This window comes from Agrobacterium sp. CGMCC 11546, from assembly GCF_013365515.1.
Taxonomy (GTDB): domain Bacteria; phylum Pseudomonadota; class Alphaproteobacteria; order Rhizobiales; family Rhizobiaceae; genus Agrobacterium; species Agrobacterium fabrum.
This window is the reverse complement of the sequence record NZ_CP047387.1, coordinates 1,856,495-1,913,741: the sequence shown is the minus strand read 5'-3', so window position 1 is coordinate 1,913,741 and position 57,247 is coordinate 1,856,495. Positions and strand designations below refer to the sequence as shown.

The window sequence follows — 57,247 nt, the reverse complement described above, 5'->3', positions numbered from 1 at the left end:
GCGCTGCGCGTTTTCGTCAATGATGAGCTTGGCGAGTTGGCGCAGGCGCTGTTCGCTGCAGAACGGTCCTTGAAGCCCGGCGGCCGGCTGGTCGTCGTCACCTTCCATTCGCTGGAAGACCGTATCGTCAAGAAGTTCTTCTCCGACCGTTCGGGCAAGGCCGCCGGTTCCCGGCATCTGCCAATGGTGGAGGACAAGCCCGCCATTTTCGAGAATATCGGCAAGCCGATGATCGCCGCCAGCGACGAGGAGGCGGAGCTTAATCCGCGGGCCCGTTCCGCCAAGTTGCGCGCCGGCCTGCGCACCACCGCACCGGCGCGGGCCGCGGATTTCTCGATCTTCGAGCTTCCCGATCTCGCCAGCCTTGAAAAGATGGGAGGCTGATATGCTGCGCACTTTCGATGTCATCTTGATGGGTGTGATGGTCGCTGCGGCCGTCGTGACCTATTCGATCAAGCACAAGGCCGATCTGAAGCTTGAGGAGGTCCGCAAGCTCGAGGCCGAGATCAAGCTTGAAAAGGATACGATCGATCTTTTGAGAGCCGACTGGGCGCTTCTGACGCAGCCGAACCGTCTGCACCGTGTCGTGAACGCCTATCAGACCGAGCTTGGCCTTTCGCCGACGCTGCCGACGCAACTGGCGCAGCCGCGCGAGCTTCCCATGCTGCGCTCGCAATTGCCGCAGCCACCCGAACCTGAAGGCATGAGCGTCGAGGACGTGATTGCCGCCGCCGTCAACGGTTCCAAGCCGGGCGCCACGCTCGGTGGCGCCTCGAAGCCGAAATCGCCGCCCGCCGGCCAGATCGCCGTGAACGGCGTTCCGGTTCCGACGCCCCGCGCACGCGTTTCACGTCCGGCGCCGGCGCCGACACCTGTACCGGTTGCCTCCGCCACCACCGGCGATGAAACCGGCGAGATGGATGAAACCATAACAGGATCGGTGAACCGCTGATGTCTTTCCTTTCCCGTGTCATGGTCCTGAAGAGCAAGGCTCACTTTTCCGCCAGCACCACCGGTGTCTATACCGACCACGCTGCTTTTGAGGGCGCCCGCAAGAAGCGCGCCGCCCAGGCGAAAAGCCGCGTCGGCCTTCTCATTTTCGGTTTCATTGCCTTTTATGCCGTCGTCGGTGGCCGTCTGGTGCAATATGGCATGGCGGAACAGGAAACGGTGTCGAGCATCGCGCCCGCAGACCGGCTGATGGCGTCGCGCCCCGATCTCCTCGACCGCAACGGCGAGGTGCTGGCCACCGATATCCGCACCGTCTCGCTGTTTGCCGAGCCGCATCGCATTGTCGATATCGACGAGGCCATCGAAAAGCTGCGCACCGTCCTGCCTGACCTCGACCAGCGCGGTACCTATCAGAAGCTCACCTCCAATTCGCGTTTCCAGTGGCTGCGCCGTCAGCTGACGCCGAAGCAGCAGAGCCAGATCCTGGCGCTCGGCATTCCCGGCGTCGGGTTCCGTCCGGAAAAGCGCCGCTTTTATCCCGGTGGGCCGACCGCCGCCCATGTCGTCGGCCACGTCAACATCGACAATCGCGGCGTTGCCGGCATGGAACGTTACGTCGACAGCCAGGGTCTGGCCGATCTGACGGCGCTCGGCATGACCAGCGACCAGCCGCTGGAACCGGTGAAGCTTTCGATCGATCTGCGCGTGCAGTCCATCGTGCGTGAAGTCGTGACGGCGGCGATCGCCAAGTTCCAGGCGATCGGTGCGGGTGCCGTGGTTCTGGACGTGCATACCGGAGAAGTCCTCGCCATGGCCTCGGTGCCGGATTACGATCCGAACAACCCGGCCGAAGGCGCCAAGGAAGGCTGGCTCAACCGCATGTCGAACGGCACGTTCGAAATGGGGTCCACTTTCAAGTCCTTCACGATTGCCATGGGTCTCGATTCGGGCCGCGTCCGTCTCGGTGATATGTTCGATGCGCGTTATCCGATCCGCATCGGCGGCTTCACCATCAAGGACTTCCACGGCAAGGGCCGGATGCTTTCGGTGCCGGAAATCTTCCAGTTTTCTTCGAATATCGGTACGGCCAAGATCGCCGACACCGTTGGTACCGAAGGCCACAAGGAATTCCTGACGCGGCTTGGCCTCCTGACCCGCATGCAGACCGAACTGCCGGAAGTGGCGTTGCCGTCGCAGCCGCGCGAATGGAAGAAGATCAACTCCATTACCATTTCCTTCGGTCACGGTGTTTCCACGACACCGCTGCAGACGGCGGTTGCCGGTGCGGCGCTCGTCAATGGTGGCAAGCTGATCGAGCCGACATTCCTGCCGCGCACCCGCGAACAGGCGGATCAGGTGGCGAAACAGGTTCTGAAGCCCGGCGCCAGCAAGGATATGCGTTTCCTGTTCGAATGGAACGGCGTCAACGGTTCCGGCCGCAATGCGCGCGTCGACGGTTTCAACGTGGGCGGCAAGACCGGCACGGCCGACAAGGTCGTCAACGGGCGTTACGTGCACGACAAGAACTTCAACGCCTTCCTGTCGGCCTTCCCGATGGACGACCCGCAATATGTGGTGCTGTCCTTCATCGATGAGCCGAAGACGGACAAGGGCAACGGCGCGGCGCTTGCCGGCACGTCCGCAGCACCGATGGTGCACGACATCATCACCCGCACGGCGGCGGTGCTGGGCGTGAAGCCGAAGTTCGGCAAGGATGGCTCGGCCTTGCTCGTGTCTTATTGATTGTTAGCTTATGATGTTCCGGCGATTCGCGCCGGGGGGACAAGACGGACACAGTCGATGAATTTGCGAGATATATCCGGAAATGCGTTTCCGGAATTGAAGGAATTGCTCCTGTCTGAAACAGGGGCGATCGAAATCGGGGGGGTCACCGCAGACAGCCGCAAGGCTGCGCCCGGCAGCCTGTTCGTCGCGGTTGCGGGCACCAAGGCTGATGGTACGGCCTATGTGAAGGACGCGGTTGCCAAAGGTGCGGTCGCCGTTGTTTCCGGACATGCGGTCGAAGCCGACGTGCCGGTGCTGGTGGTCACGGACCCACGCCTTTATCTCTCGCTTGCCGCTTCCCGTTTTTACGGAAAACAACCTGATACCATGGTTGCCGTCACCGGCACGGCGGGCAAAACATCCGTCGCCTCCTTCGTGCGGCAGATCTGGGCTTTTGCTGGCCATGCCGCCGCTCAGATCGGCACCACGGGCGTCATCGCTCCTGGTCGCGAAGATTATGGCGCGCTGACGACGCCCGATCCGGTGACGCTGCACGCGCTTCTGGCCGAACTTGCGAGCGAAGGCGTGACCCATGCGGCAATGGAGGCCTCCAGCCATGGTCTGGACCAGCGCCGTCTTGATGGCGTGCACCTTTCCGCCGCCGGCTTCACCAATCTCGGCCGCGATCACATGGATTACCATCCGACCATCGAGGACTATATGGCTGCCAAGATGCGGCTCTTCGATACGCTGATGGAAAAAGGCGCTCCCGCCGTGATCTTTGCCGACGATCCTTGGTCGGACAAGGCGATCCGCGCGGCGCGCGAAGCAGGTCTCGAGGTGCGCACCGTCGGCCGCAACGGTCAATATCTGACGCTGAAGCGCGTCGAGCATTTCCGTCACAAGCAGATGATCGAAGTGCATCATGACGGCGTGATCTTTGAAGTCGACATTCCATTGGCCGGTGATTTCCAGGTGGCGAATGCGCTTGTCGCTGCCGGTCTTGCCATGTCCACCGGCGTTCCCGCCGCGACAGCGTTGAAGGCGCTTGAAAAGCTTGTTGGCGCTGCCGGTCGTCTCGAACTCGTCGGCCAGACGAAGAACGGCGCGCTCGCCTATGTGGACTACGCCCACAAGCCCGACGCGCTGGAAAACGTGCTGACCTCGGTCCGGCCCTTTACCTCCGGCCGCATCATCACCGTTTTCGGTTGTGGTGGCGACCGCGACAAGGGCAAGCGCCCGATCATGGGCGAGGTGGCGACGCGGCTTTCCGACATCGTCATCGTCACGGACGACAATCCGCGTTCGGAAGATGCTGCAACGATCCGTTCCGAGGTCATGGCCGCGGCGGCCGGCGCGTTGGAAATCGGCGATCGGGCAGAGGCGATCCGTCATGCGGTGTCGATGCTGTCGCATGGCGATACGCTGATCGTCGCGGGCAAGGGGCACGAAGAAGGGCAGATCGTCGGCTCCGTGACGCTGCCGTTTTCCGATCATGAACAGGTGCGCTCTGCACTGGCAGGGCTGGAAGGATCGAAGATTTGAGCTGGTTATGGACAGTCGCCGACATGATCGCCATCACGGCAGGCCGCCCCGTGGGCAACCTGCCGACCGGTATCACCGGCATTTCCATCGACAGCCGGACGGTCAAACAGGGTGAAGCCTTCTTCGCGATCAAGGGTGATCGGGTGGATGGCCATGACTATACCAGCTTTGCCGTTGCCAACGGCGCCAGCCTTCTGGTGGTTGCCGAAGCCAAGCTGCCGGCGCTTGGTCGCCTGACCGTGCCGATGATCGTGGTCGAGGACGTCCTTGCAGCCCTCGGCAAGCTTGCCCTTGCGGCGCGCGAACGAACCTCGGCGCGCATCATCGCGGTGACCGGTTCGGTGGGCAAGACCACGACCAAGGAAATGCTGCGGCAGGCTCTGGCCCCTTCGGGGCGGGTGCATGCGGCGGTGGCGTCCTTCAACAACCATTGGGGCGTACCGCTGACGCTCGCACGCATGCCAGCCGATACGGAATTCGGTGTCTTCGAAATCGGCATGAACCATTCCGGCGAAATCCGGCCGCTGGTAAAGATGGTCCGCCCGCATGTGGCGATCATCACCACCATCGCGGCAGCCCATCTCGGCAATTTCCAGAATATCGAAGAGATCGCTGCCGCGAAGGCCGAAATTTTCGAAGGCGTGGAAGAGGGCGGCTCCGTCATCCTCAACCGCGACAACGCCCAGTTCGAGCAGCTTGAAGAGGCGGCGCAGGAGGCGGGTATCGAACATATCCTCACTTTTGGCCAGCATGCCAAGGCCGATTTCCGCCTCGCGGATTTCGAGAGCACGACGACGGGTTCGACGATCTGGGCGATCCTCAACGGCGAAACCAGCGAGCTGCACATCAACATTCCCGGCCGGCACATCGCCGATAATGCGATGGCGGTCCTTGGTGCCGTTGCCGTCACCGGCGCCAATCTCGACCGTGCGTTTGAGGCGCTCGGAACGCTCGAGGCGGTAAAGGGACGTGGCCAGCGCCACCATCTGACGATCAATGGCGGATCCTTCCTGCTGATCGATGAAAGCTACAATGCCAATCCGGCCTCCATGCGTGCGGCGATTGCCGTACTGGCGGAAACGGAAACGCAGGGTCACGGCCGGCGCGTCGCCGTTCTCGGCGATATGCTGGAAATGGGCGAGTTTTCGGCGCAATTGCACGAAGAGCTGGCCGGGCCGCTGCTCGCTGCCGGTATCGAACATGTCTGGCTCGCGGGCGAGGCCATGGCCGCGCTTCGCGACGCGCTGCCTGACGGCGTCACCGTCATCTGGTTCCCGACGACGGCGGAACTCACCGATTTCGCCCTGCAATGGGTGCAACCGGGAGACGCGCTGATGGTAAAATCGTCACTTGGGCTTGGTTTCGGCAAGATTGTCGCCGCCCTGCTTGACAAGTATCCGGCATTCCCCGAGACGGAACGCCAAGTCTGAAATAGCCTTTTGAAAGGGCAATTATGCTGATCTGGCTCGTCGAACTGTCGGACAAAGTTCAACTGTTCAACCTCTTCCGGTACATCACCTTCCGGGCGGGTGCTGCAATGTTCACCTCTGCGTTGATCGTGTTCCTGTTCGGACCGGCGATCATCAACTCGTTGCGCGTGCGTCAGGGCAAGGGCCAGCCGATCCGCGCCGACGGGCCGCAGACCCATTTCAAGAAGGCCGGCACGCCGACCATGGGCGGGCTGATGATCCTTGCCGGCATCCTCGGCGGTTCGCTGCTCTGGGGTGACCTGTCGAACGTCTATGTCGTCGCCGTTCTGATGGTGACGCTCGGTTTCGGCGCCATCGGCTTTTACGACGATTATCTGAAGGTGACGAAGCAGAGCGACAAGGGTTTCTCCGGCAAGGCCCGTCTCGGCATCGAATTTCTGATTGCGGCGATTGCCGTGTTCTTCATGATGAAGATGGCGCTTGCCTCTGCACCACATGGCGGCACGCTCGGCAGCTCCATCGCCTTTCCCTTCTTCAAGGAATTCGTGATCAATCTCGGTTATTTCTTCGTGCTGTTCGGTGCTTTCGTCATCGTCGGCGCGGGCAATGCGGTGAACCTGACCGATGGTCTCGATGGTCTCGCCATCGTGCCGGTCATGATCGCTGCCGCCACCTTCGGCGTGATCGCCTATCTCGCCGGTAACGCGGTTTTTGCCAATTACCTGCAGATCAATTTCGTGCCCGGCACGGGTGAACTCGCCGTCATCGTCGGTGCGGTCATCGGCGCGGGCCTCGGTTTTCTGTGGTTCAATGCACCGCCCGCCGCCATTTTCATGGGCGATACGGGTTCGCTGGCGCTCGGCGGTCTGATCGGCTCCATCGCCGTCGCCACCAAGCATGAGATCGTCATGGTCATCGTCGGCGGTCTGTTCGTTATGGAAACGCTGTCGGTCATCATCCAGGTCTTCTGGTTCAAACGCACCGGCCGCCGTGTGTTCCTGATGGCGCCGATCCATCACCATTTCGAGAAAAAGGGCTGGACGGAAAGCCAGGTGGTTATCCGTTTCTGGATCATCTCCGTCGGCCTCGCGCTGCTCGGTCTTGCCACCCTGAAGCTGAGGTGAGCGATGATCCCGGTCACGTCGTTTAGGGGTAAGAAAGTCGCTCTCTTTGGGCTCGGCGGTTCCGGTCTCGTCACCGCCCGCGCGCTGGTTGCCGGTGGTGCTGATGTCGTTGCTTTTGACGACAATCCTGACAGCGTCGCGAAGGCGCAGGCCGAGGGTATTGCGAATGCGGATCTCCACACGATTGACTGGTCTTCGTTTTCGTCGTTTGTGCTGGCTCCGGGAGTCCCGTTGACGCATCCGAAGCCGCATTGGTCGGTGGACCTTGCGAAGGCGGCGGGCGTCGAAGTGATCGGCGATATCGAGCTTTTCATCCGTGAGCGGCGGGCGCATGCGCCGGATTGCCCTTTTATCGCGATTACCGGCACCAACGGCAAGTCGACGACGACAGCGTTGATCGCGCATATTCTGCAATCATCGGGCCGCGATACCCAGCTCGGCGGCAATATCGGCACGGCGGTGCTGAGCCTCGATCCGCCCAAGGCACAACGTTTCTACGTGGTGGAATGCTCGTCCTACCAGATCGATCTGGCACCGACGATCAATCCGACCGCCGGCATTCTGCTCAATCTGACGCCTGACCATCTCGACCGGCACGGCACGATGCAGCATTATGCCGACGTCAAGGAACGGCTGGTGGCCGGCAGCGGCACTGCGATTGTCGGCGTGGATGACAGTCATTCGACGCTGATTGCCGATCGCATCGAGCGCGCCGGCGTCAAGGTGGAGCGCATCTCCAAGCGCAATGTCGTTTCCGAAGGTCTCTATGCCGAAGGCAGCCAGATACTCAGGGCGCATGGCGGCACGTCTTCGCTGCTGGTCGATCTCGACGGTATCCAGACGCTTCGCGGCAGCCACAATGCACAGAATGCAGCGGCAGCGATTGCTGCCTGCCTTGTGGTCGGTGTTTCCGAAGAGGAAATTCGTGCCGGTCTCAAGTCCTTCCCCGGTCTCAAGCACCGCATGCAGCCCGTCGGCCGGCGTGGCAATGTCACCTTCGTTAATGATAGCAAGGCGACCAACGCCGATGCGGCAGCGCCCGCACTTTCGAGCTTTGACCGCATCTACTGGATCGCCGGCGGTCTGCCCAAGGCGGGTGGCATCACCAGCCTTTCGCCGCTCTTTCCGCGCATCGCCAAGGCCTATCTGATCGGCGAGGCGGCAGCAGAATTTGCAGCGACGCTTGGCGAGGCGGTGCCCTACGAAATATCGGGCACGCTGGACAAGGCGGTGCAGCATGCGGCAGCCGATGCGGAAAAAGATGCGACGGCCGGCAATGTCGTGATGTTATCCCCGGCTTGCGCAAGCTTCGATCAATATAAGAACTTTGAAATCAGAGGTGATTCGTTCGTCGCGCAGGTTGCGGCGCTCGATGGCATGACGATGCTCGTTCACTCTGGAAAAGGGGGCTGAGGCCATGGTAAGCCGAGTTGATCGCGGTCCGGTCGCGGAATGGTTCTGGACCATCGACCGTTTCTTTCTGGCGGCGTTCATCGCGCTGATGGGCATCGGCCTGATGCTGTCCTTTGCAGCGTCGCCTGCGGTTGCCGAGCGTATCGGTCTCAACAGCTTCTTCTTCGTCGAACGCCAGGCGATGTTCATGGTGCCGTCACTGGCAATCATGGTCGGCCTTTCTTTCCTGTCACCCCGTCAGGTCAGGCGTGTGGCGGTCATCATGCTGATCGCTGCGCTGTTGATGATGATCTTTGCGCTGTTCTTCGGCATCGAGGTCAAGGGCGCGCGGCGCTGGATTTCCATCGGTACTTTCTCGATCCAGCCTTCGGAATTCATGAAGCCGGCCTTCGTCATTGTCTGTGCATGGCTCTTTGCTGAGCGGGCGCGCCATCCTGAAATTCCGGGCAATCTCTTCGCCATCATCACCTTTGGCATCGTGGCGGCACTTCTGATCGCCCAGCCGGACTTTGGCCAGACGATCCTGACATCGGTGGTCTGGGGCGGCATGTTCTTCATGGCGGGCGTGCCGTGGTTCTGGATCATCATGCTCGGTGGTCTCGGTGTCGGCGGCATTGTGACCGCCTATCTCATGTTGCCGCACGTTGCGGGCCGTATCGACCGGTTCTGGACGGGGGAGGGCGATACGTTCCAGGTGGATACCGCGCGTGAGGCGATCATCCGCGGTGACTGGTTCGGTCGCGGACCGGGCGAAGGCATCGTCAAGCGCATCATTCCAGACAGCCATACCGACTTCATTTTCTCGGTGGCGGCGGAAGAATTCGGCATTATATTCTGCATGTTCCTCGTTGCGATCTTCGCCTTCATCGTGCTGCGCGGCCTCTCGCACGCCTTTAAGGAAAAGGACGATTTCTGCCGTTTTGCTGTGGCCGGTCTGGTCCTTCAAATCGGCATGCAGTCGATGATCAATATCGGCGTCAATCTGGAGCTGATGCCCGCCAAGGGCATGACGTTGCCGCTGATTTCCTATGGCGGTTCGTCGATGATGGCGATTTGCGTCACGGCTGGCTTCCTTCTGGCGCTGACACGCCACAGACCTGAAAAGCGGGCGCAGGAGCGCAGCTTCTTCCGGGTCGGTTCCGGCGTTCCTGCGGAGTAAACGATCATGAGCAAGGGTGTTGTTCTTCTCGCCGCCGGTGGAACCGGCGGCCATGTGTTTCCGGCAGAGGCCTTGGCGCATACGCTGAAGGCGCGCGGTTATCAGGTGCATCTCGTCACCGACAGCCGCGCCGAGCGTTATGCCGGCAAGTTTCCGGCCGATGAAATTCACGTCGTGCCTTCAGCCACCATCGGCTCTAAGAACCCGATTTCGGTCGTGCGTTCGCTCTGGAAGCTTTGGGTGGGCCTGCGCACCGCGCGCCGGCTGGTGACGAAACTGAAGCCGGTCGCGGTTGTCGGTTTCGGCGGTTATCCCACCGTGCCGCCGCTGCTGGCCTCGACCGGACTTGGCGTTCCTTCGATCATTCACGAGCAGAATGCGGTGATGGGCCGCGCCAACAAGGCGCTCGCTGCCCGCGTGAAGGCGATTGCCGGCGGCTTCCTGCCGCCCGCCAACGGCCAATATTCGGAGAAGACGGTTGCGACCGGCAATCCGGTGCGCCCGGCGGTGCTGGCTGCATCCGAAATTCCCTATACGCCTTCACAGACGGGCGAGACCTTCCAGCTCGTGGTTTTCGGCGGCAGCCAGGGCGCGCAGTTCTTTTCCAGCGCCGTTCCGGCGGCGATCTGCCTGATGAAGGACGAGCAGCGCAAGCGTATCGTCGTGACCCAGCAGGCGCGCCCCGAAGACAAGGACAGCGTCATCGCCTCCTACCAGAAGCTTGGTGTGAAGGCTGACGTTTCCCCCTTCTTCGGCGACATGGCCTCACGCATCGGTGAGGCCGATCTCGTCATCAGCCGCTCGGGCGCCTCGACCGTATCGGAGCTTTCGGTGATCGGCCGTCCGTCGATCCTCGTGCCCTATCCGCATGCGCTGGACCATGATCAGGCGGCGAATGCGGCAGCGCTTTCGGCAGCCGGCGGGGCAAGCGTCATCAAGCAGGCGGAACTGTCGCCGCAGAAGCTTTCCAGCCTGTTGTCATCGGCGCTTGCCGAGCCCGACCGGCTTTCTGCCACCGCGGCAGCGGCCAAGGCGACCGGAAAACCGCATGCGGCGGATGTGCTGGCCGATCTGGTCGAGGCGATTGCCGAAGGCCGGTCCGTACAGGAATTCAAGAAGAAGAATGAAGGAGTTGGGGCATGAAGATGCCGAAAGCCATAGGCCTTGTGCATTTCATCGGCATAGGCGGGATCGGCATGAGCGGCATTGCCGAAGTGCTTCACAATCTCGGCCATCGCGTTCAGGGGTCGGATCAGGCCGACAGCGCCAATGTGCAGCGCCTGCGCGACAAGGGCATCGAGGTTTTCGTTGGCCACACGGCGGATAATCTCGGTGATGCCGAGGTTGTTGTCGTTTCCACCGCAATCAAGAAGAACAACCCGGAACTGATCGCCGCGCGTGAAAAACACCTGCCGATCGTTCGCCGCGCCGAAATGCTCGCCGAGTTGATGCGTTTCCGCAATGCCATCGCCATTGGCGGCACCCACGGCAAGACAACGACGACCTCCATGGTCGCAACGCTGCTCGAAGCCGGCAATCTCGACCCTACCGTCATCAATGGCGGCATCATCAATGCCTATGGCACCAATGCGCGCATGGGCGAGGGCGAGTGGATGGTGGTGGAGGCCGACGAATCCGACGGCACCTTCCTGAAGCTGCCGGCCGATGTGGCCGTCATCACCAATATCGATCCGGAGCATCTGGATCACTATGGCAATTTCGACGCCGTGCGCGCTGCTTTCCGACAGTTCGTCGAGAACGTGCCGTTCTACGGTTTCGGCGTAATGTGCCTCGATCACCCTGAAGTGCAGGCGCTGGTCGGCCGGATCGAGGACCGCAAGGTCATCACATACGGTGAGAACCCGCAGGCCGACGTGCGGTTCTCGAATGTCCGCATCGATGGTACGCGGTCGATCTTCGACGTGGAAATCCGTCGTCGCCGCACCGGCAAGATATTCTCCTTCAAGGACCTCGTACTGCCGATGCCCGGACGCCACAATGTGTCCAATGCAACGGCGGCGATTGCAGTTGCCAACCGTCTCGGCATCTCGGAAGCCGACATCAAGAAGGGACTTGCCTCCTTTGCCGGTGTCAAGCGTCGCTTCACGCTGACGGGTGAGGCCAATGGCGTGCAGGTCTTCGACGATTACGGCCATCATCCGGTTGAGATCAAGGCCGTGCTGGCGGCAGCGCGGGAGGCCTGCAAGGGTCGCATCATCGCCGTGCACCAACCGCACCGCTACAGCCGTCTTTCCAGCCTGTTTGACGATTTCGCCCATTGTTTCAACGATGCCGATACGATTCTTCTTGCCCCGGTCTATGCTGCGGGCGAAGATCCGATTGAAGGTGCAAGCTCGGAAGCGCTGGTTTCAGCCATCAAGGCTGCCGGTCACCGTGACGCCCGTTTCCTCGAAAAACGGGAGGACCTTGCGTCGCAGGTCACAGCCATTGCGAATCCGGGTGATTTTGTGGTTCTCTTGGGGGCTGGAAATATCACACAATGGGCAGCCGCGCTGCCTTCGGAATTGAAGAGCATATCAGGAAAGTCTGAATGAGACAGGTCGATGGGGTTAAATTGCTGGGGAGGCTCGGCGACGGGGTAAATGAATTGCGGGGACGTCTGACACCGGATGCGCCCATGGACCGCGTGACGTGGTTCAGAGCCGGCGGTCTTGCGGAGGTGATGTTCCAGCCGCACGATACCGACGATCTGATCGCCTTCCTGAAAATTCTGCCGGAAGACGTGCCGTTGACCGTGGTCGGCGTCGGCTCGAACCTGCTGGTGCGTGATGGCGGCATTCCGGGCGTCGTCGTGCGCCTCTCCGCCAAGGGCTTCGGTTCGGTGGAGCTTGCGGGCGAAAACCGCATCAAGGCCGGCGCGATCTGCCCGGACAAACATATTGCGGCCATGGCCATGGATAATGGCATCGGCGGTTTCCACTTCTATTACGGCATTCCCGGCTCCATCGGTGGTGCGCTGCGCATGAATGCCGGCGCCAATGGCGGCGAGACGCATGAACGGGTGGTGGAGGTCTATGCGGTCGACCGTCAGGGCAACCAGCATGTGCTTTCCAATGCGGATATGGGCTACAGCTACCGCCATTCGGGCGCGGATGCGGGCCTGATCTTCACCGGCGCACTGTTTGAGGGTTATCCGGAAGACAAGGCGAAGATCCGGGCGGATATGGACGCCGTGCGGCATCACCGCGAGACCGTGCAGCCGATCCGCGAACAGACCGGTGGTTCAACCTTCAAGAATCCCGAAGGTCATTCCGCCTGGGAACTGATCGACGAGGCGGGTGGCCGTGGTCTGGTCATTGGCGGCGCGCAGATGTCGTCGCTGCATTGCAATTTCATGATCAATACCGGCCATGCGACCGGTTACGATCTGGAATATCTGGGCGAGACCATCCGCAGGCGCGTGTTCGAGAAATCGGGTATCCGGCTGGAATGGGAAATCAAGCGCCTTGGCCTCTTCATGCCGGGCCGTGAAGTGGAGCCGTTCCTCGGGGCGTAAGCCTTGATCGCGCTTCTATACTGAAAGAAAATACGAGTGTTGATAAGACCGTTGCGTTTATCGTAACGGTCGGTCAACGATTTTTGCCATAATCTTGGCGACAAATACGTGAGTGGGCGAAGTAACGCCCCGCTCCTTAAATATTAAATATTTCTTTATTTGCAAATACCAACGGCATTACGTGATTTAGGCACTCTGAGCATGATGTTGGGTCTTTGGAAAAAACCGATCGAGATGATGAGTTTTTCGGTCGCTACGCAGGCGGGTCGCCGGCGGCTGGGGCCTCTTGAATTCTCCGTTCGTATCGCTTGTCTCGTGACGCTCATTGTCATCGTGATGTGCACGGGTGGCCTGACACTTCTCGCGCAGTTCGGGCTCGTGACCGATCTCTTCAACGGGATCATGTTAAGCGTGACGCTCGGCGGGGCTGTCGCCTTTACGGTGACGTTGCTGGTCTGCTGGCTGAATGCGAGGGAAGTGCAAATTCTCGTGCAATCGCACGAACGCTTCCTGCACCTGAGCCATACGGACGCGCTGACTGGCCTTAGCAACCGGCTAGGCCTTTATGCGGCATGCGCCGAACTTGGCAGCGACTATTGTGTTGCCTTTTTGGACATCGATCATTTCAAAGCAGTGAACGACGGGTACAGCCATCTTGTTGGTGACCTCGTCATCGCAAGCGTCGCCCGCCGGATAAGGGAGCATTTCGATCCTCCCGCGCATGTCGCCCGCCTGGGTGGCGAGGAGTTCGTCGTCGTGCAGGAAACCAGCCCGCTCGCGTTTCTGCAGATGTGCGAAAGGGTTCGTGCGGCGATCGAGACGACGCCGGTGGAGTATCAGGATCTGCGAATTACGGTGACGATTTCAATTGGCGTCGCCTTTCGCGGCGACGCCGAAATCTTCGACAAGGTCATGCACAATGCCGATCTCGCGCTTTATCGGGCCAAGGGCGGAGGACGCAATCGCGTTTGCATGAGCGGTCATGTCGAGCGGCGCCAGGCAGTGGCTTAAGCAGAAATAGACAAGGAAAAGCCCGCGAAACGAAGGTTTCGCGGGCTTTTTGATGTCGATGGTCTCAGATCAGACTTCGTCCTTGCGGGACAGAAAAATGCAGGCCAGCGTGATGAGGGCGGAGATGCAGAGGTAATAACCCACATAACCCATGCCGTAATTCACCTGCAGCCATGTGGCGATGTAAGGCGCCAGCGATGCGCCGAAGATGCCGGCCATGTTGAAGGTGATGGACGAGCCGGTGTAGCGCACGCGGGTCGGGAAGGGGGCCGCAAGCGCCGTGCCGATCAGGCCGTAGGTCATGCCCATCAGCATCATCGCCAGAGCCGCGAAGACGAAGATCGACCCTTCGCCGCCAGTCATCAGGCTGGGCAGCAGGAAGGAGAACAGGCCGATCAGTATCGTCGTCACGATCAGGACTTCACGACGGCCGAATTTCTCGGCGAGCTTGCCGGCGACCGGGATGAAGATGCCGAAGACGATGGAGCCGAGGATCTGTACTTCCAGCGCGTCGAGGAACGGGATTCTCAGAACCTTGACGTTGTAAGACAGCAGATAGGCAGTGCCGATATAGAACAGCACGAAGGTGGCCAGCGCCACGAAGGTACCGAGCACGAGGCTGCGCTTGTGGCTGCGGAACAGTTCCGCAATCGGCACGGCCACACGTTCTTCCTTTTCGATCGCTTTCTGGAAGTCGGGCGTTTCGGTGATCGACAGGCGAACCCACATGCCGACAGCGATCAGAATGATCGAGGCGACGAAGGGGATGCGCCAGCCCCAGCTCAGGAGCGCTTCCTGCGACATGAAGTGCAGCAGAATCCAGAAGACGCCGGAGGAGAGGAAGAGACCGACGGGTGCTCCGAGCTGCGGGAACATGCCGTACCAGCTGCGTTTACCGGGCGGGGCATTTTCCGTGGCGAGCAAGACTGCGCCGCCCCATTCTCCGCCAAGGCCAAAACCCTGGCCGAAGCGGCAAAGCGCCAAAAGCAGCGGCGCCAGAACGCCGGCCGTCTCATAGGTCGGCAGAAGGCCGATCACGACCGTCGACACGCCCATGGTGAGCAGAGCTGCGACAAGCGTCGCCTTGCGGCCAACGCGATCACCATAATGGCCGAAAACCACCGCGCCGAGCGGGCGGGCGAAAAAGGCGATGGAGAAGGTGGCAAAGGATGCCAGAAGCGCCGTCGTCGGGTCGCTGTTCGGGAAGAACAGGGCCGGGAACACGAGCACCGCGGCCGTGGCGTAAACGTAAAAATCGAAAAACTCGATGGTCGTGCCGACCAGGCTGGCAGTGAGAACTCGTGCAGGCGAATTTGTCTTTACAGCGTTCGAATTGCCAGCTGTCGACGATACCCGAGATACCGCGTCAGTCATGGTTTGGGTTCCATTTCAGATGATTGGAATGTCATGCCTTGGAAGGCAGGGACTGCGTTAACGCAATTTTTGTTCCTATGGAATGCTAAAAAAGAAATAATGCAAATAATGTGATTGTTAAACACCGCAGGCCTCGCAATGCACTGCCGGTCACGGTGCTTCGATTGAGAGACTGATTCAGGCCGCGGATTTAAAATGCTGAAACGCCAGATAATTTTGTCTGGGGAATAAGCCCGTCTGTTAACGTTTCGACCTTGCCTTCATCGCGAAGTGGCGAACCCGCCAGGGCGGTTTTATTTCCGATCATTGAAAACCTGCATGTTGCAATCCGTGCAACTCTCTGATTCCAAGGAGGTAATCGGGATCGATGCTGATTCTTTAACGGAACTCGGCATGTTGGACGCGGCGGTTAACGAAAGTAAACGATTCATTAACCTTAATGGCGTTTAACTGATCTCAAGGATCATGTGCCAGAATCACCGTCCGTTTCATTCGGTCGGTTCGGACATGGTTCGTAATGGAGAGTTGGTGTCAGAGGGTTCGATGGGCGGCAAGCACGTAGCTGTTCTTTTGGGTGGATTTTCGTCGGAGCGGCCGGTCAGCCTCTCGTCGGGCAACGCCTGCGCGCTTGCTCTTGAGGGCGAGGGCTACAAGGTCACCCGTGTTGATGTGGGGCGCGATGTCGCTGCCGTACTCGACGAGCTGCGCCCGGATGTCGCCTTCAATGCGCTGCACGGTCCCTTTGGCGAGGACGGTACCATTCAGGGCATCCTCGAATATCTGGCTATTCCCTATACACATTCCGGCGTGCTGGCGTCTGCCCTTGCCATGGACAAGGCGCAGGCCAAGAAAGTTGCGGCCGCCGCTGGCGTTCCGGTTGCTGCCGAGCGCGTCATGAACCGCTTCGATTTCACCAGCGAACATCCGCTTGCACCACCTTATGTGGTGAAGCCGGTGCGCGAAGGCTCCAGCTTCGGCGTCGTCATCGTCAAGGAAGATCAGTCGCATCCGCCGCAGATCCTCACCTCGTCGGAATGGCGTTATGGCGATCAGGTCATGGTCGAGCGCTACATTCACGGGCGCGAACTGACCTGTGGCGTGCTCGACGACGAGGCGCTGGGCGTCACCGAAGTGGTGCCGCTGGGTCACAATTTCTATGATTATGATGCGAAATACGCTGCTGGTGGCTCGAAACATGTCATTCCCGCAGAAATTTCACCGAAAATTTACCAAAAGATTCAAACATTGGCGGTTATGGCACATCAGGCGATCGGGTGCCGTGGCGTAAGCCGTTCAGACTTTCGTTACGACGACCGCTTCTCAGAAGATGGCGAAGTTATCTGGCTTGAAGTGAATACGCAGCCGGGCATGACGCCGACCTCCCTGGTGCCGGAAATGGCGGCCCATGCTGGCCGCTCCTTTGGTGACCTTGTCAGCTGGATGGTGGAGGACGCTTCGTGTTTGCGGTGACCGGCAAAAAGTCGACGGCAAAAAAGCGCGAGCAATACGCGGCGACGGCCAATGCCGACGATCGCAGGGTGCTGCCGCGTCCGCTGCGTCGCTTCGTGCGTTTCGGTGTCAGCCTTGCGACAGGACGCATTCATATTCCCGCCCATACCGGCACGATTTCGGCCGTCGCCTTTTACGCGATGATCGGGCTTTACGGTATGTCGCTCGGCGGCCATACGAATATCGTCACCCAGACGACGACCTCGGCCGCCGGTTTCGCGGTTGAGGACGTCAAGGTCTCCGGCAATCTGCAGACTTCGGAAATCGAAGTCTTCCAGCTTCTCGGCCTCGACGGCAGCACCTCGCTGATTGCGCTTGATATCGATGCGGCACGCCGCAAGCTCGTCCAGCTTCCCTGGGTGGAAGATGTCGATATCCGCAAGGTCTATCCGAAGACGGTGGAAGTTCGCCTGAAGGAACGCCAGGCCTTCGGCATCTGGCAGCACGGCACGGAACTGTCGCTTATCGAAAAAAGCGGCAGTGTGATCGCGCCGCTGCGTGACAATAAATTTGCCGCCCTGCCGCTGTTCGTCGGACGTGACGCGGAAACGGGTGCTGCCGGTTTCGTCGCGCAACTGGCCGACTGGCCGGAAATCCGCAACCGCGTTCGCGCCTATGTGCGCATTGCCGGTCGCCGCTGGGATCTGCATCTCGATAACGGTATCGTCGTCAAGCTGCCGGAAGAAAACCTGCCGCAGGCGCTGCAATTGCTGGCGCGGCTCGATCTCGAGGAAAAGGTCCTGTCGCGCGATGTCGCAGCGGTGGACCTCAGACTGACGGACCGCACCACTATCCAGTTGACCGAAGGTGCTGCCGAACGCCGTCAGACCGCGGTAGATGCGCGCACCAAGGCTCTCAAGAAAGCGGAGAAGAACACATGAGCTTTTTTGGTTCTTCCCATTTCGGCCTGCCTCGTCTGAAGCCGCTTTCTTCCAAGCGCAGCCACATCGTCTCCGTACTCGACATCGGCTCGACCAAGGTCGTCTGCATGATCGGCCGGCTGACACCGCGCCAGGAAAGCGAAATTCTGCCGGGCCGTACCCACAAGGTCGAAATCATCGGCATCGGCCATCAGCGCTCGCGCGGCGTGAAATCCGGCGTGATCGCCGATCTCGACGCACTCGAAGGCGTGATTCGTCTTTCGGTCGATGCGGCCGAGCGCATGGCGGGCCTGACCGTCGACAGCCTGATCGTCAATGTTTCGGCCGGACGGCTGGCGAGCGACATCTATACCGCGAGCATCGATCTCGGTGGCCAGGAAGTGGAAGCAAGCGACCTGCGCAAGGTTCTGGTGGCGGCAAGCCAGCAGTCCATGCGCCAGGACCGGGCGATCCTGCATTCGCTGCCGACGGGTTATTCGCTGGATGGCGAGCGCGGCATCCGTGATCCGCTATCGATGTATGGCGATCTTCTCGGTGTCGACATGCATGTGGTGACGGTCGAACGCACGGCGTTGAAGAACCTCGAGCTTTGCGTCAATCGCGCGCATCTTTCGGTCGAGGGCATGGTGGCGACGCCCTATGCCAGCGGTCTTGCGGCGCTTGTCGACGATGAAGTCGAGCTTGGCTGTGCGGCCATCGACATGGGCGGCGGCACCACGACGATCTCGGTTTTTGCTGAGGGCCGCCTCATCCACACCGACGCGATCGGCCTTGGCGGCCATCACGTTACGACAGATCTTGCACGAGGCCTCTCGACACGAATCGAAGATGCGGAGAGACTGAAGGTGGTGCATGGTTCGGCTTTGCTGAATGGCGCGGATGAGCGCGACATGATTTCGATCCCGCCGATTGGCGAAGATGATCGCGATCAACCATCGCAAGTTTCAAGAGCACTTGTTACCCGCATCGTGCGGGCGCGTATCGAAGAGACGCTGGAATTGATCCGTGATCGTATCCAGAAGTCCGGCTTCAGCCCCATCGTCGGCAAACGCGTTGTCCTGACCGGCGGCGCAAGCCAGCTGACGGGGCTGCCGGAAACGGCACGGCGCATTCTCGCCCGCAACGTTCGTATCGGCCGCCCCATGGGCGTGGCCGGTCTTCCGGTAGCGGCCAAGGGACCGGCATTTTCAACCGCCTGCGGATTGATGATCTATCCGCAGGTGGCGGACATCGAAATTCATGCGGCGCAAGGCGGAATGTTTTCGCCGTTTGGCAACGGTAGTGGCCGGATCGCCCGGGTAGGGCAATGGCTTAAAGAGAGTTTTTGAGTGGCCTCGAGGCGTAAGCCGGAGGTTTCAGAGTTGAGTTTTCAAGAATCGGCCAGCGGGGCGATGCGGCCAGAGAAAGAAGGAATGGTAAAATGACGATACAGCTGCAAAAGCCTGATATCACCGAGCTGAAGCCACGCATTACCGTTTTCGGTGTGGGCGGCGGTGGCGGTAACGCTGTCAACAACATGATCACGGCTGGCCTCCAGGGCGTCGACTTCGTCGTCGCCAACACGGATGCGCAGGCTCTGACCATGACGAAGGCAGATCGGGTCATCCAGCTCGGCGTCAACGTCACCGAAGGTCTCGGCGCCGGTTCCCAGCCGGAAGTCGGCCGCGCTGCCGCTGAAGAATGCATCGACGAGATCATCGATCACCTGAACGGCACCCACATGTGCTTCGTCACCGCCGGCATGGGCGGCGGCACCGGCACCGGTGCTGCACCCGTCGTCGCACAGGCTGCCCGCAACAAGGGTATCCTGACGGTCGGCGTCGTCACCAAGCCTTTCCACTTCGAAGGCGGCCGCCGCATGCGTCTGGCCGAACAGGGCATCGAGGAACTGCAGAAGTCCGTCGATACGCTGATCGTCATTCCGAACCAGAACCTCTTCCGCATTGCCAACGACAAGACGACCTTCGCCGACGCCTTCGCCATGGCTGACCAGGTTCTCTATTCCGGCGTTGCCTGCATCACCGATCTGATGGTGAAGGAAGGTCTCATCAACCTCGACTTTGCCGACGTTCGCTCGGTCATGCGTGAAATGGGCCGCGCAATGATGGGCACCGGCGAGGCTTCGGGTCCGGGCCGCGCAATGCAGGCTGCGGAAGCGGCAATTGCCAACCCGCTGCTCGACGAAACCTCGATGAAGGGCGCACAGGGCCTGCTGATCTCCATTACCGGCGGTCGCGACCTTACCCTGTTCGAAGTCGACGAAGCGGCGACCCGTATCCGCGAAGAAGTCGATCCGGATGCCAACATCATCCTCGGCGCAACCTTCGACGAAGCTCTTGAAGGCCTCATCCGCGTCTCCGTCGTCGCCACCGGCATCGACCGCGTTGCGGGCATCGGCGAACAGAACATTGCAGAAATGCGCGCAGCTGCCGCCAAGCCGCTTATCCGTCCTTCCGCGGCCGTTGCTCCCGCTCCGGCCGCAGTTCAGCCTGCACATGCAGTATCGCAGGCACCAAAGACCGTAGACCAGATCGCCCAGACCATCCGTTCGGCGGAAGCTGAAATGGAACGCGAACTTGGTTTTGCCGCCCACCAGCAGCCTTCTCAGGACTTCCGTCCGCAGAGCAAGCTGTTTGCATCGTCCCCGGCTGAAGCGCCGGCGGCTCTTCGTCCGGCCCAGCCGGTTCAGCAGGCTGCTCCGGCGCCGGTTGCTCAGGCACCGGTCTACCACGCTCCGGAACAGGTTGCCGCTCCGGCGCCGCGCATGCAGCAGCCGCAGGCACCAGTCTACCAGGAGCCTGCTCCGGTTGCCCGCCAGCCAGAGCCGGTACGCATGCCGAAGGTCGAAGACTTCCCGCCGGTCGTGAAGGCCGAGATGGATCACCGTGATCGCGCTACTCCGGTTGCACAGGAAGAGCGTGGCCCGATGGGTCTTCTGAAGCGCATCACCAACTCGCTTGGTCGCCGCGAAGAGGAAGAAGTTCCCTCCGACATGATGGATGCGCCGAGCATGGCGCCGCAGCGCCGCGCGCCGCTTTCGCCGGAAGCCAGCCTCTACGCACCGCGCCGTGGCCAGCTTGACGACCACGGCCGTGCGACGCCTTCCTCGTCCAGCCATCACGACGACGATCAGCTGGAAATCCCGGCCTTCCTGCGCCGCCAGTCCAACTAAAGGCGATTCCATACGCTCTTCGAAACGCCCGGATCTCACGATCCGGGCGTTTTGTTTATTTTACGTTATTAACACTAAATTAATTTGCGTTTTCAAAGGCTTGTGCATGTAACAATCCGAAACGAACAGTGATTTGTCGTGGCACCTTCATGTGCGTATGTATGAGCCTGGGTAAGGGATAATACGGACTTGGCCGGTTGCGAAAACCGGCTTGAAAACTTGAACGGCGCTGGCTCAAACGGCGCGGTTTGCAAAACAAGGCATAGACGCATGACCATCGGACTGCTCGGATTTCAGACAACTATCGCACATGCTGTTCAGCTTAAAGGCATTGGCGTGCATTCCGGCAACCCGGTGTCGATGACGTTCCAGCCCGCGGAAGCCGGAACGGGCATTCTGTTTCAGCGCCTTCACGACAATGGCAGCGTCACTGAGTTGAAGGCCGTTTCGGCCAATGTCGGCAATACCGATCTCTGCACCGTGCTCGGCCGTTCGCTATCCCAGTCAGTGGCGACGATCGAACACGTCATGGCTGCCATCTACGCGATGGGCCTCGACAACCTCATCGTTGAAGTCGACGGTCCCGAAGTGCCGATCATGGATGGCAGTTCCGCTCCCTTCATCGAGGCGATCGAATCGGTCGGCATCAAGAATCTCGGTGTGAAGCGCCGTTACATCCGCGTCACCAAGCCGGTGCGCATCGATTCGGGTGCGTCCTGGGCTGAGTTCCGCCCCTATGACGGCACACGCTTCGAGGTCGATATCGATTTCGACACGCCGCTGATCGGCAGGCAGTCCTGGAAGGGTGATCTGACGGCAGAGACGTTCAAGAACGAACTGTCGCGTGCCCGCACTTTCGGCTTCATGCGTGACGTGGAACGTCTGTGGGCCGCGGGTTATGCGCTCGGTTCCTCGCTTGAGAATTCGGTCGTCATCTCCGACGACAACAGCGTCATCAACATGGAAGGCCTGCGTTACGCCAAGGACGAATTCGTCCGTCACAAGACGCTGGACGCCGTGGGCGATCTGGCGCTTGCCGGCGCGCAGTTCATCGGCTGCTACCGCTCCTATCGTGGTGGCCACAAGGTCAACGCGAATGCGCTGAAGGCGCTGCTGAGCGATCCTTCGGCCTATGAAATCGTGGAAGCGCCGGCTGCCCGCAATCAGGTTCGCGCCCGCGAATTCGTGGCGGTCAACATGCCGGAATTTGCGCCCTGGTCTGCGTAAGTTTGTTTGCAGGCTATCAATTGACAGAAAAAGCCGCTCCCTCTGGGGCGGCTTTTTTGTGAAGCGGGGCAGGAAGTTGCATGTTATCGCCCGATAATCGTGCGATTGCATGGGCCGATGCCATAAAAATGCGTTAATGCGTCATCATTGCGTTGCCCTGCGGATGCTTTTATGGCTAGAACGCCAGTGCAAAGCCGATGCTTATGTATTTGCGCGGGAAGTGGGAACTGTCGAATGAAGCATGTAGGGTCTGGTGCAATGAAGGGTACGATGCGGGGGATCGCCGTTTCGTTGATGTTGGTCGGCGCAAGTGTCGTCGTCACGGCCTGCCAGTCCGATCCGGATATCGACATTACCAAGCTCGGCGTCGAGACCGATCCGCCTGACGTTCTGTACAAGCAGGGGCTTGCCAACATGAACGCCGGCAACATGACGGAAGCCTCACGCAAGTTCGAGGCGATCGACAAGCAGTACCCCTTCACCGAGTGGGGCCAGAAGGCGCTTGTCATGCAAACATTCATTGCCACGCGCACCAACAAGAACGATGTGGCCATCACGTCCGGCAGCCGTTTCCTGCGCCAGTATCCGCGCTCCAAGGATGCCGCCTATGTTCAGTACATGATCGGCCTTGCCTATTCGAAGCAGATTTCCGACGTGACGCAGGACCAGCGCGCCGCGCAGCGGACGATCGAAGCGATGAACAAGGTGGTCAACGACTATCCGTCTTCGGAATATGTCGCCGATGCACAGGCCAAGATTCGTTTCGCCCGCGACCAGCTCGCCGGCCGTGAAATGCAGGTCGGTCGTTATTACCTTGAGCGCAAGGAATATCTCGCCGCCGTTTCGCGCTTCCGCATCGTCGTCGAGCAGTACCAGAACACCAACCAGATCGAGGAAGCGCTGGCGCGTCTGACCGAAGCCTATTACGCCATGGGCCTGGTGGATGAAGCGCAGACCGCGGCCGCCGTTCTCGGCAACAACTATCCCGACAGCCAATGGTATGCAGATTCCTACAAGCTGCTGAAGGGCCAAGGCCTGGAGCCGCGAGAAAACAAGGGGTCCTGGATTTCGCGCGCCGGCAAGAAGCTTATCGGCGCCTGAGACGGGGCATAGGCCATGCTGGTCCAGCTCTCCATACGCGACATCGTTCTGATTGAAAGGCTCGACCTCAGTTTTGAGGCGGGCCTTTCCGTGTTGACGGGCGAGACGGGTGCCGGCAAATCCATCCTGCTTGACAGTCTTTCGCTTGCGCTTGGTGGTCGTGGTGATGGCGGCCTTGTGCGCCATGGCGAAGACAAGGGGCAGGTGACCGCCGCTTTCGAAGTCCCGAACGATCATCCCACCCGGCTTCTCCTGCGCGAAAACGGTCTTGATGACGATGGCGACCTGATTTTCCGCCGCGTGCAATCGGCTGACGGGCGCACCAAGGCTTATGTCAACGATCAGGCCGTGAGCGTGCAGATGATGCGCCAGCTTGGGCAGATGCTGGTCGAAATTCATGGCCAGCATGACGACCGCGCGCTGGTCGATACCGACGCCCATCGCACGCTGCTCGATGCCTTTGCGGGACTTAGTGATGAGGCGCGCAGCGTTCAGGGCCTCTACCGTACTTGGAAGGATGCCGACCGTGCTCTGAAGACGCACCGGGCCAAGGTGGAGGCGGCGGCGCGCGAGGCGGATTATCTGCGGTCTTCCGTCGAGGAGCTGGAAACACTTTCGCCGCGCGACGGCGAAGAGGACGAACTGGCCGAGCGCCGGGCGGTGATGCAGAAATCCGAACGCATTGCCGGTGATATCGCCGAAGCCAGCGAATTCCTGAACGGTAATGCGTCGCCCGTGCCTGTCATCGCCTCGATGATGCGCCGACTGGAGCGCAAGAGCCACGAAGCGCCCGGCCTGCTGGAAGATACCGTACAGTTGCTGGATGCTGCGCTGGACAGCCTTTCCAATGCGCAGATGGAAGTGGAGGCGGCGCTGCGCCGCACCGAATTCGATCCGCGTGAGCTGGAGCGGGTGGAGGAACGATTGTTCGCCCTGCGCGCTGCCGGCCGCAAATATAATGTTGCTGTGCCTGACTTGCCGGCGCTTGCCGAAAAAATGGTGACGGATCTCGCCGATCTCGATGCCGGCGAAGAAAAGCTTGGCAAGCTCGAGGCCAATCTCGGCGTCGTGAAGGCTGATTTCGACCGGGCCGCCCGGTCGCTTTCCGAAAAGCGCCGCAATGCGGCGGAGGCGCTATCGGGGGCTGTCATGGCCGAACTTCCGGCGCTGAAGCTGGAGCGGGCGCGGTTTACCGTCGAGGTAACTTCCGATCCCGAGCAGGCGACGGCCGACGGCATCGATACGGTGGAATTCCACGTCCAGACCAATCCGGGCACACGGCCGGGGCCGATCATGAAAGTGGCATCGGGCGGCGAATTGTCCCGCTTCCTGCTGGCCCTTAAAGTGGCGCTGGCGGATCGCGGTTCGGCACCGACCCTGGTGTTCGATGAAATCGATACCGGCGTCGGCGGTGCGGTGGCGGATGCCATTGGCCAACGGCTGCGCCGCCTGTCGAAAACCGTGCAGGTTCTGTCCGTCACCCACGCGCCGCAGGTGGCGGCACGGGCGGCCACCCACCTTCTCATTTCCAAAGGCCCATCGGGCGATGGCAGCGAGCGCATCGCTACGCGCGTCGCGACCATGGAACCGAACCACCGTACCGAAGAGATCGCTCGCATGCTTGCCGGCGCGTCGGTGACCGACGAGGCGAGGGCTGCGGCTGCGCGTCTGCTCGCGGCAAAGGACTGATCGTTCGCCACAGCGCTGCAAGAGCGCGTTCGGTGTTGTGGGTCTTGTGAGACTGGCGGCAAAACTGATTTTATTGCTGTTTCATTTCGGCTAAAAGCGTTCGGTAATTCTGAAACGAGGCCGCTATGTCGAAAGACCAGATTCCCGTCGAAAACCTGACCGAGCTTGAAGCCTCTTCGGAGCTGGCGTTTCTGGCAGCCGAGCTTGCCCGTCATGATGCGCTTTACCACGGCAAGGACGCGCCGGAGATTTCCGATGCCGACTATGATGCGCTGAAGCGGCGCAATGATGCCATCGAAGCGGCGTTCCCGGCATTGGTGCGGGCTGATAGCCCGTCGAAAAAAGTCGGCTTCACACCGCTGCCGACCTTCGCGCCCATCGTGCATGCCCGTCCGATGCTGTCGCTCGACAATACGTTTTCGGAAGAGGACCTGCGCGATTTCGTCAGTTCGGTCTATCGCTTCCTCGGGCACCTGCCTGATGATTCCATCGCTTTTACCGCCGAGCCGAAGATCGACGGGCTTTCCATGTCGATCCGCTACGAGAACCGCAGGCTGAAGACGGCGGCGACACGCGGTGATGGCACGACGGGCGAAAACGTCACCGCCAATATCAGGACCATCAAGGAAATTCCGAATGAACTGCCTTCGGACGCGCCCGACGTGGTGGAGGTGCGCGGCGAAGTCTATATGGCCAAGAGCGACTTCCTGGCGCTGAACGCCCAGATGGAGGCCGATGGCAAGCAGACCTATGTGAACCCGCGCAACACGGCATCCGGTTCTCTGCGCCAGCTCGATGCGAATGTGACGGCGAAACGCAAGCTGCGGTTCTTTGCCTACGCGCTGGGTGAAGTCTCCAATGGCGGCCAGCCGGCGCGGATTGCCGATACGCAATATGGCATCGTCGAGAAGTTCCGGGAGTGGGGATTCCCGGTCAATCCGCTGATGAAGCGATTCACCTCCGCGCAGCAATTGCTTGAGCATTATAATGAAATCGGCGTCGCCCGACCCGATCTCGATTACGATATTGACGGCGTCGTCTATAAGGTCGACCGGCTCGATCTTCAGGAACGTCTGGGTTTCCGCTCCCGCAGCCCTCGTTGGGCCACCGCACACAAGTTTCCGGCCGAGCAGGCTTTTACCACCGTCGAGAATATCGAAATTCAGGTGGGACGCACCGGCGCTTTGACGCCGGTGGCGCGCCTCACGCCGATCACCGTTGGCGGTGTGGTCGTCACCAATGCGACGTTGCACAATGCCGATTATATCGAAGGCATCGGCAATAGCGGCGAGCGTATCCGCCCGGAGGATCACGATATCCGCATCGGCGACACGGTCATCGTGCAGCGCGCCGGCGACGTCATTCCGCAGGTGCTGGATGTGCTTCTGGAGAAGCGCGCGGTTGGGGCGGCGAAATATGTCTTTCCGGAGAAATGTCCGGTCTGCGGCAGCCATGCGGTGCGGGAACGCAACGAAAAGACTGGCAAGCTCGATTCGGTCACGCGCTGCACCGGCGGTTTTGTCTGCCGGGCACAGGCGGTGGAGCATCTAAAACATTTCGTCTCGCGTAACGCCTTCGACATTGAAGGGCTGGGCACCAAGCAGATCGATTTCTTCTTCGAAAGCGACGATCCGGCACTTTCGATCAAGACCGCGCCTGACATTTTTACGCTGAAGGCGCGGCAGGAGGCATCCCATCTGACCAAGCTCGAGAATATCGACGGCTTCGGCAAGGTTAGCGTGAAGAAGCTGTTCGACGCGATCGATGCCCGCCGCGAGATCGATCTGCATCGGCTGATCTTCGCGCTCGGCATTCGTCATGTCGGCGAGACCACGGCGAAGCTTCTGGCGCGGTCCTATGGCACTTATGAGCATTTCGAGGAGGCCATGAAGGCGGCGGCCGATCCGGCGAGCGATGCCTGGGCGGAACTCAACAGTATCGACGGCATCGGCGAGGTGGTGGCCCGTGCCATCATCGAGTTTTACAAGGAGCCGCGCAATCTCGATGTTATCGACCGGCTGATACGGGAGCTTCAGCCGAAGGAGGCCGAGAAGCCTTCAACTGAGGGCAGCCCGGTGGCAGGCAAGACTGTCGTCTTTACCGGCTCGCTGGAAAAATTCACCCGCGATGAGGCGAAAGCCCGGGCCGAAAGCCTGGGCGCAAAGGTTGCCGGTTCAGTTTCGAAAAAGACGGATATTCTGGTCGCAGGGCCGGGGGCGGGCTCCAAGCTTGCCAAAGCGGCAGAGCTGGGTGTGCAGACCATGGACGAGGATGAGTGGCTGGCGTTGATCGGCGGCTGATACGGCGTCATCGCTGTGTTGCCTTGCACCGCTAGAGGTTTGCGCCTGAAACGGGGAACGCATCATGGATGACCGCATTGTCGTCACCACTCAGCAGGTCCGCGCGCTGATTGCCAGCCAGTTTCCGCGATGGGCGGCGCTGGATGTTCAGCCGGTGGACCTGAGCGGCTGGGACAATCGCAGCTTTCGCCTTGGCGAAGATATGCTGGTCCGCATGCCGAGTGCCGAGCGTTATGTGGCGCAGGTGGAGAAGGAACATCAGTGGCTGCCGGCGCTTGGACCTCTCCTGCCGGTCCCAATTCCAGCACCGTTGGCGCTTGGTCAGCCGGGCGAGCAATATCCATTCTGCTGGTCAGTCTACCGCTGGCTCAAGGGCGAACCTCTCGCCCGGTATCTGGACAGCATCGATCTTTCGGCCATTGCCATCGATGTTGCTGCGTTTTTAAAGGCCCTGCACGGCATAGATGCTTCGGCGGGCCCACCTGCCGGCGCGCATAATTTTCATCGTGGCGGCTCGCTCGCAGTCTATGACGGGGAGGCGCGGGCCTCGGCGGCGCGCCTTGCCAATGAAGTGGATCAGGCGCTGGCCATGGAGATATGGCAGCTTGCCCTTTCCAGCCATTGGCAGGGCCAAGGCGTGTGGGTGCATGGCGATATTGCCGAGGGCAATCTGCTGGTGCAGGACGGGCGGCTGTCGGCGGTCATCGATTTCGGCAGTTCCGGCGTCGGTGATCCGTCGTCCGATCTCATTCTCGCGTGGAATGTGCTTGATGCGCACAGCCGGGCTGTTTTTCGCCGGGCTCTGGGTCTGGATGAGGCCACATGGCAGCGCGGGCGCGGCTGGGCACTGTGGAAGGCGCTTATCGTGCTGGATGCCGAGCGCGGGCGGAACGAAAAAATGGCCGAATGGTCGCGGCGGACCATTCGGGAGATATTTACGGATCACCTGGAAAACTGATCGCCTATCGAAGCCGTGCCATCACATGGGCATCGACGTATTTTCCATCACGATAGGCATCGTTGCGCAGGGTGCCTTCGCGTTCGAAACCGAATTTCTCGTAAAGCCGGATGGCCGGGAGATTGTCGGTGAAGACGTTGAGCTCGATGCGACGGATATCGTGCCAATTGTCAGCCGTGTCGATGAGAGCCCCAAGAAGATGCGATCCCACACCTTTTCCCGCGAAATCGTCATGAACACTGATCACCAGATCGGCGATGTGGGCCTGCCGTCCCGCCCGGCGATACAACCCGCCATTGGCAACGATTTTTCCGTGCCATTCGCCGATAATCGCAATGTCGTTCGGACCGCGGTTTTCCATTGCCTTCCTGGTCTTTTCCACCGATTGAAACGGTTGCCGAAGCGTGCCGTAACGAACCCCCGGCAGATTGAACAGTTCGGTTAAGGCTTCGGCATCGTCCAGACGTGCAGCACGCAGGATAACGTCGCTTAACTGGAACTGTCTGTCTTCATTGTCGGCAATTTTTACAGTGTGCATGCCTGTCTCCTTGGGCGTGTGTGGAGCAGGTGTCCGAACCCTGCTCTGGCTGGCAGGGTGGAAATGGATCGCTTAACGCGACGACATACCTTCCCCTGCCGAATGGCCGGTCATGGTATGGCGACGGGTGATGTTGTGTTTCGTTGCGATCATGCGCGCAGAATGCTTTTGCCCCGCGACCCTGTCAAGCGGGCGCGTTGCGCAGCAGGCTTCGAAGTTTCGCCGGTAACCTTCCATCGATGGCGGCCAGTCCGGCGGCGATCATCGCCATGCCCGCGAAGTGCTTGATTTCCAGCTGTTCGCCGAGAATGAGCGAGCCGAGTAAAATGGCGCTGACCGGTATGAGGAAGGTGACAAGGGCGAGGTTGGTGGCGCCGGCGCTGGCAAGAATGCGGAAGAAGATGAGATAGGCAAGCGCTGTCGATAGCAGGGCGATGCCGATCAGCGCCCCCCAGGTGCCAAGGCCTGGCATGGCGAGTGTCCAGGGTTTGTCGATGAGGAGTGCGGCGGGGATAAGCATCAATGTCGACGAGGATATCTGCCCGGTGGCGGTCATCAGCGGCGGCACGCCCATGGCCTTAAAGCGACGGCCGAAGATGCCCGCGAAGGAATAGGAGATGGCCGCGCCGAGAATGGCGATCTGGCCCCACAGGCCGGATGATCCGCCAAAGGCTGCCGGTCCGATCATGGTCGCCACGCCGACAAAACCGATTAGCACGCCGGCGAGCTTGTTGCCGGTCATCTTTTCGTCGGCGGTCAGAAAGTGGGCAACGATGACGGTGAAGAGCGGCGTCGTGGCATTGAGGATCGAGGCGAGACCGCTGGCGATCTGGGTCTGGCCCCAGACGATCAGGCAGAAGGGAATGATGTTGTTGAGCAGGCCCATGCCGAAAAAGGCGCGCCACACCGCCCATTCACGCGGCAGACGAAGGCCCATGATGCGACAGACGACCAGCAGCGCCATGGCCGCAAGGCTGACGCGCAAGGTGACGATGGTGACGGGCGGCAATTCCTTCACCGCGACGCCGATGAAAAAGAATGATCCGCCCCACAGCAGCGAAAGTGCTATCAGCATCGCCCATTCACGGGCATCCATCTGTTTCTGTATCGCCATCTTCGTCTCCCATGGGGTATGAATATTGACATGGTCGCAGATAGGGGTGCTGCCATCCACCCGATATCGGTTGAGTTTATCTGAAGCTCATATTGCTGGCGTTCCGCAGCTTTTCATGTCCTGTTGCGTCTATTTACTCCCTGTTTTAAGATGTTTTCAAACGATTGTTTCTCGTTGGATAATTGAGTTGAGCTAAACCATGGCGACGGAACTTCCATCTCTGAAGGGGCTGCAGGCCTTCGAGGCCGCAGCGCGCTATCGCAGCGTCACGCTTGCGTCCAACGAGCTGAACGTCACCCCTGGTGCGGTCAGCCTGCAGATCCGCGAGCTGGAGGCGCGCCTTGGCGTGCAGCTGTTCTTTCGCAAACCGCGCAGCATCCAGCTGACGCGCGAGGGAGAGCGTTATTACGGCGCGCTCCGCACCGCCTTCCGGATGATGCGCGAAGCGACGGCGGAACTGACGGCACGCTCCGAGATCACTGTTCTGACGCTTAGCTGCACGCCGACTTTCGCCGTGCAATGGCTGATGCCGCGATTGCCTTCCTTCCAGCAGCAAAACCCGCATGTGGATGTCCGTATCAGCGTGACCAACCGACTGGTGGATTTTTCGCGGGACGATGTCGATCTGGCGGTGCGGCATGGTTTCGGGCGTTATGAAGGGCTGGAGAGCATCCGCTTCATCGATGACAGCACCCTGCCGGTCTGCGCACCTCAGCTGCTGGAAAAATACGGGCCGCTTCGGGAGGCGGGAGACTTGAAATCCGTGCCGCTGCTGCATGATGAAAACCGCAACGAGTGGCGGCGCTGGCTAGAGGCGGCGGGGGCATCTGATGTCGACGCTTCCGGCGGCACGGTCTTCATCGACAGCAATGGCGCGCTGGATGCGGCCAAGGCTGGGCACGGCATTGCGCTGACGCGGCGTTCGCTTGTTTCCCGCGAACTTGTGGAGGGCGCATTGATAGCGCCCTTCGGCACGGACATGGCCAGCACGCTCGCCTATTTCCTGGTTTATCCACGGCGCATGCTTGATAATCCCGATCTCGTGACGCTCATCGACTGGATGCTTTCGCAAGCGGGTTCCACTGAGGCTGGTTCTCTTTGACGCCAATTCGGTCTATGCCGGAAGACAACAACGGGAATCACTCTTGAAAACTATCGCCATCGATTTCGAGACCGCCAATGAGGAGCGTGGCAGCGCCTGCTCCGTTGGGCTTGCATGGATTGAGGACGGCCAGATCGTTCGTGTGGAAGAACGGCTCATCCGCCCCAGAGACATGCGGTTTTCGCCCTTCAACATTGCCGTGCACGGAATTCGCCCTCGTGATGTCGAGGACGCGCCGGAATTTCCTGAAGTGATGGAGGAGTTCATCGACGACTTCCACGGCGCGACCATGATCGCTCATAATGCCGCCTTCGATTTCAGCGTCATGCGTGCGTCGTTCGACAAGTACCGGCTGTCCTATCCTGATCTTTCCTACCTCTGCAGCGTCAAGATCGCCCGACATGTCTGGCCACATCTGGTGTCGCACAAGCTGAATGTCATTGCCCATCATCTCCAGTTGCGTTTCGTGCATCATAATGCGGCGGAAGATGCGGTTGTCTGTGCTGCCGCCTCGATTGCGGCGGCGCGGGCTCTCGGTGTTGCGCATATTCGCGATCTGCCGGAAAAGATCGGTATGGTCGCTGGCCGTCTGACGTCCACGGGTTATCAGCCCTGCAGCATGAAAAAACGGACCGTCGCACGGGTTGCCTGAGCGGGTTTTCCACCTATGTCTTATGCAAGCGTAACGGAGAAGATGCGATGAGGATGAAAACTCTGTCGGGTTTGTTTGCGGGCCTTCTGGCATTGCTGCCGGTAACAGCGGCGCATTCCGAGGTCGTTGGCAAGGTTGGCGTCGACTGGATCGGCAATGACATCGTCATCGAGGCGATCGCCGATCCGAAGATCAAGGGTGTGACCTGCCACGTTACCTATTTCGACCGCGGTGTGATCGACCGGCTGAAGAACGGCAACTGGTTTGAAGATCCTTCCAACAATGCCATTTCCTGCAGCCAGACGGGGCCAGTGGAGATTGGCGACATCGATCTCTCCAAGGGCGGGGAAGAAGTGTTCCGGCAGGGCATGTCGCTGATCTGGAAAAAGCTCGTCGTCAGCCGCGTCTATGACAAGGCGAATGATACGCTGATCTACCTCGTGCACGCGCGCGAGCTGAAGGACGGCTCGGCCAAGATGGCGATTTCGACGGTGCCGCTTTATAACCAGCAGGTGACGTGGGAAAAGGGCAAGCCGTGAGGTTTGCCACCGGCGCTGCTGCGCATAATCCACCCGCGACGTCATCCTCGGGCTTGTCCCGAGGATCCAATCACGTATCGTAAATCGTTAGGTTGCAGATGCTCGGGACAGGCCCGAGCATGACGGAGGAGAGGTATGCGACGTTGGCGCTTCCCTCAGGGCGAGCCGCAGAACCTGCCCGTTAATTTTGAAAACTCGGTGACGTGATCAGGCCGCTTCGCGCGCCAACTCGTCCGCAATGACGGTGTCGAGGTTGAGGAAGCAGACCATGCTCTTTTCCAGCGCGACGATGCCGCGGCAGAAGCTACGCTGCTCTTCCGGAATGATATCGGGAGCAGGCTGCAGGTCTTCCGAGCGGATGGTCATCATGTCGGAGACCTGTTCGACCAGGAGGCCGACCAGCTTGCCGCCGATATCGGTGACGATGATGGCGGAGCGTTCGGACGGTTCGGTCATTTTCATGCCGAGGCGGCCGGCCATGTCGATGACGGGAATAACGGCGCCGCGCAGGTTGATGAGGCCGAGAACATAAGGCGGCGTGTGCGGCATCGGGGTAACCGGCGCCCAACCGCGAATTTCGCGGATCGCCATGATGTCGATGCAGAATTCCTGATCGCTCAGATGGAAGGAAACGATTTCGAGATATGCGCCGGATTGCTTGATGGCGTTGGACATGACGGCAGGTTTCCTCTGATGGCTCTCTAACAGGCCCACGCAGGATTGAGCTTTATGCGGTGGCCGGAATGGACCGGGAGACATCATGTCGAGGATTGAAAAACCGCTGCGGGCATCATGCGCAGCAAGATTTTAAACTTTCCCTAACAATTACTGGTTCCACAGCGCGGGCCCCCGGTATTTTGGCGGTTTTCGCGTCTGCGCAAACAGGTTATAACAGGGATATGAAGGCACTGACGTCCCATCCGCTGAAGTTTATTCTGGCAAGTCTTGCCGCGGCGGCTTCGCTTGCCATTGTGCTTCTTGCCTTTGACGGCTGGGTGCGGCACAGCACGGATATTTTCCTTTCTACTGTGCAGAGCGGCATTGCCTGGTGCCTGTGATCCCAATGCCAATTGCGGCTTTGTGACAAATCAGCGCGGTCAGCCCAAATACGGCCAGTTGATTTGCCGTTGCCGCTGCCCTTCGCTATCAGTCGGGCAGGGCCTGCGATATGCCGCCGGCTTTCGGGGTAGGATTGGACAATGAGAAATATTCGCATCGTATTGTGGGCCGTGGTGGTCGTTCTTGCCGGTGTCGTCAGCTGGCTGACGATCGAGATGACGAAAACCCGCGAGGAGATGGTGGAAACGGCCTATGGCGTGCCTTTCGCGCTGACCGCGCAAAATGGCCAGCCGATCACCGAAAAGGCGTTTCAGGGCAAACCGACGGCGCTGTTCTTCGGCTTCACCCATTGCCCGGAAGTCTGCCCGACCACGCTGTTCGAGCTGAACGGCTGGATGGAGAAGGTCGATCCGGCCGGTGACAAGCTGCAAGCCTATTTCGTATCCGTCGATCCCGAGCGCGATACGCCTGAGATCATGCAGCAATATGTCTCCAACGTCTCGAAGCGGATCACCGGCATCACCGGCCCGGCCGACAAGATTGCCGAAACGCTGAAAGGCTATCGCATCTATGCCAAGAAGGTGCCGGTGGATGAAAAGGATCCGAATGGCGATTACACCATGGATCATACGGCGTCCGTGATCCTGCTTGATGCCAACGGCCGCTTTGCGGGAACGATCGCTTATGGCGAAAACCCTGATGTCGCCGAGCAGAAGCTCCAGAATCTTCTTAAAGGCGCGAAGGCATAATTACGCCGGGCTTATTGGACTGATGAAGGTTTTGTGGCAAAGGCAGACTGAGTAGCCCTAGCCAGAGAAAGCAGCCGCCGTGAGCGAAATCCGCCTCTATGTCACCACGACCGAAATCAAGGCCGGTGAAATCCTCGATCTCATGTCGGACTATTTCGGCGAGGAGGATGTCGCGATCGCCACGACCGAGGTGGATGAGAAGCGCGACATCTGGGAAGCCTCCGTCTATCTGATGGCCGAGCAGGAGGAGGAGTTCCGCGAGCGCGTCAGCACTTTGATTGCCCCCGCCTTTCCCGGTCTCGTCATTGAGAAGGAAATCATTCCCGATGTCGACTGGATCGCCAAGTCGCTCGAGGGGCTGAAGCCGGTGCGGGCAGGGCGGTTCATCGTCCATGGCGCGCATGATCGCGACAAGGTGCAGCCGCACGATCTGGCGATCGAGATCGAGGCGGGGCAGGCTTTCGGCACCGGCCATCACGGCACCACGGCCGGCTGCCTTGAAATGATTGAGGACGTGCTCCGTGCACGGAAGGTGCGCAACGCGCTCGATCTCGGCACCGGCAGCGGTGTGCTGGCGATTGCGGTGCGCAAGATGCGTCCCATTCCCGTGCTGGCAACGGACATCGATCCCATTGCCGTCAAGGTGGCCAAGGAAAATGTACGGCTGAACGGCATTGTTTCCGGGATGGCGCTGGAAACCGCACCGGGTTTCCACTCAGATGCTTTCCGCAAGCATGGTCCGTTCGATCTCATCATCGCCAATATTCTGGCGCGGCCGCTCATCAAGATGGCGCCGCAGCTCGTCACGCATCTGGCGCCCGGCGGCACCGTCATCCTGTCGGGCATTCTTGCATCGCAGCGCTGGAAGGTGCTTTCCGCGTATAATGGCGCCAAGCTTTCCCATATCCGCACCATCTGGCGCAATGGCTGGGTAACGCTGCATCTGCGCAAGGACTGAGGTTCTCGCAACAGCTATTTCGGACAAAAGAAAAGGCGGCGCTTTCGCGCCGCCTGGAAACCCGCGAGCATGGGAGGAGCTTGCTCAAGCGGGTCGACGTATTCCTGATCAGACGCGGTGGAGGGAGGATCGCCGCGCCTGATGTCATCAGAATACGTAGCTGGACTTTGCCTTGTGGCGCAGATCGGCGCGGTTCATGCCGAGCGCTTCGAGCGACTTGTCGTCGAGGTTCAGAAGGGCGGCGTTAACATGACGGCTGACCTGACGCTCGCGTGCTTCAATGACGCGATCGAAGGCGGTGCGGAGGAAAGATTTTGCCATTGCTTCAAATCCTTTTTTGCCAGGAGAGTGTCTCTCTCGCTGTGTTGACCTTGATATAAGCGATGTGTTTTTGTTTGGTTAGGTGGGAAAGCTCACGGTAGGCATGCTTAAAACGCATATCAATCCGCCTTGAGTACGACTTATTCCGCAAAAAATGCACAATTTATCACCGCAATTCGCTCTGTCATATATGGCTTGAAACCGGATTGATCGGCATGGCATGGTCCTATCCGGTCGCTGATCCTATCGCGCGGTTGGCGGCTTTTCTCATGACAGTTTCTGAAAGACACACATGTTCCAGACCTTCGACAACAAATCCGCACCGCAATTCGGCAAGGCCCGTGTCGAGGCGCTGCGCGCCGGTTTCGATGCCCTCGGTATCGACGGATTTCTCGTGCCGCGCGCCGATGAATATCAGGGAGAATATGTGCCTGAGTGCGCCGAGCGCCTGTCATGGCTGACCGGCTTTACCGGTTCGGCCGGCATTGCTCTGGTGACGCGCGCGCAAGCGGTGGTGTTTGTCGATGGCCGATATACGACGCAGCTCAAGTCTCAGGTCGATCAGTCGGTCTTTACCGGCGGTGATCTGGTCGGCGCGCCGCCTTCCGTCTGGCTGTCCGAACATGCGGCACAGGGTTTCCGGCTCGGCATCGATCCATGGCTGCATACCGGCGCCGAGTTGAAGCGACTGGAAAAGGCGCTGGCCGGCAAGGGCGGCTCGGTCGTGCTTCTGGAAAAGAACCCGCTCGATGCTCTCTGGCAGGACCGTCCCGCCGAGCCGTTGGAACCCGTTGTCATCCAGCCGGAAGCCTTTACCGGGATACTGGCGAAGGAAAAGATCGCGTCGCTCGCGGCAACGGTCTCGGCCAAGGGTGCGGATGCCCTGCTGGTTACCGACCCGTCATCCATCGCCTGGATTTTCAATATTCGCGGCAATGACGTGCCACACACGCCGCATCCGCTCGCCCGCGGTATCATTTATGCCGACGGCAAGGCGGATATTTTTCTCGACAAGCGCAAGACCGGCATCGAGGCCGAGGCCTATCTCGCGCAACTGGCGACGCAGCTGCCGCCATCGAAGATTGCCGACCGTCTGCACGCCATTGCCAGCGCCAAAGGCCGGGTGATGGTCGATGCCGATCTGACGCCTGTCGCGCTGACCGGCGCGATCACTGCGGCGGGTGGCTCTCTGATTGAAGAGGCCGATCCGGTCCGCCTGCCGCGGGCGCGCAAGAACAAGGCGGAGCTTGCCGGCTCGGCTGCCGCGCATGTGCAGGATGGTGCGGCGATGGTTGAATATCTCTGCTGGCTGGATCGCCAGCAGCCGGGCAGCGTCACCGAGATTGCCGCAGTAAAGGCGCTGGAGGTGGCACGCGCCAAGGTGGGGCAGGCGATGCAGAACCCGCTGAAGGATGTGTCGTTCGACACGATTTCCGGCGCTGGCGACCATGCCGCCATCATCCATTACCGCGTCACGACGGACACGGACCGCATACTTGCCGATGGCGAGATGTTTCTCGTTGATTCCGGTGCGCAATATGTCAACGGCACCACTGATATCACCCGCACCGTTGCCATCGGCACGGTGCCGGAAGAGCAGAGGCGTTTCTTCACGCTGGTGCTGAAGGGCGTGATTGCCATTAGTGCGGCACGGTTTCCGAAGGGAACGCGTGGCTGCGACCTCGATCCGCTGGCGCGCATCGCGCTCTGGAAGGCGGGGGCAGATTATGCCCATGGCACCGGCCACGGCGTCGGCTCCTATCTCTCCGTGCACGAGGGACCGCAGCGAATCTCGCGGCTTTCGACGCAGGAACTGCTGCCCGGGATGATCCTGTCGAACGAGCCGGGTTATTACCGCCCCGGCGCTTTCGGCATCCGCATCGAGAACCTGATCTATGTGCGCGAGGCGGAGGAGGTGGCCGGCGGTGACCAGCCGATGTTCTCCTTCGAGACGCTGACCTGGTGCCCCATCGACCGCCGGCTGGTCGTCGTGTCCCTGCTGACTGACGAGGAACTCGACTGGCTGAACGCCTACCACGCCGACGTTCTGGAGAAGCTCTCTCCGCTCATCACCGATGAAGAGGTGAAGGCGTGGCTCGTTGCCGCGACGAAGCCGCTCGAGCGGGCCGCCTAAAACAGCGAGAAGTGCCTGATGGCGATGACGATGGCCCAGCCGATGGCGAGCATCGTCAGGCCGGGAAAGCGCAGGCAGACCAGAAGGGCTGCCACCATGCCGATCTTCACCTCGTATCCGCCTTCGAAAAAGGCGGGTGCGACGAGCGTGGTCAGAACCGCAACTGGCACGGCGTTCAGCCCGGCCTCCATGCGCGGCGGAATGGATTTCATCCGCGTCATCAGCACATAACCGCCGATGCGGGTGAGATAGGTGGCGATGGCGGCGAGTGCGATCAGGATCAGCGTATCGGCGTGCAGCATGTCGCTCATGGTGTTTCCGCCTTGCTTTCGGGATTGGCCGCTTCCGCACTCTGTTTCGGCGGATAGAGGACCGCGACGACAATTCCGGCAACCGCGCCGAGGCTGACATGCCAGGGCGAACCGACGAAGTGATAGGCGACCGTCGCGCCGGCAGCGCTTGCCAGCATGACAGGGTAGAAATTCTCCCGCTGGCGGAAGCTTAAGACCATGCCCATGAAATAGATCGGCAAAAGCACATCAAGGCCGATGGCTTTCGGATCGCCGACGAGATTGCCGAGTGAGGCGCCGAGAATGGTCATGGCGAGCCACAGCACATAAACCGGTGTGGCAAAGCCCATGTACCAGGAAAAACCGACCGTACCGGTGTTCTCGTATTTCCGGACTGATTCGGCGAATTGCGGATCGACCAGCACGAAGAAGCCAGCGGCCTTCTGCAGAAGCGACCAGTTCGAGATCATCCGGGCAATGGCGGCCGAATAGAGGATGTGGCGGAAATTGACCGCGAAGACGGAAAGAACGATCAGCCAGGGCGCAACCTTCTGGCCGAACAACTCGATACCGACGAGCTGGCTGGCACCAGCATAGACGGTGCCGCTCATGATCGTGGCTTCGGTGATACTGAGGCCATTATCGACTGCGACCGCGCCGAACAGCGCACCGAAGGGGGCGGCGGAGAGGGCGATCGGGAAACCGCTCTTCAATCCCTCGCGAAAATCTGCATTGAACATGTCTGGAAACTCCTTGCCGCCGCTCTATCGCCGTCCCGCCCGGCTGGCAAACGAATTGCATGAATGGATCGATTGATTAACTTGAAGCTTCCGTTACGGTAACGCCTCACGCGGCCCGCGCCGCGGAGGGCTGCGTCGCCATTTTCTTCGCGCGTGCGCTTATGTGGTCAGATGGTGGAGGATCGATGCTGGAAAAGCAGGAAAAGGCGGCTCTGGCCACACGTATCCGGGACTATCTTACCCGCGAGACGGAAACCGAAATCGGCCTTCTTCAGGCGGAAATCTTCGTGGATTTTCTGGCCGACGAAATGGGGTATGTGTTTTACAATCAGGGCCTTAGGGATGCCCATGCGGCGATCCTGCGGCGTCTTGACGATGCCGCTGCTGATATCGATGTGCTGGAGAAACCGAAGCTGCGCTAAGGGCGCGACGCTAGTTCCGCAATATGTCGCGGCTCTTGAGAATGACCGCGCCTTTTTCCCGCATGGCTGCCACCGCGGCTTTGATGCCCTGTGGGTCGATGCCGCGACTGGCATCCTCGATGAAGCGCACCTTGACGCCGGGCAACATGTCGAGGGCATCCTGCACTGAAAAACTGACGCAATAATCGGTGGCAAGGCCGCAGACGTCGAGTTGCGTCACGCCCTGGCGGGCCAGATAGTCGGACAGTCCTGTGGTGGCCACCTGGTCATTGTCGCGAAAGGCGGAATAGCTGTCGATGGCGGGGTTCTCGCCCTTCTGCTGGATGTAATCGAAGGCTTCCATATTCAGGTCGGGGTGAAATTCCGCATCCGGCGTACCCTGCACGCAATGGTCCGGCCACATCATCTGCGGCTTGCCGGAAAGTTCGCCCATGTCGAAGGGTTGCTTGCCGGGATGCTGCGAGGCGAAGCTGCCGTGATTTTCCGGGTGCCAGTCCTGCGAGGCGACGATGAGATCATAGCCGCCATTGTCGATCAGGGCATTGGCGATGGGTACGACCGAGTCTCCATCGGCAACGGCCAGATTGCCACCCGGGCAAAACCCGTTCTGGATATCGATGAGCAGCAGCGCCTTCATGATGTGCCTCCCTTTTTTTGCAGGATGCCAAGCCGGCTTTGGCGGATCAAGCCCCTTTCGCCCTATCCGGCAGGCAGGGGTGTTTCCGGCATGAGCCGGACCCTGTCGCAGTCCTGCCGCATTTGCAGCAAATTTCCGGCAAAGTCAGAATTTACCTGACAATGCGGCGACGGAAATTTTTAGGCCGATGACGCTCCTTTGAGGGGCATTTCCCGGGACGATGCAGTGCGGATGCACGCAGTACCCGCGCAAGTCATTGTTTTGCCTTCGCCCTACAATGCGCAGACCTTAACGAAATATTTTTGCAGGGACTCGTAAACACTTTGGTTACCATAATTCGTCATGCTTCGAGCCAGTCAGTTCCGAAACCGGCGTGGTGTCCGCCCGCCCTTCGGATGTCCCAAAGTCCCTCCGGCGTTGGCCGGGTATGCGTGAACGGTTCGAGTAACGAGTATCATGGCGTTTTCTGCTGCGGCCTATAATGGTGCCGGCTTTGCCGGTTCGTCTTCCGCCAAGAGAGGCAAATCCTCTTCGCTTGGACGGATGTCCGCGATTCTCGGCGGCGGCGCTTTTGCCGGTCTTTTCGCCTTTGCCGCCTTTGCCTCGCTGCACAGCATGGCGGCGGCATCGCATGGCGTCGGGCAATTTGAGAAGACATTGGTGGCACGGCTCGATTCCGCCGAGACGGCGATCGGTCACGCGGCCGCGCGGGACATTCACGTTCGCAAATTTTCCCGCCTGAGCGATCACAGCCACGGCCAGCAGAAGGCCGTCCGCCTTGCCGGCATCATGCCCGAAATCGGCGCGAAGGAATTTCGCGAGCGCTTCGGTGCGGCCGCCAATGCCAAAGGGCAGGCGACGGTGGAGGAGCTTGCCGCGTTGAAGCCGTCGGCAATCGTCGATTCGGCGCTGGGTCGCACCTCCGAGGTTGCCTATCAGAGCGCGGTTTCGCAGCATCCGGCATTTGAAGTAGCGCTGGCGCGGCCGCAGATCGAAGAAGAGGCAAGCAGCCTGCTTCCCGATGACGTGCCGCTGCCGAGCTTCAGGCCTGAAGTCGCGAGCGCCCAGGCAGTCGAGCCGTCTCCGCGTCCTGCCACGCCGTCCAAGGCCGAGGACCATGTTCCCGCTGTCGCCTCCGCCCCCGCTTTTGATGCGCCGGTTCCCCTGCGCGCACCAGCGGCGCCGAAGCAGAGCACCGGCGCCATGCTCGCCTTTGCGAAGCCTGACAATCCCATGCGTGAGCCAAGCAAGATGGATGCGGTTCCGTGGCCGGATCGCGGCAATGGCACGGCGATCTACGATATTTCCTCCGGCGTGGTGCATATGCCGAATGGTGAAAAGCTCGAAGCGCATTCCGGCATCGGCAAGATGCGCGACAATCCTGATTACGTGCATGTGCGGATGCGCGGCTCGACGCCGCCTTCCAGCTACCGCCTAACGATGCGCGAGGCTCGCTTCCATGGCGTCGAAGCCATTCGCCTGACACCGGAAAGCGGCGTCAACCCGCATGGACGCGACGGCCTTCTCGCCCATACCTACATGCTGGCGAAACGCGGCGAGTCGAATGGCTGCGTCGTGTTCCGCGACTATCCGCGCTTCCTTGCCGCCTTCAAGCGCGGCGAAATCAAGCGCATGGTGGTGGTGCCGAAGCTGAATGGAAACCGCCCGACGCTTGCGAGCAGTGGCGGCAAGAGCGGCGGCAAGACGCTGCTCGGCATGTTCTCGCGCGGTAGCGATTCCTGATCGCCTTTGATTTTAACGGAATGCCCTAGCGGCGGCGGCGCTGTGTCAGCACCATGCCGGCAAGGATGAGCAGGATGCCAAGCGCGCTTGCCCAGATTTTCGGCGGGTGATCGCTGAAGAGATCAAGCACGACGCCAGACACCATCTGGCCGCTGATGACGAGAAGGGCGGTATTGACCGCGCCGATGCGAGGAATGAGCCAGCTTCCCGAAGCGATGAAAACGACGCCGATCGGGCCGCCGATAAAGGCAAGCCAGGGCGCGTCGGCAGCACCCGGCGGAATGAGGCCGCCGACGATGAGGCCGATGACGGTCAACACCGTGAAACCGACGATGTGGTTCCAGAAAGAAGCGATCAGCGGTGAGTTGGACAGGCTGAGGCGGCCGTTGATCTGCCGGCTTAGCGACACGAACACGCCGCCGGCAAAGGCCATGGCGATCCAGACGATCATGCCGCTCTCCCGACAAGAATGATCAGCGCACTGCCGCAGAGAATGAGGGCCACGGCCACCATGTCCTGCACATCCGGTCGCCGTTTTGGCAGGCCGAAGAGGCCGAAAAGATCGGCCAGAAGACTGAAGATCACCTGTCCGCCAAGACCGAGCGCAATGGTGCCGGAGAGTGCCAGCGGCGAATTGACGGCGGTGGAGGTGAGGATGACGATGGCAGCACCCACCACCCCGCCGCAATAGGCCCAGAGCGGCGCCTTCGGTTTTGCCGGTGCCGCGGCGTCTTTTTTCTGGCGCATGATGGCGAGATAGATCAGGGCCGCCACCGTTCCGGTTCCATGCGCTGTCCAGGAGGAAAACAGCGCATTGCCATAATGGGCAAGCTGACCGTTGAAATGCACCATCAATGTCAAAAGGCAGCCGCTCGCAAAGGCGGCGGCGATATGCAGCGGGTTCAGGCGGAGATGCGTCGTGTCTGTCATGGCGGGCCGGATTTCGTTTACGCTGCGAAGCGTTATCGCATCGGTGCCGGAATCGAAATCGAATTCTCCGCGTTTGCCGAATTCATGCGGATGTGTCAGCGCTTGTCGGCGGCAGTCTCGACACGGACAGGGCTCGCATCCGTCATCACTTCGGCAAAGAATTCGGTGACCAAGGTGGAAACACCTTGCGGATTTTCCCAGTGCGGATTGTGGCCATGGCCCGGCATCGTTACGGTTTGCGCCAGGGGGAGAGCCTCGAAGAGTTGCTGGCGATGGGATTCATCGAATAGAGGGTCTTCAGAACCGGCTAGGCAAAGCACGGGCGCATTTATTTTCGACGCGCTGTAATGCAGATCAGTTTCCGCAAAAGCTTTAAGAACGCCATGCCAGGTTGTGGCCGCCATATTTGCCGCGTCGCGTTTCATTCGAAACAGGAATTCCTCGTTGACCGGTCGACTGCAGGAATACCAGTCATGCAGGAAACCGCCTGCCGGTTTGATCGGATCGCGCAGCGCCAGGATATCCCTGGCAAGTTTGCTTTCGGTGCCGAAATCGGGCTCCAGCGTCCCTGAGATGAGCGCAAGCCCTCGAACGGAAGAGGACCGCCGGGCGGCCAGTTCGATTGCCGTCATGGCACCCATGGAGTGGCCAAGCACAAAGAACCGCGAGACGCCCATAAGCGTCAGAAAGCGGTCAATCGTTTCAGCGAAGTCTGCGACATGAAAACCGTGTCCTACGGACGATGCGCCGTGACCAGGCAGGTCAGGAGCAATCAGCCGATATTCCTGGAAATAAGGTTCGATAATGGAAAAGCTGCGGCTGGTGTCGGAAAACCCGTGAAGCATCAGTAGCACCGGCCCGGGACCGCCAGTGTCTATAAAAGCCATTTGGCGCTTGCGCGGCAATTCGACAAAACGCTTGCGCTTTTCCCAATTGTCCAAAGATGGAGCTGTCATAGGTCGAGCGCCGCCTTGACGGTCGCCAGACCATTCTGGCCGTCGAGTGCGAAGACGTCTTTCAACCATGTTTCAAGCCGGTGTGGCTCGGCCTTGATCGCCTGCGCTGCGGCATCTTCCGGCGACAGGCCGCCGTTCATGATGAGATCCATGCCCTTGTTTTCGAATTCGACATCGAATTCAAGGTTCTGGAGCAGTTTTGCGACGTTCGGGCACTCCTGCAGGTAGCCTCGACGGACCTGGGTATCGACAGTGGCCGCGCCGAAATCGGGTCCATAAAATTTATCGCCGCCCGTCAGATATTTGATGTCGAATTTGGCGTTCATGGGATGCGGCGCCCATCCCTGGAAGACGATGAACGTCTTGTTGCGGTTAAAGCGCGCGACCTGGGAAAGCATGCCCTGTTCGCTGGATTCGACGACTTCCCAGTCCTTCAGCCCAAGCGCCGGATCTTTGACGGCATCCAGCATCAGCTGGTTCGAGCCGGGCTCAATGCCGTAGAGTTTTCTGTCGAACTTGTCGGCAAATTTCTGAAGGTCGGAAAAGTCCTTCACGCCGGCCTCCCAGACGTAGGTCGGCACGGCAAAGGTGTATTTGGCTCCCACGAGGTTGGTCCGGACCTTTTCGACCGATCCATCCTCTTTATAGGGCTTGTAATAGTTCACCATCGCCGGGTCCCAATAGCCCATGAAGACGTCCAGGTCCTTGCTCTTCAGGCTGGTGTAGATGACGTCGATCCCGAGCAACAGGCTCTGTGGTTGATAGTGCAGCGATTTCAGAAGGGTCATGGCGATGCCGGTCGTGAATGCGAGATCGTTCCAGCCGGGCTCCGCCATTTTGACCATCTTGCACGCATCGGCATCGGCAGCAAAAGCGGGGCTTTCCCCTGCCAGCACCAACGCCGCTGCTGAAACAACTTTCATCCACTTTCCCATGAGGCAGCCTTTTGTCTTAGTGGTTACTAAATTGACCCATGGGACAATAATTGATCTTTTGGGGAAATTTGTCAATGTGTCTCTGCAAGGAGACTGAAATGCGACTCACTAAAATAAGCGATATTCGTCGGGCCGAGCTGAGACGTGCAGCATTCGAAGTGTTGCAGAGAGAGGGCATGGCCGGGGCAACGCTCGAAAGGGTGGCTGCACAGGCGGGCGCCTCCAAAGGCATCGTGCTGCATTATTTTGCAAGCAAGCAGGAGCTGTTCGAACATGCGATGCGTGAAGCCAATGTGAAACTGGCGGAGGTTGTTGTGGCGAGGCTTAATCGCGCCACGAGCCCGCGGGAGAGACTGGAGGCAATTATCGAGGCCAACTTCGACGAGAGCTTCTTTCAGCCATCGATCTGTCATGCCTGGCTTTCGCTATGCGCGGAGGTTCCGCGTGAGCCGCAGCTTGCGCGAATTCAGAAGGTCATCCATGCGCGCATGCGCTCCAATCTGTTCTCTGCCTTGCGGCATCTCGTGCCGAAAGGGGACTGTGAACCCATTGCACTGGGCATTACCACATTGATCGACGGGCTATGGCTGCGGTCGGGGCTGCAATCGGGAGGTCTGTCGAGGGAAGAGGCGTTGGCGCAAATGCGCGACTACCTGTTACACCGATTGCCAAGTCCGGAGGCCGCCGCTTGATGGCTTGGGCCAGTGACGACGAGGGCTGAACCATGGAACCAGGTTCTTCCTGCCGCATTATTCCACCATGAAGAAAACGACCCGCAAACCATTGAACAGGATGACGATTTTCGTCATCTCTATTTTCATTCTCGCAGCCGTGATCGCGGCCGTCTATCTCGTCGGCTTCACGCCCGGCGAGGTATGAGCCGGACGTTCATCTGCCGGCCTGAACAGCTTTGGGTTTGCCGCGTTCCATGGCCACTTTCGCCTTTGCCACCAGGAAGCGCAGGCCGCGCAGCAGAAACCGGCTGGTTTCCAGATAGGCGCGATAGGGCAGAACGGTGAAGTACCGCCAGCGCGGCAGGCGGTAGATGCGCAGATTGTTCTGGATCTGGCTTTCGCCGTCTGCATCCTGTGTGGCGCAGAGTGGATAGATGAAGGCCGCCTTTAGGCCGGAGAGATATTCCAGATCGAAGGCGATGTCGTAGGCGAGCCGCATGGGGATAAGTTTCGATATCCATTTTCCGGCGCGGCGGTTGACGAGATAGGCGCCCGATCCTTTTTCGCGGGTGAGCGCCACTGCGAGCGATCGGCCATTGGACAGGGCGCGGAATGCAAATTTGCGGCCGTTGCTGACCGTCGTCAGCCGCAGAATATCCCAGTCGTTACCGTTTAGAACCGCTTCATCAATGGCATCAAGAAAATCGTCCTCGAAGACCACGTCGTCCTCAAGGATGAGCGCGATATCGGCATCACCAGTCATGAATTTATTGGCGCAGGCGACATGGCTGAGATAGCAGCCGATTTCCGGCGGCGAGGTGCGGCGGCCATGCATAAGCATATAGGAAATTTCGCTGAATTCCGGGATCGGATATTGCAGCTCCCTGCCATTGACGCCGGCAACGCGCTCCGCCTTTAGCCCCATCGCATCGAGGCGGGCGTTCATGTCGGTCAGGCGCTTTGTAGCGCTATCCATGTTGATCAGGAAAATGGCAAGCTTTCGCTGGCTTTTCGGCAATATGTGCAAAGCAGTCCCGTCCCGGTTTTCAGTTCGCCTTTGCAACTCCTTTATTGCAATGGCGTGACATCGGCTATGGGAAAAGCGCTCTCCAGGCACTCATGGTTGTCGGATCAAACCTTTTCCACAAATCCATCCAGCACGCGCTTTTCGCCGGCACGGTCGAAGTTGATGGTCAATTTATTGCCTTCGATCGCGGAAATATTGCCATTGCCGAATTTGAGGTGGAAAACACGGTCGCCGACGAAGAATTTCGAGGGCTTGTCAGCCACGGATTTCGCCACCAGTTCGCCGTCGATGGTGCGGGTGCGCGGGCCGCTTTCGCCGTAACCGATGCGCTCCACCGCATGGCCGGAGCGTGTGCCCCAATTGTCGCGGGTGGCGTCGCTGCGGTTCTGCTGGGCGCGTTTCCAGCCGGGGGTGGAGTAATTGTTGGTGAAGGGATCGGCCTTGTCGAAACGGGACTGGCCGTAACCGCCGCGTCCGCCATAACCGCCATAATTGCTGTCGGAAGCCGCGACATCCACATGGGCGGGCGGCAGTTCGTCGAGGAAACGCGAGGGCAGGGTGGATTGCCACAGCCCGTGAATGCGCCGGTTCGAGACGAACCAGATATGGCAGAGCTTCTTGGCGCGGGTGATGCCGACATAAGCCAGACGACGTTCTTCCTCCAGACCGGAGCGACCGCCTTCGTCCAGCGCCCGCTGGTGGGGAAACAGGCCTTCTTCCCAACCGGGCAGGAAGACGGTGTCGAATTCCAGACCCTTGGCGGAATGCAGCGTCATGATGGAGACGGCATCCAGCTCGGCATTCTGTTCCGCATCCATAACCAGGGCGACGTGTTCCAGAAATCCACGCATGCTTTCGAAGGATTCCATCGAGCGGATGAGTTCCTTCAGGTTCTCAAGCCGTCCCGGTGCTTCGGCCGTCTTGTCGGCCTGCCACATGGCGGTATAGCCGCTTTCGTCGAGAATCTGTTCGGCAAGCGTGGTGTGTTCGGTGTTTTCCAGCAGGCCCTGCCAGCGGCGGAAATCCTGCACCACATCGAACAGCGCCTTGCGCGCTTTCGGCTTCAACTCGTCGGTCTCGATGATGTCGGCGGCGGCTGCCAGCATCGGGATATCGCGGGCGCGGGCATAGTCGTGCAGGTTACGGATCGTCGTATCGCCCAGGCCACGCTTTGGCGTATTGACGATCCGCTCGAAGGCGAGATCGTCGGCCGGTTGGCAGACCAGCCGGAAATAGGCCATGGCATCGCGGATTTCGAGGCGCTCATAAAAGCGCGGGCCGCCGATGACGCGGTAATTGAGGCCAAGCGTCACGAACCGGTCTTCGAATTCGCGCATCTGGAAGGAAGCGCGAACGAGGATGGCCATGTCGTTCAGCTTGTGGTTCTTGCGCTGGAGTTGCTCGATTTCCTCGCCGACCGCGCGGGCTTCCTCTTCGGAATCCCAGGCGGCGTGCACCACGACCTTCTCGTCGTCCGGACTGCTGCGCTCGGTAAACAGCGTCTTGCCGAGACGGCCCTCGTTGTGGGCGATCAGATGGCCGGCAGCGCCGAGAATATGTTCGGTGGAACGGTAGTTACGCTCAAGCTTGATGACCTTGGCACCGGGAAAATCCTTGTCGAAGCGCAGGATATTGTCCACTTCCGCGCCGCGCCAGCCATAGATCGACTGGTCGTCGTCACCGACGCAGCAGACGTTTTGCGGTTCGTCCTTGGCGCGCTGGGCGAGAAGCCGCAGCCACATATATTGCGCCGTGTTGGTGTCCTGATATTCGTCCACCAGAATATAACGGAACTTCTGGTGATACTCTTTCAGAATATCCGTGTGGCGGCGGAAGATGCTGATCGGGTGCAGCAGAAGATCGCCGAAATCGCAGGCGTTCAGCGTTTTCAGCCGGTTCTGATAGGCGGTGTAAAGTTCACGGCCCTTGCCGTTGGCGAAAGCGCGGCTGTCTCCTTCGGGAATATCCGGCGGCGTCAGGCCCTTGTTCTTCCAGCCGTCGATCATGCCGGCGAACTGTTTTGCCGGCCAGCGCTTGTCATCAAGACCTTCGGCCTGAATGAGCTGCTTGATCAGCCGCACCACGTCATCCGTATCGAGAATGGTGAAATCCGATTTCAGGCCCATGAGCTCGGCATGGCGGCGCAGAAGCTTGACGCCGATGGAGTGGAAGGTGCCAAGCCACGGCATGCCCTCGACAGCGCCGCCGACGAGGACGCCGATACGTTCCTTCATCTCGCGGGCCGCCTTGTTGGTGAAGGTCACGGCAAGGATCTGGCTTGGATAGGCGCGGCCGGTGGCGAGAATATGGGCGATGCGGGTCGTCAGAACGCGGGTCTTGCCGGTGCCGGCGCCGGCGAGAACGAGAACCGGTCCGTCAAGCGTTTCGACGGCCTCGCGCTGTTCCGGGTTGAGGCCGGAAAGATAATCGTGTGCCGGCCGCGTCTGGTCGCGCGCCGCCATGGCGCGGGCGGCAATGCCAAGCCCGCCGCCGTTTTCCGAAGGGGCATTGTTGGTCGCCCTGCGCGGTGCCACGGGTTCTTCATCGAAGAACGGCATATCGTCGAAACTGTTGCTCATGCGGCCCAATGTAGTGATTCGGGATATAAAGGCCAGAACCGCGTTCTGCTTTTATTCCGGTATCGTCGGTCAAAACGCCTATTCCAAGGCATTTTTTCGGGTTCATGCCTGCCTGTCAGCATCAAAAGCGGTATCCACCGGTACTTGCAGCGCCACTGCGAGATGGTTGGTCTTGGCAGCGAGCGCGATCACCCGCATCAGATCGGCATGCTGTTCATTCGTCATGCCCTTGGCTTTTGCGGCCGCCGTGTGGGAATGGGCGCAATAGGAGCAGCCATTGGTCACCGACACCGCAATATAAAGCATTTCCTTCACCAGTGGATCGAGCGCCGAGGGTGTCGCCATCACCGCCTTCACCTCTGCCCAGGTCTTTTCCAGGAGATCGGGGTCGAAGGCGAGGTAAAGCCACATATTGTTGATGAAATCCGATTTGCGGGTGGCGCGGATATCATCGAACACCGCTTTTACGCGCGGATCGGCTTCGGGATTTTGTGTTTTCGTGACGGTGCTCATGGTTTCCTCCGGCTCATTTCCTGCCGGCAGATTACCGCGCTTCGGAATATTTGCGATAAAAATGGCCTTCTTGGTGCGTCCGACGAGAATTCATCACAAATTACAATTACGTAAGAAACGGATTTGTGCGTTGCCTCGTTTCAGACGAGCGGGAATACTGCTCATGTCCCGAAGTCGGCGCTTCAGGGGCTGTTTTATGCTGCGATGATTAACCGGAGAACTATATGCGGGTCTGGAAACAGGTGGGTGTCAGTCTGGCCGTGGTGGGGGCAGGGCTCTGTCTCTGGGGTTTTTATTCGCCTGACGCCCGTAATGTGCTTGCCAGTATCGGGATAGGCATTGTGCCGGCGCCGGCTGTCGAAGTCGCTGCGGCTGGTCCGTCGGCGGGTCAGAACGCCGGTGGCAACCGCCGCAATGGCAACGCTACCCTTGTTGTGACGGCTCCGGCGAAAAAAGGCATTGTCAATGACCGGCTGAACGCCATCGGCAATGGTCAGGCGATCCAGTCGGTCGTGGTCATGCCGCAGGTCTCCGGCACGCTTTCGGAAATCCGCACGGCTGCCGGCGCGCGTGTCGTGAAGGGACAGGTACTCGCCCGGCTCGATGATGAAGAGCAGGTGATCGAGCGCGACAAGGCGCAGGTCGCGTTGCGCAGCGCCATTGAAAAATCCAGTTCCTACAAGAACCTGAAATCTTTCTCCCGCCTTGACGTGATGGATGCGCAGATCGCCGAAGAGGCCGCCAAGCTGGCGCTCAGCACGGCCGAACTGAATTTGAAGCGGCGCGATATCGTCGCCCCCATCGAAGGCGTGGCCGGTATCGTCGCCGCCAATGTCGGCGACAACGTCACCACGCAATCGACCATCGTCAGCATCGACGATCGTTCTGAAATTCTCGTCAATTTCTGGGCGCCTGAGCGTTTCGCAACCGCAATTAAAGTCGGTATGCCGGTGGAGGCGACATCCATTTCCCGCCCCGGCGAGACATTTACCGGCGAGATCGAGGCTGTCGACAACCGCGTCGACGAGGCCAGCCGCACCATCCGCATCCGGGCGAAGTTCGGCAACGAGAAGGACGAGCTGAGGGCCGGCATGTCCTTCGGCGTCACCATGCGTTTTGCCGGCGAGACCTATGCCTCTGTCGATCCGCTCGCCGTGCAATGGGATGCGGAAGGCTCCTATGTCTGGCGTGTCACCGACAATAAATCCAACAAGGTGCGGGTGCAGATCGTGCAGCGCAACCCGGATGCCGTTCTCGTGAAGGCCGAACTGGCCGAGGGTGAGCCTGTCGTGATCGAGGGTCTGCAGCGCGTCAGAGAAGGTGGCGCAGTGCGTGTCGGCAATCAGACGAAGCCCGAGGAGGTCGCCAGCCAATGACGCAACCGTCTTCCGGTCAGGATTCCAAACTCGCCTTTACCGCGCTCTTCGTGCGCAGGCCTATTCTGGCGGCGGTTCTCAACACGCTGCTGGTCGTCGCCGGCCTTGCGGCGCTGGTTGGCGTCGAAGTGCGCGAATTGCCCGATGTCGACCGTCCGTCGATCAGCGTCAGGACCACCTATGAGGGGGCGGCGCCGGAAACGATTGACCAGGAAGTAACGCAGACCATCGAAGGCGCCGTGGCGCGTGTCAGCGGCATCAAATCGATCGCTTCCAGCTCGCAATTCGGAACCAGCCGCGTGACGATGGAGTTCAGCGACAATGTCGACATGGCCGTTGCCGCCAATGACGTGCGCGACGCCATCGGCCGCGTGACCAATCAGCTGCCCGACGATGCCGACGAACCCCAGATCATCAAGGCGGATTCCGACAGCCAGCCGATCATGCGCCTTGCCGTCACATCCTCCACGCTCAGCATGGAAGATTTGACCAAGCTGGTGGATGACGAGATCATCGACCGCCTGGCCGCTGTCGATGGTGTGGCGGATGTCGAGCTTTACGGCGATCAGGAAAAGGTTTTTCGCGTCGATCTCAATCAGGCTGCTCTTGCCAGCCGTGGTCTGACCGTCACCGATGTTTCCAATGCGCTTGCCAGCGCCGCACTCGACGTGCCGGCGGGATCGCTGAAAAGCACGACGCAGGACATTGTCGTGCGCGCCACGGCCAGTCTGACGAAGCCGGAGGATTTTTCCAACCTTCTCATCAAGGACAATATCCGCCTGCGGGATGTGGCGACCGTCATGCTCGGCGCTGACGATCAATCCACCTCGTTGCGCTCCAATGGGGTGCAGGGTGTCGGTCTCGGCGTCATCCGTCAGGCGCAGTCCAACACGCTCAATATTTCAACGGGTGTGAAGGCCGCCGTCGATGCCATGTCCGCCAATCTGCCTGAGGGCACGCGTATTGTCGTCACCAGCGATGACGCCGTCTTCATCGAAGGCGCGCTGCACGAGGTCGAACTGGCGCTCGGGCTCTCCGCGCTCATCGTGGTCGTCGTGCTCTATCTCTTTTTCCGCGACTGGCGGGCGACCCTCATTCCGGCGATCACCATGCCGGTGGCGCTGATCGGCACCATCGTCGCCATCTATATGGTTGGCTTCTCGGTCAATATCCTGACGCTGCTTGCCATCGTTCTGGCGACGGGTCTTGTTGTCGATGACGCCATCGTGGTGCTGGAAAATATCGTGCGCCGCCGGGCGGAAGGCATGGGGCCGCGCGCGGCTGCCGTTCTCGGCACGCAGGAAGTCTTCTTCGCCGTTATTGCAACGACGGCGACGCTTGCCGCCGTGTTCATTCCACTGTCGTTCCTGCCGGGCCAGCTTGGCGGCCTGTTCCGTGAATTCGGCTTCGTGCTGGCCTTTGCCGTCGGCCTGTCCTCGGTGACGGCGCTGACGCTTTGCCCGATGCTGGCCTCACGCATGCTGAAACAGGGGCTGAAGGAACCGACGGGGCCGCTCGCCTGGTTCGGCAATGTCTTCGCCTCCACTTACAAGACGACGCTTGCCGCCTGCCTCAACAATCCGCTGATCGTCATCGTCGTGGCGCTGATCTTCTCGGGCCTGTCGTGGATCGCTTTCGGCATGATCCAGAACGAACTGACGCCACGCGAGGACCGCGCCTCGGTCATGATGCGGGTCACCGCGCCGCAGGGCGTCAGCCTTGAATATACGCGCGACCAGTTGCAACGGATCGAAGAAAATCTGAAGCCGCTGCGTGACAGTGGCGAAATCCGCAATGTCTATTCCATCACCGGCATGAACGGTTCTTCCAATACCGGCTTCATGGTGCTGACGCTCGCCCCATGGGCGGATCGCGAGCGCACCCAGAACCAGATCGCGGCTGACGTCACCTCCGCTGCCAACAAGGTTCCGGCTTTGCGCGGCAATGCCATGCAGCCGAACAGTCTGCGCATTCGCGGCGCCGGCAACGGCCTGCAGATGGCGATGGTCGGCAGCAACTATCCGGCGCTGACAGAGGCGACGCAGAAACTGCTGCTTTCCATGGAGGAAAGCGGCCTATTCGATACGCCGCGTTTGGACAACGAGCCCAATCAGGCCCAGCTTTCCGTCTCCATCGACCGCGAGCGCGCCTCCGATCTCGGTATCGACATCACCGGCCTCTCGCGTTCGATGCAGTCGCTGCTGGAAGGTCGCTCGATCGTTGATGTCTTCGTGGATGGCGATGCTATCCCGGTCAGGCTCCTGTCTTCTACCCGGCCGATCAACGATCCGACCGATCTGGAAAACGTCTTCCTGAAAACGGGCGACGGTAAGATCGTGCCGATGTCGGTCATCGCCACGCTCAAGGAAAATGCGGTTGCGCCGCAGTTGAACCGCGAGCAGCAGCTTCCTTCCGTCGGTTTCACCGCCAACCTCAAAGACGGTGTGTCGCTCGGTCAGGCCATGGAGAAGGTGAACGAACTGGCGCAATCCGTGATGCCATCAGGCGCGCGTCTGCTGCCGCTGGGTGAAGCGGCGACGCTGGAAGAAAATTCGAGCGGCATGTTGCTGACCTTCGGTTTCGCCATCGCCATCATCTTCCTTGTGCTGGCCGCGCAGTTTGAAAGCGTGCTGAGTTCGGTCATCATCATGTCGACGGTGCCGCTCGGTCTCGCCTGCGCCGTCATCGCGCTGCTGGTCACGGGCTCGAGCCTCAACGTCTATAGCCAGATCGGGCTTGTGCTGCTTGTCGGCGTCATGGCCAAGAATGGTATTTTGATTGTCGAGTTCGCCAATCATCTGCGCGATCAGGGTGCGACCGTGCGTGAGGCGATCGAAAAGGCCACCAGCATCCGCCTGCGCCCCGTCATGATGACGATGATCGCCACCATTCTCGGCGGCGTGCCGCTGGTGCTGGCGCAGGGGGCGGGTGCGGAAGCGCGCATCGCACTCGGCTGGGTCATCGTCGGCGGTCTCGGTTTTGCGACGCTGGTGACGCTTTACATCACCCCGGTGTCTTACCTGCTGATCGCCCGCTTCGCCAAACCGCAGGCAGATGAAGAAATTCGCCTTCACCGCGAACTCGAACTTGCCGCCCGCCGCAAAGCGCTGGAGGAAGACAAGCCGTTGCTCGCAGCGGAATAGGGTGGCGCCAAACCGCATCCGGTGCAATCGCGATGCTGGACAAAGCGTTAACCTTATCCCATACCACCTGACGAAATTTCGTAACGGATCGAATCCGTTACGGGCAGATGTTGCGGTGGAGATTGACGATGGCACTGAAGGATGTGGTGGCGGGCAAGCGGAACGAAGAGGGTATCGCGTCTGCGCTCGCGGTGCTGAAGCAGCAGCTGGGCGATAAGCTCCAGACGGGCCAGGCGTTTCGCGAGCAGCATGGCCATACCACCACCTACCTGACCCTGCAGGCGCCCGACGGTGTCGTTTTTGCCGAAAGCGCCGATGATGTGAAGGCCGTGGTGAAGGCCTGCGCACAATACAAGGTGCCGGTCATTCCCTTCGGAACGGGATCTTCGCTCGAAGGGCAGGTCAACGCGCCCAATGGTGGAATCTGCATCGATTTCAGCCGGATGAATCGCATCATTGAGGTGAATGCCGAAGATCTTGACGTGACGGTGGAGCCGGGCGTGACGCGCGAGGACCTGAATGTCTATCTGCGCGATACCGGCCTGTTCTTTCCGATCGATCCCGGCGCCAATGCTTCGATTGGCGGCATGGCCTCGACGCGCGCTTCCGGCACCAATGCCGTGCGATACGGCACGATGAAGGACAATGTTCTGGCCGTCACCGCCGTTGTCGCCAATGGTGAGGAAATCCGCACTGCGCGGCGCGCCCGCAAGTCGTCCGCCGGTTACGACCTGACGCGGCTTTTCGTGGGGGCCGAAGGCACGCTCGGTGTCATCACCTCGGTGACGCTGCGGCTACAGGGCATTCCCGAAAAGATCACCGGCGGTGTCTGCACCTTCGACAGTATCAAGGCGGCCTGCGATGCCGTCATCATGACGATCCAGATGGGCGTTCCGGTCGCCCGCATCGAATTGCTTGACGAGGTGCAGGTGCGCGCCTGCAATGCCTATTCCGGTCTGAACTATGCGGAAAAGCCGACACTCTTCGTGGAGTTCCATGGCACCGAGGAGACGGCGGCGCTGCAATCGCAGCAGTTCGCCGAGATTGCAGCCGAATGCGGCAGCGTCGATTTCCGCTGGACGGGCGATGCGGCGGAGCGCAACAAGCTGTGGAAGGCGCGCCACGACGCCTATTGGGCGTCGCGGGCGCTGGCACCACATCTCGACGGGCTTTCCACCGATGTCTGCGTGCCGATTTCACGGCTGGCCGATTGCGTCGTGGAAACGCAGCGGGATATTGCCGAGAACGGCTTTCTGGCGCCGATCGTCGGCCATGCGGGTGATGGGAACTTCCATGTGCTTATTCTGTTTGATGGCAAGGACGCCGAAAGCGTTGCGAAAACAGAGGCCTTTGTTGCCCGTCTCAACCGCCGCGCCATTGCCATGGACGGCACATGCACCGGCGAACATGGCATTGGCCAGGGCAAGATGAGTTTTCTTGCCGAAGAGGCAGGAAATGCACTGGATCTCATGCGCGCCATCAAAACGTCGCTCGACCCCGATAACATCTTCAATCCGGGCAAATTGTTTCGGCTTGTCTGATCGTTCTCATATTTGATTGGTACAAAAGGCTGCTTGCCGTTAAGGCAGAAAAGAATAGGTTTGCAGCGTTCGCGAAGGGAGATGCAGGTCAGTGCTCGGGCGTATTCTGGTTTTTCTGGGCGGACTGCTGGCCTTGGTGCTGTTTTCAGCGCTGCTCATTCCCTATTTCGTCGACTGGACGGATTTCCGCCGCGATTTCGAAGACCAGGCAAGCCGCATTCTCGGCAAGAAGGTGGTGGTGCACGGCCGCGTCGAAGCCCGGCTGCTGCCTTTCCCTTCGGTGACGCTGCATGATGTGCGCGCAGGAACCGATGCCGATGGATCTCCGCTCATCCAGGTCGCGCGGTTTTCCATGGATGCCGAGTTGGCGCCGTTCCTTTCGGGCGAAGCGCGCATCTTCGACATGCGCATTGAGGAACCCAAGGCGAAGATCCGGCTTTTGAAGGACGGCACGCTGGACTGGATGCGCGGCAGCCGGGCGGAAATTCCCGCCCGCACCGTGGTTCTGGAAAGCGTGCAGATCGAAGGCGGGCAGATCGAATTCATCGATGAGCAGTCCGGGCGCAACCGTGTCGTGACCGGCCTCAATGCCGACATGTCCGCCAATTCGCTGGCCGGACCCTGGAAAGCCGAAGGACGTGCCGCCGTCGATGGTCATCCTGGCTCCTTCTCGCTTTCGAGCAGCGAGCCGGACTACGCCAACGGCCGTATGGGGCTGAGGCTCCGTCTCGTGCCCGATGAACATCCTGTCGAAGTTGATCTCGATGGCGCGATTGCGGCGACGGCGGGGAAACCCGCCTATAGCGGCTCCTTCTCCTTCAGCTTCCGGGAAGATGAAAAGCAGAAGCAGCCGGCGGGGCAATCCCTCTTTTCCTCGCCGCGCACGCGCGGCAGTTTCGAACTGACCAATGAAAGCGTGCGTATCCCGAGCTATCGCATGGAGCTTGGCGGCAGCGAAAATCCCTATGTGGTGACCGGTGAGGCGACGCTGGATACCGGCGCCAAGCCGGAATTCCTGCTCACCGCAGATGGCCAGCAGATCGATGTCGCCCGCTTTGCGCCCCCCGTGGTGCAGACGGGCAAGACTTCGCGCCAGCCAACCGTCTCGGTGCGCCAGCGCATCGAAGCCTTTGCCGCCATGGTGGCCCGCATTCCGGTCCCGCCGGTGCCGGGCAAGGCGAGCATCAGCCTTCCCGCGCTCGTTTCCGACGATACGACGATCCGCGACATCAGGCTGGATGTGCGCCCGGACGGCAGCGGCTGGCAGGTGGTGAATGCCGTGGCGACGCTGCCGGGCCGGACGCAGCTCGAAGCCAAGGGATCGCTGACGCTGCTCGGCGGCCCCGCCTTTAACGGCAATCTGCTGCTCGCCTCCAACCAGCCCTCTGGGCTGGCGAACTGGCTTTCCGGCTCGGTCGATCCCGCGATCCGGCAACTTAACGCCGCCGGTTTTTCCGCCGATGTCTCGCTGACGACGCTCAACCAGCGTTTCAACAATCTGGAACTGGCGATTGGCGATGCCTCACTGAAAGGTGAGCTGGAGCGGCGCTCGGACGGCAAGACCTCCAATCTTTCCATCGATCTCGCCGGCAATGAAATCGATCTCGATGCCCTGCGGGCGCTTGGCAGTCTCGCGCTTGGCGATCAGGTCGGAAGCTCGGTTCTCGACCATCGCATCACCGCGAAATTCAAGGCCGACCGGTTCAACATGGCCGGTGTGACCGCCAATCATGTCGAGACCGCCTTCACCATGGCGGGCGGGGTTCTCTCGCTTGAAAACATGACGGCCGGCGATATTGCCGGCGCGGAGGTGAAGGCAAAGGGACAGTTGCAGGGGTCGTTGCTGAAATATGCCGGCAAAGGCACGGTAAACCTGCATGCAGCCGATATGCAGCCGTTCTTCACCATGCTGCAGCAGAAGCTGCCGGACCATCCCTTCCTCAGCCGCCTGGCGGCGAGCGCGCCGTGGTATGCCAATTCCGATCTTGCCATGGACGTCTCCGTCAACAGCGATAATGGCGGCGCGAATGTCGCCGTTTCCGGAACCGTTAATGGCAGCCGTCTGTCGGCTGTCGCCAAGATGCCGGATTTCCTGTCGATCACGGACGATACGGCCATGTCGCTGGAAGCGGTGCTGAAAAACCAGTCGACGGCGATCCTGTTCGGGCAGGCGGGGCTTGATCCGCTGCCCTTCGATGCGGATGGGGAGGGGCTCCTTTCCGTCAAGCTCAATGGCACGCTCGGCTCACCCGCCCAGACCGAACTGCGTTTTTCGACGGAACGCACGCATTTTTCGATGAATGGTTCCTTTGCGGTTGCGGCCGCCAACTTCGGTGAGGGCAGCGCGGATGTGGCGCTCGAAAGCGCCGACATCGAACCCTATCTGATCATGAACGCTGTCGGCCTGCCGCAGCTCGGCGGCGGCATGGCGGTGAAGGCCAATGCCAAGGTAGCAGTGGATGGGCAGAAGATCGCCTTTTCCTCGATCG

General features: G+C 60.1%; 50 protein-coding genes (2 of these 50 cut by a window edge). 35 read left to right on the top strand and 15 right to left on the bottom strand.

Annotated elements, in window-relative coordinates; translation table 11 throughout:
• The 12 genes from rsmH to GSF67_RS09620 all read left to right on the top strand — a co-directional run.
• Positions 1-384, top strand: the 3' portion of a protein-coding gene (gene rsmH, locus GSF67_RS09675) for a 16S rRNA (cytosine(1402)-N(4))-methyltransferase RsmH (RefSeq protein WP_006310454.1). Its footprint begins 642 nt before the window's first position; the window shows 384 of its 1,026 coding nt (coding positions 643-1,026); the start codon falls outside the window, past its left edge; its stop codon occupies positions 382-384.
• Position 385: 1 nt separating this feature from the next.
• Complete coding sequence (locus GSF67_RS09670; protein WP_006310453.1) at positions 386-952, top strand: hypothetical protein; 567 nt, start codon at positions 386-388, stop codon at positions 950-952.
• Positions 952-2,694 (top strand): penicillin-binding protein 2, encoded by a 1,743-nt coding sequence (locus tag GSF67_RS09665; RefSeq protein ID WP_006310452.1) that lies wholly within the window; start codon positions 952-954, stop codon positions 2,692-2,694. The genes GSF67_RS09670 and GSF67_RS09665 overlap by 1 nt, the downstream gene beginning before the upstream one ends.
• 57 nt (positions 2,695-2,751) lie before the next feature.
• Positions 2,752-4,221, top strand: a complete 1,470-nt coding sequence (locus GSF67_RS09660; RefSeq protein ID WP_006310451.1) for a UDP-N-acetylmuramoyl-L-alanyl-D-glutamate--2,6-diaminopimelate ligase — start codon at positions 2,752-2,754, stop codon at positions 4,219-4,221.
• Positions 4,218-5,651 carry a UDP-N-acetylmuramoylalanyl-D-glutamyl-2,6-diaminopimelate--D-alanyl-D-alanine ligase gene (locus GSF67_RS09655; protein ID WP_006310450.1) on the top strand — a complete coding sequence of 478 codons (1,434 nt, stop codon included), beginning with the start codon at positions 4,218-4,220 and terminating at the stop codon, positions 5,649-5,651. Before GSF67_RS09660 ends, GSF67_RS09655 begins: the two co-directional genes overlap by 4 nt.
• A gap of 23 nt (positions 5,652-5,674) precedes the next feature.
• Positions 5,675-6,775: a phospho-N-acetylmuramoyl-pentapeptide-transferase gene (gene mraY / locus GSF67_RS09650; protein WP_006310449.1), complete on the top strand. Its 1,101-nt coding sequence runs from the start codon at positions 5,675-5,677 to the stop codon at positions 6,773-6,775.
• A gap of 3 nt (positions 6,776-6,778) precedes the next feature.
• Positions 6,779-8,188 carry a UDP-N-acetylmuramoyl-L-alanine--D-glutamate ligase gene (gene murD, locus GSF67_RS09645; protein ID WP_006310448.1) on the top strand — a complete coding sequence of 470 codons (1,410 nt, stop codon included), beginning with the start codon at positions 6,779-6,781 and terminating at the stop codon, positions 8,186-8,188.
• A gap of 4 nt (positions 8,189-8,192) precedes the next feature.
• Complete coding sequence (gene ftsW, locus GSF67_RS09640; RefSeq protein WP_006310447.1) at positions 8,193-9,347, top strand: putative lipid II flippase FtsW; 1,155 nt, start codon at positions 8,193-8,195, stop codon at positions 9,345-9,347.
• A 6-nt stretch (positions 9,348-9,353) separates the two neighbouring features.
• Positions 9,354-10,490 (top strand): undecaprenyldiphospho-muramoylpentapeptide beta-N-acetylglucosaminyltransferase, encoded by a 1,137-nt coding sequence (gene murG / locus GSF67_RS09635; protein WP_006310446.1) that lies wholly within the window; start codon positions 9,354-9,356, stop codon positions 10,488-10,490.
• Entirely contained in the window at positions 10,487-11,902 is a 1,416-nt protein-coding gene (murC, locus tag GSF67_RS09630) for a UDP-N-acetylmuramate--L-alanine ligase (protein ID WP_006310445.1), read from the top strand. The genes murG and murC overlap by 4 nt, the downstream gene beginning before the upstream one ends.
• Positions 11,899-12,864 (top strand): UDP-N-acetylmuramate dehydrogenase, encoded by a 966-nt coding sequence (gene murB / locus GSF67_RS09625; RefSeq protein ID WP_006310444.1) that lies wholly within the window; start codon positions 11,899-11,901, stop codon positions 12,862-12,864. The genes murC and murB overlap by 4 nt, the downstream gene beginning before the upstream one ends.
• 201 nt (positions 12,865-13,065) lie before the next feature.
• Positions 13,066-13,875: a GGDEF domain-containing protein gene (locus GSF67_RS09620; protein WP_006310443.1), complete on the top strand. Its 810-nt coding sequence runs from the start codon at positions 13,066-13,068 to the stop codon at positions 13,873-13,875.
• Positions 13,876-13,944: 69 nt separating this feature from the next.
• Here GSF67_RS09620 and GSF67_RS09615 read toward each other — a convergent pair whose 3' ends face one another.
• Complete coding sequence (locus GSF67_RS09615) at positions 13,945-15,249, bottom strand: MFS transporter (protein ID WP_006310442.1); 1,305 nt, start codon at positions 15,247-15,249, stop codon at positions 13,945-13,947.
• 543 nt (positions 15,250-15,792) lie between these two features.
• Here GSF67_RS09615 and GSF67_RS09610 point away from each other — a divergent pair.
• The 9 genes from GSF67_RS09610 to GSF67_RS09570 all read left to right on the top strand — a co-directional run bounded on the left by GSF67_RS09610 (position 15,793) and on the right by GSF67_RS09570 (position 28,086).
• Positions 15,793-16,719 (top strand): D-alanine--D-alanine ligase, encoded by a 927-nt coding sequence (locus tag GSF67_RS09610; protein WP_035214626.1) that lies wholly within the window; start codon positions 15,793-15,795, stop codon positions 16,717-16,719.
• Positions 16,707-17,639, top strand: coding sequence for a cell division protein FtsQ/DivIB (locus GSF67_RS09605; protein WP_006310438.1), 933 nt, complete (start codon positions 16,707-16,709; stop codon positions 17,637-17,639). The genes GSF67_RS09610 and GSF67_RS09605 overlap by 13 nt, the downstream gene beginning before the upstream one ends.
• The gene (gene ftsA, locus GSF67_RS09600) at positions 17,636-18,967 is read left to right on the top strand and encodes a cell division protein FtsA (protein WP_004442783.1); all 1,332 of its coding nucleotides are present in this window, start codon (positions 17,636-17,638) and stop codon (positions 18,965-18,967) included. Before GSF67_RS09605 ends, ftsA begins: the two co-directional genes overlap by 4 nt.
• A 92-nt stretch (positions 18,968-19,059) precedes the next feature.
• Complete coding sequence (gene ftsZ, locus GSF67_RS09595; protein ID WP_006310437.1) at positions 19,060-20,811, top strand: cell division protein FtsZ; 1,752 nt, start codon at positions 19,060-19,062, stop codon at positions 20,809-20,811.
• Positions 20,812-21,081: 270 nt separating this feature from the next.
• Positions 21,082-22,038, top strand: coding sequence for a UDP-3-O-acyl-N-acetylglucosamine deacetylase (gene lpxC, locus GSF67_RS09590; protein ID WP_010972045.1), 957 nt, complete (start codon positions 21,082-21,084; stop codon positions 22,036-22,038).
• Positions 22,039-22,272: 234 nt separating this feature from the next.
• A complete protein-coding gene (locus GSF67_RS09585) occupies positions 22,273-23,139 on the top strand; it encodes an outer membrane protein assembly factor BamD (protein WP_010972044.1) in 867 nt (288 codons plus the stop codon).
• A gap of 15 nt (positions 23,140-23,154) precedes the next feature.
• Positions 23,155-24,828 carry a DNA repair protein RecN gene (gene recN, locus GSF67_RS09580; RefSeq protein ID WP_006310434.1) on the top strand — a complete coding sequence of 558 codons (1,674 nt, stop codon included), beginning with the start codon at positions 23,155-23,157 and terminating at the stop codon, positions 24,826-24,828.
• A gap of 125 nt (positions 24,829-24,953) precedes the next feature.
• The gene (ligA, locus tag GSF67_RS09575) at positions 24,954-27,128 is read left to right on the top strand and encodes an NAD-dependent DNA ligase LigA (RefSeq protein ID WP_176072024.1); all 2,175 of its coding nucleotides are present in this window, start codon (positions 24,954-24,956) and stop codon (positions 27,126-27,128) included.
• 64 nt (positions 27,129-27,192) lie between these two features.
• Positions 27,193-28,086 carry an aminoglycoside phosphotransferase family protein gene (locus tag GSF67_RS09570; RefSeq protein ID WP_006310432.1) on the top strand — a complete coding sequence of 298 codons (894 nt, stop codon included), beginning with the start codon at positions 27,193-27,195 and terminating at the stop codon, positions 28,084-28,086.
• 4 nt (positions 28,087-28,090) lie between these two features.
• Here GSF67_RS09570 and GSF67_RS09565 read toward each other — a convergent pair whose 3' ends face one another.
• Complete coding sequence (locus tag GSF67_RS09565; RefSeq protein WP_006310431.1) at positions 28,091-28,624, bottom strand: GNAT family N-acetyltransferase; 534 nt, start codon at positions 28,622-28,624, stop codon at positions 28,091-28,093.
• 184 nt (positions 28,625-28,808) lie between these two features.
• Positions 28,809-29,738, bottom strand: coding sequence for a DMT family transporter (locus tag GSF67_RS09560; RefSeq protein ID WP_006310430.1), 930 nt, complete (start codon positions 29,736-29,738; stop codon positions 28,809-28,811).
• Between the two features lie 199 nt (positions 29,739-29,937).
• Between GSF67_RS09560 and gcvA the strand changes: the two genes are divergently transcribed.
• The 3 genes from gcvA to GSF67_RS09545 are packed head-to-tail and all read left to right on the top strand — an operon-like array spanning position 29,938 to position 32,031.
• Complete coding sequence (gene gcvA, locus GSF67_RS09555; protein ID WP_006310429.1) at positions 29,938-30,840, top strand: transcriptional regulator GcvA; 903 nt, start codon at positions 29,938-29,940, stop codon at positions 30,838-30,840.
• Positions 30,841-30,883: 43 nt separating this feature from the next.
• Entirely contained in the window at positions 30,884-31,492 is a 609-nt protein-coding gene (locus GSF67_RS09550) for a 3'-5' exonuclease (protein ID WP_006310428.1), read from the top strand.
• 47 nt (positions 31,493-31,539) lie between these two features.
• The gene (locus GSF67_RS09545; protein ID WP_006310427.1) at positions 31,540-32,031 is read left to right on the top strand and encodes a CreA family protein; all 492 of its coding nucleotides are present in this window, start codon (positions 31,540-31,542) and stop codon (positions 32,029-32,031) included.
• A 207-nt stretch (positions 32,032-32,238) separates the two neighbouring features.
• Here the strand turns inward: GSF67_RS09545 and GSF67_RS09540 are convergent, their stop codons facing one another.
• Positions 32,239-32,706, bottom strand: coding sequence for a chemotaxis protein CheW (locus GSF67_RS09540; RefSeq protein WP_004430791.1), 468 nt, complete (start codon positions 32,704-32,706; stop codon positions 32,239-32,241).
• A 68-nt stretch (positions 32,707-32,774) separates the two neighbouring features.
• Here GSF67_RS09540 and GSF67_RS26020 point away from each other — a divergent pair, with 68 nt between their 5' ends.
• From GSF67_RS26020 to GSF67_RS09525, 3 genes are all read left to right on the top strand, one after another.
• On the top strand, positions 32,775-33,089 hold the full coding sequence (locus GSF67_RS26020) for a hypothetical protein (RefSeq protein WP_010972038.1): 315 nt from the start codon (positions 32,775-32,777) through the stop codon (positions 33,087-33,089).
• A 141-nt stretch (positions 33,090-33,230) separates the two neighbouring features.
• A complete protein-coding gene (gene sco, locus GSF67_RS09530; protein WP_006310425.1) occupies positions 33,231-33,839 on the top strand; it encodes a cytochrome oxidase assembly protein Sco in 609 nt (202 codons plus the stop codon).
• 79 nt (positions 33,840-33,918) lie between these two features.
• The gene (locus GSF67_RS09525) at positions 33,919-34,797 is read left to right on the top strand and encodes a 50S ribosomal protein L11 methyltransferase (protein WP_006310424.1); all 879 of its coding nucleotides are present in this window, start codon (positions 33,919-33,921) and stop codon (positions 34,795-34,797) included.
• Positions 34,798-34,944: 147 nt separating this feature from the next.
• Here the strand turns inward: GSF67_RS09525 and GSF67_RS09520 are convergent, their stop codons facing one another.
• Positions 34,945-35,118 (bottom strand): hypothetical protein, encoded by a 174-nt coding sequence (locus GSF67_RS09520; protein WP_006310423.1) that lies wholly within the window; start codon positions 35,116-35,118, stop codon positions 34,945-34,947.
• A gap of 292 nt (positions 35,119-35,410) precedes the next feature.
• On the opposite strand from GSF67_RS09520, the gene GSF67_RS09515 reads away from it, so the two are divergent.
• Positions 35,411-37,252: an aminopeptidase P family protein gene (locus GSF67_RS09515; protein ID WP_006310422.1), complete on the top strand. Its 1,842-nt coding sequence runs from the start codon at positions 35,411-35,413 to the stop codon at positions 37,250-37,252.
• Here the strand turns inward: GSF67_RS09515 and GSF67_RS09510 are convergent.
• Positions 37,249-37,563 (bottom strand): AzlD family protein, encoded by a 315-nt coding sequence (locus GSF67_RS09510; RefSeq protein WP_006310421.1) that lies wholly within the window; start codon positions 37,561-37,563, stop codon positions 37,249-37,251. The genes GSF67_RS09515 and GSF67_RS09510 overlap by 4 nt on opposite strands.
• Positions 37,560-38,282 carry an AzlC family ABC transporter permease gene (locus tag GSF67_RS09505; protein ID WP_006310420.1) on the bottom strand — a complete coding sequence of 241 codons (723 nt, stop codon included), beginning with the start codon at positions 38,280-38,282 and terminating at the stop codon, positions 37,560-37,562. The genes GSF67_RS09510 and GSF67_RS09505 overlap by 4 nt, the downstream gene beginning before the upstream one ends.
• A 185-nt stretch (positions 38,283-38,467) precedes the next feature.
• Between GSF67_RS09505 and GSF67_RS09500 the strand changes: the two genes are divergently transcribed.
• On the top strand, positions 38,468-38,704 hold the full coding sequence (locus GSF67_RS09500; protein WP_006310419.1) for a DUF2164 domain-containing protein: 237 nt from the start codon (positions 38,468-38,470) through the stop codon (positions 38,702-38,704).
• Between the two features lie 10 nt (positions 38,705-38,714).
• Here GSF67_RS09500 and pncA read toward each other — a convergent pair whose 3' ends face one another.
• Positions 38,715-39,341: a bifunctional nicotinamidase/pyrazinamidase gene (gene pncA / locus GSF67_RS09495; protein ID WP_006310418.1), complete on the bottom strand. Its 627-nt coding sequence runs from the start codon at positions 39,339-39,341 to the stop codon at positions 38,715-38,717.
• 456 nt (positions 39,342-39,797) lie between these two features.
• Here pncA and GSF67_RS09490 point away from each other — a divergent pair, with 456 nt between their 5' ends.
• Entirely contained in the window at positions 39,798-41,084 is a 1,287-nt protein-coding gene (locus GSF67_RS09490) for a DUF2778 domain-containing protein (protein ID WP_006310416.1), read from the top strand.
• A gap of 25 nt (positions 41,085-41,109) precedes the next feature.
• On the opposite strand, the gene GSF67_RS09485 is transcribed toward GSF67_RS09490, so the two are convergent.
• From GSF67_RS09485 to GSF67_RS09470, 4 genes are all read right to left on the bottom strand, one after another.
• Entirely contained in the window at positions 41,110-41,535 is a 426-nt protein-coding gene (locus GSF67_RS09485; protein WP_006310415.1) for a DMT family transporter, read from the bottom strand.
• The gene (locus GSF67_RS09480) at positions 41,532-42,014 is read right to left on the bottom strand and encodes a DMT family transporter (protein WP_006310414.1); all 483 of its coding nucleotides are present in this window, start codon (positions 42,012-42,014) and stop codon (positions 41,532-41,534) included. The genes GSF67_RS09485 and GSF67_RS09480 overlap by 4 nt, the downstream gene beginning before the upstream one ends.
• A 95-nt stretch (positions 42,015-42,109) precedes the next feature.
• Complete coding sequence (locus GSF67_RS09475) at positions 42,110-42,970, bottom strand: alpha/beta fold hydrolase (RefSeq protein ID WP_035214621.1); 861 nt, start codon at positions 42,968-42,970, stop codon at positions 42,110-42,112.
• A complete protein-coding gene (locus tag GSF67_RS09470) occupies positions 42,967-43,893 on the bottom strand; it encodes a choline ABC transporter substrate-binding protein (RefSeq protein WP_006310412.1) in 927 nt (308 codons plus the stop codon). Before GSF67_RS09470 ends, GSF67_RS09475 begins: the two co-directional genes overlap by 4 nt.
• Before the next feature lie 110 nt (positions 43,894-44,003).
• Between GSF67_RS09470 and betI the strand changes: the two genes are divergently transcribed.
• Complete coding sequence (gene betI, locus GSF67_RS09465; protein WP_035214645.1) at positions 44,004-44,597, top strand: transcriptional regulator BetI; 594 nt, start codon at positions 44,004-44,006, stop codon at positions 44,595-44,597.
• A 196-nt stretch (positions 44,598-44,793) separates the two neighbouring features.
• On the opposite strand, the gene GSF67_RS09460 is transcribed toward betI, so the two are convergent.
• The 3 genes from GSF67_RS09460 to GSF67_RS09450 all read right to left on the bottom strand — a co-directional run bounded on the left by GSF67_RS09460 (position 44,794) and on the right by GSF67_RS09450 (position 48,698).
• Entirely contained in the window at positions 44,794-45,606 is an 813-nt protein-coding gene (locus GSF67_RS09460; RefSeq protein WP_006310409.1) for a glycosyltransferase family 25 protein, read from the bottom strand.
• Positions 45,607-45,710: 104 nt separating this feature from the next.
• Positions 45,711-48,185, bottom strand: coding sequence for an ATP-dependent helicase (locus tag GSF67_RS09455; protein WP_035214643.1), 2,475 nt, complete (start codon positions 48,183-48,185; stop codon positions 45,711-45,713).
• 102 nt (positions 48,186-48,287) lie between these two features.
• On the bottom strand, positions 48,288-48,698 hold the full coding sequence (locus tag GSF67_RS09450; RefSeq protein ID WP_006310406.1) for a carboxymuconolactone decarboxylase family protein: 411 nt from the start codon (positions 48,696-48,698) through the stop codon (positions 48,288-48,290).
• Positions 48,699-48,922: 224 nt separating this feature from the next.
• On the opposite strand from GSF67_RS09450, the gene GSF67_RS09445 reads away from it, so the two are divergent.
• The 4 genes from GSF67_RS09445 to GSF67_RS09430 all read left to right on the top strand — a co-directional run.
• The gene (locus GSF67_RS09445) at positions 48,923-50,074 is read left to right on the top strand and encodes an efflux RND transporter periplasmic adaptor subunit (protein ID WP_006310405.1); all 1,152 of its coding nucleotides are present in this window, start codon (positions 48,923-48,925) and stop codon (positions 50,072-50,074) included.
• Positions 50,071-53,217 (top strand): efflux RND transporter permease subunit, encoded by a 3,147-nt coding sequence (locus tag GSF67_RS09440; protein ID WP_006310404.1) that lies wholly within the window; start codon positions 50,071-50,073, stop codon positions 53,215-53,217. The genes GSF67_RS09445 and GSF67_RS09440 overlap by 4 nt, the downstream gene beginning before the upstream one ends.
• A 128-nt stretch (positions 53,218-53,345) precedes the next feature.
• Positions 53,346-54,758, top strand: coding sequence for an FAD-binding oxidoreductase (locus tag GSF67_RS09435; RefSeq protein WP_006310399.1), 1,413 nt, complete (start codon positions 53,346-53,348; stop codon positions 54,756-54,758).
• Positions 54,759-54,849: 91 nt separating this feature from the next.
• Positions 54,850-57,247, top strand: partial view of an AsmA-like C-terminal region-containing protein gene (locus GSF67_RS09430; RefSeq protein WP_006310397.1) — the 5' portion only. Its footprint extends 1,307 nt past the window's final position; only the first 2,398 of its 3,705 coding nucleotides appear in the window; the start codon lies at positions 54,850-54,852; its stop codon lies beyond the right edge, outside the window.

What these genes read in the sequence shown, in the direction of transcription:
- GSF67_RS09665 (WP_006310452.1), top strand. Translation starts at nt 952, where the DNA reads ATGTCTTTCCTTTCCCGTGTCATGGTCCTGAAGAGCAAGGCTCACTTT.
- GSF67_RS09435 (WP_006310399.1), top strand. Translation starts at nt 53,346, where the DNA reads ATGGCACTGAAGGATGTGGTGGCGGGCAAGCGGAACGAAGAGGGTATC.
- GSF67_RS09455 (WP_035214643.1), bottom strand. Translation starts at nt 48,185, where the DNA reads ATGAGCAACAGTTTCGACGATATGCCGTTCTTCGATGAAGAACCCGTG.
- GSF67_RS09475 (WP_035214621.1), bottom strand. Translation starts at nt 42,970, where the DNA reads ATGACAGCTCCATCTTTGGACAATTGGGAAAAGCGCAAGCGTTTTGTC.
- recN (WP_006310434.1), top strand. Translation starts at nt 23,155, where the DNA reads ATGCTGGTCCAGCTCTCCATACGCGACATCGTTCTGATTGAAAGGCTC.
- ligA (WP_176072024.1), top strand. Translation starts at nt 24,954, where the DNA reads ATGTCGAAAGACCAGATTCCCGTCGAAAACCTGACCGAGCTTGAAGCC.
- pncA (WP_006310418.1), bottom strand. Translation starts at nt 39,341, where the DNA reads ATGAAGGCGCTGCTGCTCATCGATATCCAGAACGGGTTTTGCCCGGGT.
- GSF67_RS09485 (WP_006310415.1), bottom strand. Translation starts at nt 41,535, where the DNA reads ATGATCGTCTGGATCGCCATGGCCTTTGCCGGCGGCGTGTTCGTGTCG.
- GSF67_RS09505 (WP_006310420.1), bottom strand. Translation starts at nt 38,282, where the DNA reads ATGTTCAATGCAGATTTTCGCGAGGGATTGAAGAGCGGTTTCCCGATC.
- ftsZ (WP_006310437.1), top strand. Translation starts at nt 19,060, where the DNA reads ATGACGATACAGCTGCAAAAGCCTGATATCACCGAGCTGAAGCCACGC.
- mraY (WP_006310449.1), top strand. Translation starts at nt 5,675, where the DNA reads ATGCTGATCTGGCTCGTCGAACTGTCGGACAAAGTTCAACTGTTCAAC.
- GSF67_RS09565 (WP_006310431.1), bottom strand. Translation starts at nt 28,624, where the DNA reads ATGCACACTGTAAAAATTGCCGACAATGAAGACAGACAGTTCCAGTTA.
- murG (WP_006310446.1), top strand. Translation starts at nt 9,354, where the DNA reads ATGAGCAAGGGTGTTGTTCTTCTCGCCGCCGGTGGAACCGGCGGCCAT.
- GSF67_RS09440 (WP_006310404.1), top strand. Translation starts at nt 50,071, where the DNA reads ATGACGCAACCGTCTTCCGGTCAGGATTCCAAACTCGCCTTTACCGCG.
- GSF67_RS09660 (WP_006310451.1), top strand. Translation starts at nt 2,752, where the DNA reads ATGAATTTGCGAGATATATCCGGAAATGCGTTTCCGGAATTGAAGGAA.
- betI (WP_035214645.1), top strand. Translation starts at nt 44,004, where the DNA reads ATGCGACTCACTAAAATAAGCGATATTCGTCGGGCCGAGCTGAGACGT.
- GSF67_RS26020 (WP_010972038.1), top strand. Translation starts at nt 32,775, where the DNA reads ATGGACCGGGAGACATCATGTCGAGGATTGAAAAACCGCTGCGGGCAT.
- GSF67_RS09510 (WP_006310421.1), bottom strand. Translation starts at nt 37,563, where the DNA reads ATGAGCGACATGCTGCACGCCGATACGCTGATCCTGATCGCACTCGCC.
- GSF67_RS09520 (WP_006310423.1), bottom strand. Translation starts at nt 35,118, where the DNA reads ATGGCAAAATCTTTCCTCCGCACCGCCTTCGATCGCGTCATTGAAGCA.
- sco (WP_006310425.1), top strand. Translation starts at nt 33,231, where the DNA reads ATGAGAAATATTCGCATCGTATTGTGGGCCGTGGTGGTCGTTCTTGCC.
- GSF67_RS09620 (WP_006310443.1), top strand. Translation starts at nt 13,066, where the DNA reads ATGATGTTGGGTCTTTGGAAAAAACCGATCGAGATGATGAGTTTTTCG.
- ftsW (WP_006310447.1), top strand. Translation starts at nt 8,193, where the DNA reads ATGGTAAGCCGAGTTGATCGCGGTCCGGTCGCGGAATGGTTCTGGACC.
- GSF67_RS09615 (WP_006310442.1), bottom strand. Translation starts at nt 15,249, where the DNA reads ATGACTGACGCGGTATCTCGGGTATCGTCGACAGCTGGCAATTCGAAC.
- murD (WP_006310448.1), top strand. Translation starts at nt 6,779, where the DNA reads ATGATCCCGGTCACGTCGTTTAGGGGTAAGAAAGTCGCTCTCTTTGGG.
- gcvA (WP_006310429.1), top strand. Translation starts at nt 29,938, where the DNA reads ATGGCGACGGAACTTCCATCTCTGAAGGGGCTGCAGGCCTTCGAGGCC.
- GSF67_RS09470 (WP_006310412.1), bottom strand. Translation starts at nt 43,893, where the DNA reads ATGAAAGTTGTTTCAGCAGCGGCGTTGGTGCTGGCAGGGGAAAGCCCC.
- GSF67_RS09545 (WP_006310427.1), top strand. Translation starts at nt 31,540, where the DNA reads ATGAGGATGAAAACTCTGTCGGGTTTGTTTGCGGGCCTTCTGGCATTG.
- GSF67_RS09670 (WP_006310453.1), top strand. Translation starts at nt 386, where the DNA reads ATGCTGCGCACTTTCGATGTCATCTTGATGGGTGTGATGGTCGCTGCG.
- murB (WP_006310444.1), top strand. Translation starts at nt 11,899, where the DNA reads ATGAGACAGGTCGATGGGGTTAAATTGCTGGGGAGGCTCGGCGACGGG.
- GSF67_RS09585 (WP_010972044.1), top strand. Translation starts at nt 22,273, where the DNA reads ATGAAGCATGTAGGGTCTGGTGCAATGAAGGGTACGATGCGGGGGATC.
- GSF67_RS09560 (WP_006310430.1), bottom strand. Translation starts at nt 29,738, where the DNA reads ATGGCGATACAGAAACAGATGGATGCCCGTGAATGGGCGATGCTGATA.
- GSF67_RS09480 (WP_006310414.1), bottom strand. Translation starts at nt 42,014, where the DNA reads ATGACAGACACGACGCATCTCCGCCTGAACCCGCTGCATATCGCCGCC.
- GSF67_RS09500 (WP_006310419.1), top strand. Translation starts at nt 38,468, where the DNA reads ATGCTGGAAAAGCAGGAAAAGGCGGCTCTGGCCACACGTATCCGGGAC.
- ftsA (WP_004442783.1), top strand. Translation starts at nt 17,636, where the DNA reads ATGAGCTTTTTTGGTTCTTCCCATTTCGGCCTGCCTCGTCTGAAGCCG.
- murC (WP_006310445.1), top strand. Translation starts at nt 10,487, where the DNA reads ATGAAGATGCCGAAAGCCATAGGCCTTGTGCATTTCATCGGCATAGGC.
- GSF67_RS09515 (WP_006310422.1), top strand. Translation starts at nt 35,411, where the DNA reads ATGTTCCAGACCTTCGACAACAAATCCGCACCGCAATTCGGCAAGGCC.
- GSF67_RS09540 (WP_004430791.1), bottom strand. Translation starts at nt 32,706, where the DNA reads ATGTCCAACGCCATCAAGCAATCCGGCGCATATCTCGAAATCGTTTCC.
- lpxC (WP_010972045.1), top strand. Translation starts at nt 21,082, where the DNA reads ATGACCATCGGACTGCTCGGATTTCAGACAACTATCGCACATGCTGTT.
- GSF67_RS09610 (WP_035214626.1), top strand. Translation starts at nt 15,793, where the DNA reads ATGGGCGGCAAGCACGTAGCTGTTCTTTTGGGTGGATTTTCGTCGGAG.
- GSF67_RS09450 (WP_006310406.1), bottom strand. Translation starts at nt 48,698, where the DNA reads ATGAGCACCGTCACGAAAACACAAAATCCCGAAGCCGATCCGCGCGTA.
- GSF67_RS09445 (WP_006310405.1), top strand. Translation starts at nt 48,923, where the DNA reads ATGCGGGTCTGGAAACAGGTGGGTGTCAGTCTGGCCGTGGTGGGGGCA.
- GSF67_RS09570 (WP_006310432.1), top strand. Translation starts at nt 27,193, where the DNA reads ATGGATGACCGCATTGTCGTCACCACTCAGCAGGTCCGCGCGCTGATT.
- GSF67_RS09490 (WP_006310416.1), top strand. Translation starts at nt 39,798, where the DNA reads ATGGCGTTTTCTGCTGCGGCCTATAATGGTGCCGGCTTTGCCGGTTCG.